The organism is Dactylosporangium sp. NPDC049140, assembly GCF_040648435.1.
This window is the reverse complement of record NZ_JBEZDS010000012.1, coordinates 1-53,380: the sequence shown is the minus strand read 5'-3', so window position 1 is coordinate 53,380 and position 53,380 is coordinate 1. Positions and strand designations below refer to the sequence as shown.

Genomic DNA, 53,380 nt, shown 5'->3' with positions numbered 1-53,380 from the left:
CGGCCCACCAGCCCGACGGCGCCGGCCCCGGCGCGGGCGAGTGCCCCGGCAGCGGCCAGCCCAGCCGCTAGTTTTTGCGGTCCTTGCGCGCGATTCGGTACTCCAGGGTCAGGAAAGGCAGCCCGAACAGCGAGAACGCGTGGTCGGCGCGCAGTTCGCCGTCCTCCACGTACACGTCGAGCTCCTCGGCGAAGCCATGCACGGCCATCGTGGACAGTGCACGGCTCTCGCCGTCGATGTAGCTCAGGTAGTGCCCCGTCTGCCCGTCGGACGCCTTGCTCGTCAGCCGCAGCCCGCCGTCCGGGCGGGGCCGCGGGGCGAGCGTGGCCGTGAAGTTCGCCTGCGGCAGGGGGAAGCCGACGCTGACGTACCCGCGCTCGCCGTGCCGGTACGTCGTGTAGATGCCCACGTAGATCGGCTCGCCGTTGTGGGCGAAGGAGCGTATCCACCCCCGCGTCGACACGACCCCGTCGGCGCCGGTGATGGTGTCGATCCGGCTGTGCATCCCGCGTTGCGCCTCGCGCAGGTTCATGGGCACGTTGGCCTGGCCGAGCGGGCGGGCCACGAGGTTGCGGTACAGCAGGTAACCCGGCCGCACCCAGGGCCGCCACCGGGGCACGATGTCCAGCGCGAAGCGGGTCGTGTGCTCGTAGAACTCGCGCACCCGCGGGTCCACGGCCGCCGGGTCGAACTCGGGGCCGGCCAGGGCGTCCAGGCTCGCCACGATGCCGATGTCGGCGACCGCCTCCTCGTAGGTGCCGCCGGTCGCCGCGGCCAGGTCCCGCACATAGCCGGTGCCGACGTAGCGGGTGCGGGCCTCCAGCGGTACCACGAACGGCAGCTGCTCGGCCGTCGCGCTCTCGGCCACCAGCTCGACCTGCGGGTCCCGGAACACCAGCTGCGAGACGGTCCGGAACGCGACCACGCTCGCCGCGGCCGCCTGGGCCGGCGGGCGGTTGCGCAGCGCCGCGCCCACGGCCAGGCCGACCACCGGGCCGAGCGCCACCTTCTGCGGCCGCACGCCCATCGCGCCGGCCACGGCCCCGGCGGCGACCCCGACCGCGAGCGGCGACGCCCCGGCCTTGCCGGCCGCCCACCCGACGGGCGCCGCGAGGGCCCCGCTGCCCGCGATCCGCGCCCAGACCGCCGGGATCTCGCCGGGCTTCTGCCGCGCCCGGGCCGCCGCGTCGATCGCGGCGAGCGTGCCGCCGCCGACCGCCGCGGCCTTCAGCGCCGCGCGCGGCCCGCGGTGCGCCGCCAGCGCCGCCCCGGCCGCGGCCCCCATGAGCGCGGCAAAACCGATCCCCTGCATCCGCTTGGCATCCACGGGGTCGTTTCTACACGGTTTTCGCCCGCGTATTTCACCGAGCACTTCAGCCTGACTCAGGTCTTCGGCCGTATGGACGATGTAGACGACACCAAACGGTGGCCGCCCACACGGTAGAGTCCGGCGCAATGAATGGAGTGCCGTGAGCACATCCCATGAGCAGGCGCGGACCGTGCTGCTGCGCGATCCGGTCCTGCGCGCCATGTTCCTGGGCACCGTGGCCTGCACCATCTGGTATGCCCTGCCCGGAACCGGGGCCTCCGTGAAGCTCGCCCTGTTCTGGCCGATTCAGGTGCTTCTCGACGTCATATTCGCGGTCCTCTCGGCGCGGATGAGCGCGCTGCCGGGCGTGTCCGCGGCGCACCGGCGGTTCTGGCGGCTCATCGCGGCCGGGGCGGTGTTCTTCACGGTCGGCGACACCGTCCAGGGCGTCGAGACCTTCGCCAACCCCGTCGGCGGCATGGTGCAGGGCGGCGCGGTGCAGTCCGGGCTCGTCACCTGCGGCTCGGTCGTCTGCCTGCTCGCCATGGTGCTGCACCCGACCCGCACGGCCGGGCGGGAGCGGCTGCGGTTCATGCTCGACGCGGCCACGGTCGTCGCCGCCACCGCGGTCTTCGTGTGGTACCTCTCCCCCAGCGTCGACGTCCGGGAGAGCGGCGGTGCGCTGCTGCTCGCCCTGGCCTCGGCCGGGGTCAGCATCGCGGGCTCGTTCGGCCTGGTGAAGCTCATGCTGGGCCGCAACATGCCGTTCACCCCGATCGCCGGCTGGACCGCGGGCCTGGCCAGCGTGCTCATCGGGCTCAGCACCGGCCTGACCGCGGCCCTGGTGGAGGTCACGCGGCCCGAGCTGGCGATGCTGGCCCGGCTCCTGCCGTGCGCCCTGCTGGCCGCCGTGCCCCGCATCAACGAGGCCAACCTGCGCGCCGACCCCGGCGTCCTGGAGCGCCGGCCGGTGCGGCCGTTCAGCCTGCTGCCGTACATCGGGGTCGCCGCTTCCTACGTGCTGCTGATCGTGTCGCTCACCGACGGCTCGCTGGACGTGCGGGTCTGGGGCGTCGTCGTCGGGGTGCTGCTCGTCACCGGCATCGTGGTGACCCGGCAGCTGATCGCGTTCACCGACAACGCGCGGCTGCTCGGCGAGGTCGACCGCAGCCTGCGCGCCCTGGCCGAGCAGGAGGAGCGGTTCCGGGCCCTGGTCCAGCACTCCTCCGACATCACCGTCATCGCCGGGCCGGACCTCGTGGTGTCGTACGCGAGCCCGGCCGTGGAGCGCACGTTCGGCGTGCCGCCCGAGTCCGTGGTCGGCCGGCGGATGGACGAGCTGACCGTGCCCGAGGGGCGCGAGCAGTGGCGGGCCCGCCTGGCCGACCTGCTGACCCGCCCGGGCGCGAGCATCACCATGCGCCTGCAGGTGCCGCACCTCGACGGCCGCCCGCGCTACCTCACGGCGGTGGCCACCAACCTCACGCACGTGCCGAGCATCGGCGGGGTCGTCTACAACGCGCACGACATCACCGAGGTCGTCGCCTACCAGGACCGGCTGCACCACCAGGCCACCCACGACGCGCTGACCGGCCTGGCCAACCGGGCCCTGTTCGCCGAGCGGATCGCCGCGGCGGGCGGCTACGCGGCCATCCTGATCATCGACCTGGACGGGTTCAAGGCGGTCAACGACACCTACGGCCACCACGCCGGCGACGCCCTGCTGCGCGCGGTCGCCGACCGCCTGCGCCGGTGCGTGCGGGCCGGCGACACCGTGGCCCGGCTCGGCGGCGACGAGTTCGCGGTCCTGCTGCCGGACACGCCGCTGTCCTACGCCGAGGACCTGACCCGCCGGCTGCACGAGTCCTTCGGCCAGGCGGTCGAGATCGACGGGACGCTGATCCCGATCCGGGCCAGCATCGGGGCGGCCAGCGGCGCCCTGGCCGACGCCGACGTCCTCCTGCGCGACGCGGACGCCGCGATGTACTCGGTGAAGCACGCCCTGCGCGACCGCGCCGCGTTCTGACTCAGAGGTCGTGGCGGTACCAGGCGTTGGCCTCCACGTACGTGGCGACGCCCCGCTCCGGGTCGCACACCACCGGCCCGAGGCCGCCCGCGACGACGACCGGCCCGGGCGCGTCGAACGGCAGCCCGGTCCACTCCCGCCACCGCGGCAGCGGCGCGGCGATGGTCATCGAGTGCGGCGCCACCGCCACGAACCGCCCGCCGGCCCGCTCGTGCACGCGCAGCCACGGGTCCGCGGCGGTGCCGTCGGCGCGGCGGCGGGCCACGTACTCGGCCAGCGGTACCAACGGCTCCAGATGCTTGTGGGTCGGGCGGACCGGGGCGAAGAGCGCCGGGTGCCCGAGCGCCGCGGCGTTGCCCCGGGCCAGCGCGACCAGATGACCGGAGACGCCCCGGCCGCGCAGGTCGGGGCGGACGGTCGCGAACAGCGCGGACACCTGCGGGCCGGGGGTGCCGGCCAGGGTGTCGGCGGCGACGGACAGCAGTACCGCGTCGTAGCCGCCGGCGGGCAGCGCCCCGTCCTCGGCCGGCGTGAAGGGCAGCGTGCACAGCAGCCCCGCCGGCCGCCCGGTCGCCCGCTCGACGGCCAGCAACGTGTAGCGCGGGTGCCGCGCCACGAGGGCCGGGAACAGCGCCGCGGACACCGGGTCCTGGTACAGGAACGGGGCCACGGCGGGATCGTCGAACGTCGTGATGAGCGGCAGGCGGTCGGGTCGCTCGGCCAGCGTCGTCACCTCGAGCCAGGCGAAATCCACGGGTACGACTCTATCGAGCCGGGGCGCGCACCCCCGGCACGGAAAACGCAATCCGCGCGGGACCTTCAGGGCCCGTTGGTGTGGCCGATGTATATACCGGTGGATCAGACCTTGCCCGCGTGCGGTCGGCGGGACAAAGTAGCTGTCGGTGCACGGAAGGGAGCGGCGTGACGAGGCGGGCGACCTGGGCATACGCGCTCTGTGCGCTCACCCTCGCGGTCTGTTACCTGCTGTTCCCGGCCGCGGGCCTGCTGTGCTATGTCGGGCTGGTCGTGAGCACGCTCGCGGCGATCGGCTTCGGCATCCGCACCCACCGGCCCCGCCGGCGACTGCCCTGGCTGTTCTGGGCCGGCGGTTCGCTGGGCCTCGCCGCCGGCACCGCCGCCGCCGTGGTGCAGACCGACGTGCTGCACTCCGACCGGTTCCCGTCGGTCGTCGACGCGATCTCGCTCGGCTGCACGTTCCCGCTGCTACTGCTGAGCCTGCTGATGCTGAGCCGGTCCGGGGCGGCGAACCGCGACTGGGCCACGGTCATCGACTCGCTCATCTTCACCGCCGGGGCGGGGCTGCTCGCCTGGGTGTACCTCATCGACCCGTACCTCAGCGAGCCCGGCCTCAACGCCGCCCAGAAGGCCGTCTCCATCGCGTACCCGCTGTGCGACGTGATGCTGCTGGCGATCATGGCGCGGATGGTGCTGGCGGCGCGGCGCAGCTGGGCGGTGGCGCTGCTGCTGAGCTCCGGCGCGGTCCTGCTCGTCTCCGACGTCGTGTTCAGCCTGCGCCGGCTCAACGGGGACTGGGGCCTGGGCAGCATCGTCGACGTCGGCTGGATCGTGTTCTTCGTCGCGGGCGGGCTCGCCGCGCTGCACCCGTCGATGGCCGAGCTGTCCGAGCCCCGCGTGATCGGCTCCACCCAGGTCAAGCCGCGCCGGGCGGTGCTCGGCGTCGCCTCGCTCGTCGCGCCCGGGATCCTGTTCGCCGAGGCGCAGTCGGGCCCGGTACCCAACGGGACCGTCATCGCCGTCGGCTCGGCCGCGCTCGTCGGGCTGTCGCTGGGCCGGGGCGCGCTCGCCGCCCGCAGCGCCGCGCACACCCTGGCCCGGGAGCGCGCGCTGCGCCGGGCCTGCGAGGCGCTGCTGTCGGCGACCGAGGTGGCCGCGGTCGAGGCGGTCGTGCGCCGCGCGGTCGGCTCGCTGCTGCGCCCCGGCACCGCCCACCGCACCGTGCTGCGCGTCGGCTCGGCCGGCCGCGACGCGGTCATGAGCATGCAGTACGTCGCGAAGCTCCCGCCCGGGTCCGCGCGCGAGCTGGACGGGTTCGAGCTCGCGCTGTACTGCCCCCTGAGCGTCGGCGGCGTCCGGCTCGGCGAGCTGTGGGTCGCCGCCGGCGAGCGGGCCCTGGTCACGCTGCAGGAGTCGGTGCGCGTGCTCGCCGGCCAGGCCGCCAGCATGCTCGACCACATCGCGCTGAACCGCGAGATCACCCGCCGCGACAGCGAGGCGTACTTCCGCACCCTGGTCCTCAACGCCGCCGACGTCATCCTGATCGTCGGCGACGACGACCGGGTCACCTACGCCAGCCCGTCCGCCCGCCCGCTCTTCGGCGCGGACGTGGTCGGCGCCCGCCTGGCCGGCCTGCTGGTCGCGGCGGACACCGTCCGCCGCGCCGACGGGACCACGGCCGAGGTCGAGGTGACCGTGCGGGACCTGACCGGCGAGCCGACCGTGGCCGGCCGGGTGCTCACCATCCACGACGTCACCGACCGCCGCCGCCTCGAGCGGGAGCTGCTCGACCGCGCCTACCTCGACCCGCTCACCGGCCTCGGCAACCGCCTGCGCTTCCACGACCGCGTGCAGAGCGCCGAGGCCGCCGCGGTGCTCATCGTCGACATCGACGGCTTCCGTACCGTCAACGACACCATGGGCCAGGAGGTCGGCGACGAGTTGCTGCGCGCGTTCGGCGAGCGCCTGGTCGACGTCTGCCCGCCCGCCGCCGTGGTGGCGCGCCTCGGCGGCGACGAGTTCGGCGTGCTGCTGCGCCGGGCGCGGGTCGACGAGGTCGAGGCGCTCGCCGCGCACATCGTCGAGGAGTTCCGCCCGCCGTTCCTGGTCGGCGGCAGCGTGGTGACGGCCCCGCCGAGCATCGGCGTGGCCACGACCGAGGACGCCGCCGACGCCGCGCAGCTGCTGAGCGAGGCCGACGTGGCCCTCGACAGCGCGAAGGGCACCCCGCAGCGCTGGCGCCGGTACGAGTCGGCGATGCACGCCCACACCCTGCGCCGCATGCGCCTGCGCACCGACCTCGACCAGGCCCTGGCCACCGACGCGTTCGTGCTGCACTACCAGCCGATCGTCGACCTGGCGACGGGCCGGCCGCACGGCTTCGAGGCCCTGGTGCGCTGGCAGCACCCGCAGCTCGGCCTGGTGCCGCCGCCGGAGTTCATCGAGATCGCCGAGGAGTGCGGCCTCATCGTGCCGCTGGGCGACTGGGTCATGCGCCACGCGATCGCCGCCGCGGTAAATTTCCGGGAGTTGTACCGGCACGAGGCCCCGACCATGAGCGTCAACGTGTCCGTGCGCCAGTTCCGCTCCCCCGGTTTCGTCCAGCGCGTCCTGACCGAGCTGACCCAGGCGGACCTGCCGGCGCACGCACTCACGGTGGAGATCACCGAGAGCCTGCTGCTCGGCGACGACGAGCAGATCCACGCCGACCTGGCCGCCCTGCGCGCCGCGGGCGTGCGGGTCTCGATCGACGACTTCGGCACCGGGTACTCGTCGCTGTCCTACCTGCACCGCGTGCCGGTCGACGCGCTCAAGCTCGACAAGTCCTTCGTGGACACCATCGGAAGCTCGCGCCGGCAGTACGACCTGGTGCGCGGCATCGTCCAGCTGGCGCGCACCCTCGACCTGGAGGTGGTGGCCGAGGGCATCGAGACCGAGGCGCACCGCCAGCGGCTCGTGGATCTGCGCTGCGCGTTCGGCCAGGGCTACCTGTTCACCCGGCCGCTGCCCTACGCCGAGGCGCTGGCCTGGCTGCAGACCCCGGGCCTGGTGGAGCCGGCGGCGTGACCGGGCTCGCGGTCGGCCCACGGCCGGCGCGCCGGGCGGCCCGGCCCTCTCATCGGAAATGAGCTTCGATCCACGCGCGGACCGCGCCGGCCGCTCTCGCCGCGTCGATGAGCACGACCGGGCAGTCGTCAATGTGCGAGACGTCGGTGGCCCCGGCGGCAACGGCCTGATCGGCGAGCTTCGCGACGGCCGAGTCGCCCATCTGCAGATCCTCACGATCCCAGTACGGCAACGCGCCGGAGAACGTGTCGAGGGTGCGATACGCGGCCCACACCACCTCGTCGCCCCGGCGCACCGGCATCTCGTACTCGTGGTACCGCTTCCCCTGCACATCCGCTGTCGCCTCGGCGTAGTGACAAAGCGTCAGCGACTTCAGGGGCGCGCCGAGCATCAGCACCTGCCCGGCCAGCCCGACCAGGCCACCCAATGGGCCGTGCGGCCCCCACGGGTCTCCGTCGGCGGGATCGGCCAGCAGCTCGGCGCCCCGGGGACCCACCGCGACGAAGCTCGCCTCCGGATGCGAGCTTCGCTCGGCGCCGGGCCACGTGCGCAGCCGTTCCGGGAACCGTCCGAACTCGCGCCGGGCCGCCGAGACGTGCGGATCGAACGGCGGCTGGTCCCGGTACGCCCGGCGCCAGGACTCGGGCCAATCGGCGACGTGGTACGGGCTGTCCTCCCAGCCGGAGAACGCCATCAACGTGCCGGCCTCGCCGACCGCGTCGCGGAGGGCATGCACCACGGAGTCCATCCCCCCGACGACCCACCCGAGGGCCGACAGCCTCACGTGCACCATCAACACCCCGCCTTCGGCCACCCCGATCCGCCGCAGATGACCGGCGAGCCGTACGCGCGTGACGGGCTCGTAGCCGGACCGGTTGAGCAGCTCCCTCGGGATCAGCACGCCGCCAGCCTGCCACCGATCAGAACGCGGCGGAACTGTGGTCCCGCAGTTGCCGCCGGGCCCTCGACGAGGTCGTCCCATCGACCATCGCCATCGGTGCCTGCGACATCCGTCAGCGGGGCGGAACGATCCACCGGCTACGTAGGCCGGGCGTGACCGCGGCGATGTCGTCGAAGTCGCGATCATGGTGGACCAGGACGGCATCCTGCGCTCGGGCGACCGAGGCAATGATGAGGTCGGGAATGGGCTTGCGGTGCATGCCGGCCGCCAGCATGGCCTCCTGGAGGTCGACGGCGGCGCTCAGGGTGTCGTCGCCGGTCTCCAGCCAGACGCACTGAGCCCGGAGATACGTCTTGAGACGTCTGTGGTCGGTGGGATTGCGGGCCGAGTACAGGATCTCGAGTTCGACGATCGCGCAGGTGGCGAGCATGCCGGTCACGGCCATGGTCTCGAACGTCCGCCGGGCATCGGGGTCGCGCCGGGCAAGCTCGTGCGCGGATTTGTCGAGCAAGAACAGCATCATCGACCAATCAGGCGGCTCGCCACGCTTCGCCTCGATCGGTGTCGTCGAGGTCGAGTTCGGCGAGCAGGTCCAGATAGGCCGCCGTGCGCTTGCGGGCCGCGGCAAGACGCAGGGCCGCGTTCACCGTGGCCACCTTGGTCGTCGTGCCGAACTCGGCCGCCGCATCCGCCAGCGCCTCGTCGTCGAGGTCGATTACGGTCCGCATGCCCGAACCCCCTGTTGATATCATCCAGCCTCCCCCAATGATATCGCCATCTGCGTCATTCGCGAGCCAACCTTATGGCCACACGGCCATATTGTCGAAGCCGTGGCCCCGGAAGAACCCCGGCCGGGGCGTAGGCCTAGCCGCAGACACGGGTGGCGTCGGCCGAGGCACCGTCGCCGTCGTGCGGTTTCGGTGTCCGAGCGCGCGGGTGCGGTTGTGAGGGGGTGTGGGTGGAGCGGAGCTCCCCCACCGCGAGCGCAGCGAGCTAGAGGTACAGCACCCAGTGGTCGCAGCGGATCGGTACGCCCTCGTAGTCCACGTCGCACGGGCCCGTGTCCACGAAGCCCGTGCGCCGCGCCACCACCGCCGCCGCCCGGTTCCCGGCCCCGATGAACGCGTGGACCTCACGGACCAGCCCCGAGGCGCGCACCTCCTCGACGACCAGCCGCACCGCCCCGGCCGCCAGCCCGTGCCGCCGCGCCCGGCCGGGCAGGAGCATGATGCCCAGCTCGTGGATCTCGCGCCCCTCCCAGGTGCTGCGGAACACGGCCACGACCCCGGCGGGAGTGTCCCCGGGCTCGGCCAGGACGGTGCGGTACCACTCCCGCTCCTGCCCGGCCAGGCGCCGCTCATGCACGTGCGAGGCCCGGTCGCCGGGGGCCGGCCCGCCCAGGTGGGCCATCACCTCGGCGTCGCGCTCCAGGGCCGCGGTGAGCGAGCGGTCCTGCTCGGAGTACCGCCGCAGCCTCATCCATGGATCGTCTCAGACTTCCGCGGGGACGATGGCCAGCAGCTGAGTGGGCGGTTCGAGCGCGTCGACGATGGTGTCGCCCTCCAGCCAGAGCCCGCCGGCGCGGCACACGAGCGCGGCCGCGGCCTCGATCGGGCACGGCAGCGGCGCACCGCAGGCGCCGCACCGGGCCGGGTCGTCGGGGTCCCGCTCGAGGTGCCGCGTCTGCAGTTCGGCGGCGGTGGTGACGAGGACGCTGTCGGGGTCGAGATGCAACATGCGACCGATGGTGCCGATTCGCCCCGCTACGATCGCGGCACGAAACGGGTGATCCGCCGGTTCACCCTCCGGCCAGGGCGTTCGCGAGCTCGGGCAGGCGGCCCAGCGCGCGGGCCCCGGCGATCGGGTCGGTGTAGTCGCGGGTGTGCGCGATGAGCCCGTCCCGCAGCGTCATCACCATGACGAAGCGCAGCACGAAGCGTTCGCCGGTGGCGTGCATGAGGCCGTGGACGTCGTACTCCAGGACCACCGTCGCCGGGTCGGCGCACTCGTGGACGCGCACGCCGGAGAGCTCGGTGTAGCGGCGCACCGCGGTGCCGGCCCGGAAGCGCGCCCGCAGCTCCTCCCGGGTCGTCTCCACCCGGGGCGGCACGAGCCCGGGCACGGCGAAGGGCATCTCGATGACGACGTGCTCGGCGTAGCAGTCGGCCAGGTCGCCCGGGTCGGGCGAGACGACGGCGGCGAGGAAGCGATCGACGATTTCCATGAAACGGAGCATACACTCCGATTCGAGCGATGGAAATTTCAGCTTCTGTCCCGGGCAACGCGGACAAAGGTGTCGAAGCGCTTGACTCCCCCGGGGTGCGGCGAAGGATGGGAGCGCTTCCAACCGCCATCGAAGCCTCGAAGGAGCCCCATGCGGTACCGCACCACCACCCTCGCGGTGGCCGGCGGCCTGCTGCTCGCCTCGGCCGGGGCGGTCCTGCTGCCGACCTCGGCACAGGCCGCCGCGGGCTGTCAGGTCACGTACACCACCAACGACTGGCCGGGCGGCTTCACCGCCGCCATCACCGTCAAGAACCTCGGCGACGCCGTCTCCTCGTGGAACCTCGGCTTCGCCTTCACCGCCGGACAGCACGTCGACCAGGGCTGGTCGGCGACCTTCACCCAGTCCGGCGCGAACGTGAACGCCGCCAGCATGTCCTACAACGGCGCCCTCGCCACCGGCGCGAGCACCAGCATCGGCTTCAACGGTTCGTGGACCGGCTCCAACCCGAAGCCGGCCGCGTTCACGCTGAACGGCGTCACCTGCACCGGAACCACGACGACGACCTCGCCGAGCCCGTCGAGGAGCGCCTCCGCGTCGGCGAGCCCGTCGACGTCCACGTCGCCGCCGCCGGCCGGCGCCGCGCCGAAGCTCAAGGTCAGCGGCAACAAGCTCGTCACGAGCACCGGGTCGGCGTACCGGCTGCTGGGCGTCAACCGCTCCGGCGGCGAGTTCGCCTGCATCCAGGGCAACGGCATCTGGGACGGGCCGATGGACCAGGCCTCGATCACCGCGATGCGCTCCTGGAAGATCCGCACGGTCCGGGTGCCGCTGAACGAGGAGTGCTGGGTCGGCACGAGCGACGTGCCGGCCGCCTACGGCGGGGCCAACTACCAGAACGCGGTCAAGTCGTACGTCAACCTGCTGGTCAGCAACGGCATCACCCCGATCGTGGAGATGCACTGGAACTACGGGCAGTACACCGGCCCGTCGGCGGGCTGCTCCGACGTCAAGGCGACCTGCCAGAAGCCGATGCCGGACGCGCAGTACGCCCCGAGCTTCTGGACCGGGGTCGCCAACGCCTTCAAGGGCAACGACGCGGTCGTCTTCGACCTGTTCAACGAGCCCTACCCGGAGCGGGCCACCGGCAGCGCGAGCACCGGCTGGGCCTGCTGGCGCGACGGCGGGACCTGCAACGGCATCTCGTACCAGGTCGCGGGCTTCCAGTCGCTGGTCAACGCCGTGCGCGCGACGGGCGCCACGAACGTCATCATGATCGGCGGCCTGGCGTACTCCAACGACCTCACGCAGTGGCTGCAGTACAAGCCCACGGACCCGCAGAACAACATCGCGGCGTTCGCGCACCTGTACAACTTCAACACCTGCTCCAACACCTCGTGCTTCGACAGCCAGCTCGCCCCGGTGGCGGCGCAGGTGCCGCTGTCGCTGACCGAGATCGGCGAGAACGACTGCGCGCACGGCTTCGTCGACACCGTCATGAACTGGGCCGACGCGCACGGCGTCGGGTACCTCGGCTGGACCTGGAACACCTGGGACTGCTCGACGGGCCCGTCGCTCATCAGCAACTACAACGGCACGGCGACCGCCTTCGGCCAGGGCATCAAGGACCACCTCGCGGGAGTCTCCTCATGAGAAGGAACATCATCGCCGGTGCGGCCACGCTCCTCGCCGCCGTCGGCACCTTCACGTTCGTCGTGACCCGGGCCGAGGCGGCGACGCAGACACTGCAGTCGCTGGCCGCGGCGGGCGGGCGCTACTTCGGCTCCGCCACCGACAACCCGGAGCTGACCGACACCGCCTACACCGCGATCCTCGGCGGCGGCGAGTTCGGCCAGACCACCCCGGGCAACGCGATGAAGTGGGACACGATCGAGCCCACCCAGGGCACGTTCAACTACACCAAGGGCGACGCGGTCGTGACGTTCGCCCAGGCCCACAACCTGAAGGTCCGCGGCCACACGCTGGTCTGGCACAACCAGCTGCCCGGCTGGGTCTCCGCCCTGCCGGCCGCCCAGCTCCAGGCGGCCCTGGAGAACCACATCACGCAGGAGGCCACCCACTACAAGGGCAAGGTCTTCGCCTGGGACGTCGTCAACGAGCCCTTCAACGACGACGGCACCTTCCGCACGTCGCCGTTCTACAACGCGATGGGCAGCGAGTACATCGCCGACGCGTTCCGCACCGCCCGGGCCGCCGACCCCGACGCGAAGCTCTACATCAACGACTACAACACCGACGGCCAGGGCGCGAAGGCCGACGCGATGTACAACCTCGTCAAGACGCTCAAGGCGGCCGGCGTGCCGATCGACGGCGTGGGCTTCCAGGGCCACCTCGCGATCCAGTACGGCTTCCCGACGAACATGCAGGCGAACCTGCAGCGCTTCGCCGACCTCGGCGTCGATGTCGCGATCACCGAGCTGGACGTGCGCATGGTCCTGCCGCGGGACTCGACCAAGGACGCCACCCAGGCCACGTACTACAACAACGTGGTGAAGGCCTGCGTCGCGGTGACCCGCTGCGTCGGCATCACGATCTGGGACTACACCGACAAGTACTCGTGGGTGCCGAGCACGTTCTCCGGCCAGGGCGCGGCCCTGCCGTGGGACGAGAACCTGGTGAAGAAGCCGACGGCGTACAACGCGATCGTCACCGGGCTGGGCGGCACGGTCCAGTCGCCGAGCGCGTCCGTGACGTCCGCCGGCCCCAGCCCCAGCCGGTCAGCTTCCTCCAGCCCCCCGCCGGCCGGCGCCTGCACGGCGACCTACAAGATCGTCGGTAGCTGGCCGGGCGGCTTCCAGGGCGAGGTCGGCGTCACCGGCAAGGCCGGCTGGACGGTCAGGTGGACGTTCGCCAACGGCCAGACCATCAGCCAGCTCTGGGGCGGCACGGTCAGCCAGTCCGGCTCCGCGGTGACGGTGACCCCGGCGTCGTGGAACAACACCCCGCCGGCCACGTTCGGCTTCCTCGCCTCGTGGAACGGCACCAACGCCCTGCCCACCGTCACCTGTTCATAGAATGCGAACGTGATCCGAAGGCCCCGGTTGCTCGCGACCGGGGCCTTCGCGCCGCTGCGGGCCGCCGCGTTCCGGGCCCTGTGGACCGCGGCCCTGGCCAGCCAGGTCGGCACCTGGATGCAGACCGTCGGCGCGCAGTGGATCCTGCTGCAGCACCCGCACGCGGCCACCACCACGGCGCTGATCCAGACCGCGACCACCCTGCCCGTGCTCTTCCTCGCGCTGCCCGGCGGCGCCCTGGCCGACGTGTTCGACCGGCGCCGGCTGCTCGTGGGCATCCAGATCGTGCAGACCGCGATCGCCGGCGCGCTGGCCGTGCTCGCCGGCCTCGGCGCGCTCGGCCCGGCCGCGCTGCTCGCCCTCACCTTCGGCCTCGGCTGCGGCGCGGCGCTGACCGTGGCGCCGTACCAGGCCCTCATCCCCGACCTCGTACCGCGCCCGGACCTGCCCGCCGCGTCCGCGCTCGGCTCGCTCAGCGTCAACCTGGCCCGCGCCGTCGGGCCCGCGATCGCCGGGCTGCTCGTGGCCCGCATCGGCCCGGTGGCGACGTTCGCGCTCAACGCCGCGTCCTTCGCCGCGTTCGCGGTCGTCCTGTCGGGCCTGCGCCGCCCCGCCCCGGCGGCCGGGACGCGGCCGGAGCCGTTCCTGGCCGCGGTCCGCGCCGGCGAGCGGTACGTGCGCTTCTCCCCCGAGATGCGCCGCATCCTCGTGCGCATCGCGCTGTTCATCACGCCCGCGGTCGCGCTGTGGGCGCTGCTGCCGGTGCTGGCCGCGCACCGCATCGGGCTCGGCCCGACCGGCTACGGGCTGCTGCTGGCCGCGGTCGGGGCGGGCTCCATCGCCGGGGCGTTCCTGCTGCCGGCCCTGCGCTCGGCCCTGTCGCCGAACCGCGCCTACGCCGTCTCGGCGGCCGTCTACGCCGCCGTGCTCGCGGTGCTGGCGGTCACCCGCTCACCGGTGGTGGCCGCGGCGGTGCTGGTGCCGGCGGGCGCGGCCTGGATCGTGGTGCTGAGCAACTCCAACGCGGCCGTGCAGCTGTTCCTGCCGGGGTGGGTGCGGGCGCGCGGGCTCTCGGCGTACCAGTTCGTCTTCTCCGGCTCCCAGGCGCTCGCGGCGGCCGCGTGGGGCGTGGCGGCCGACCGCTTCGGCGTCCCCGGTCCCCTGCTGGCGGCGACGGTACTGCTGGTGCTCGCGCTGGCCGCCGGGCGCTGGTGGCCGTACCTGGACACCGGGCCGCTGGACCGGGGCACGCCGGTGCACTGGCCCGAGCCGCACCTGCAGGTCGAGCCCGAGGAGTCGGCGGGTCCGGTCGTCGTGCTGCTGCGGTACCGCGTGCGCGAGGACCGCCGCCGGGCGTTCGTGGCGGCCATGCACCGGGTGCGCGAGGCCCGGCTGCGCACCGGCGCCCTGCAGTGGGGCGTGTTCCGCGCCGGCGAGGACCCCGGCGCGATGGTCGAGATCTACACGGTCCCGTCGTGGGAGGAGCACCGTCGCCAGCACGACGAGCGGCTCACCGCCGCCGACTACGACGACGAGCTCGAGGCGCGCTCCTACGCCGACGGCGAGCCCGAGGTGACCCACCTGTTCAGCGGGTCACCGTGAACATGAAACATCCATAGGCGATGTTGCGGCTGTCGACCCGCACCACCTCGGGGTGCGCCAGGATCTCGGCCAGCTCGGCCTCCGGGTCGGTGCCGTCGTGGGCGCGCGTCGACGGGTGGATCCAGCCACGGGCGTCGTAGGCGCGCAGCACCTGCGGCCGGTGCCGCCACGCCGCGGGGTAGCCGGAGCCGTCCGGGCCCGGGCAGGCCTCGGCGTGGGCGAAGACGGCGCCGATCTCGCGGTACGGGCTCGGCGGCAGCTCCGGCTCGTAGCCGAACAGCAGCAGTTGCTCGCCCGCGGTGGCGTCGCGCAGGCAGCAGCGCAACGGCTCGCCGCCCGTGGCCCGCCACGGCTCGGGCGGGTTCCCGGAGACGTCGCGGCCGTTGCGGCGAACGGATTCCAGTTTCTCGGGGGCGATGGCGTGAATGGTGAACATGCCCCCAGCGTGCCCCCGCGAAACGCCTGGCGCTGGCGGAAATCGGCCGTGGCATTCGGGGCTGGTGGATCATGCGGAGCGGCCCCGGCTTCCGTACCGTGGAACGAGTGGAGCCGGTACCCCTGAACGAGAACGACGCCGCGCGGCAGCGGCTCACCGCACTCATCGGCGCCCTCGGCGACGAGGGCCTTCGCAAACCCGTCGAGCCCGGCTGGAGCGTCGCGACGATCCTGGCCGAGCTCGCGTTCTGGGACCGCTGGGCGCTGACCCTGGTCCGGCGCTGGCGCTCCGGGCACCTACCGCCGCCGACCGTGCCGAACTGGTACGACGACGCCATCAACACGACCCTGCGGCCGACCTGGCAGGCCCTGCCCGGCCCGGTCGCGGCGCAGCTCGCGTGCGCGGCCGCCGAGGAGGCCGACCTGGAGATCCGCAAGGCCGAGACCCCGGTGGTGGCCGGGATCCTGGCCGCGGGCCAGGGCAACCTGCTGCACCGGCACGTGCCGCGCAACGCCGCCATGGACCGCATCGAGGCGGCCTGACGGGGCCCCGCGCCCGCGCGGGATGCTGCATACTCGGTCGCCGTGACCGATCCCTTCGAAAGCCTCGACCCCGAGTGGGCCCGGGACGCCGAGCGCCGGGCCGTGCGCGACGACCGCGCGCGGCGGCTGCGGCGCGGGTTCCGCCCGTCCCGCACGGCGCGCCCGGCCGGCCGGGCGCGGCTCGGCCCCACCGCCAAGCTGGTGCTGATCGGCGCGGTCGCGGCGCTCGCGGTCGTGCTGTCCTTCGGCGCCTCGTTCATCCTGCCCAACGGGCGCTAGAGGCACCGCACTCATCACCGTGGAAGCACCCGCCCAGCGGGCCGTGGAGCCGACGTCGTGGCCGCGGGGTGGTTCGGGTCACCACCCCGCCGAAATCGGCGGCCCAGGGCGCCTCAGGCGTCGAGGTCCTTGCGGATCTCCTCGAGGATCTTCGCGGTCTCCGTCGGCGGCCGGGCCTCGACGCACAGCCGCTCCATCGCCTCGGCGTAGAGGTCGACGTCGTCGCGCTTGTCGAGGTACAGCGCCGAGGTGAGCTGCTCGATGTAGACCACGTCGGGCAGGTCGTCGTCGGGGAAGCGCAGGATCGTGAACGCCCCGCCGGCGGCGGCGTGCCCGCCCGCGTTGAACGGGATGACCTGCAGGCGCACGTTGGGCAGCGTGCGGTTGATCTCCAGCAGCGCGTCGACCTGGGCGCGCATGATGTCGTGCCCGCCGATGGGGCGGCGCAGCGCGGCCTCGTCGACGACCATCCACAGCTTCGGCGCGTCCGCGCGGGTCAGGATCTGCTGGCGCTGCAGGCGCAGCTCGACCCGCCGCTCGATCTCGTCCTCCTTGGCCCGGCCGTGGCCGAGCAGGACGACCGCGCGGGCGTACTCCTTGGTCTGCAGCAGCCCCGGCACGAACTGCACCTCGTAGGTGCGGATGAGCGCGGCGGCCGCCTCCAGCCCGAGGTAGGAGTGGAACCAGCTGGGCAGGACGTCGCCGAAGCGGTGCCACCAGCCCGGGTTGTTGGCGTCGCGGGCCAGCGCCAGGAGGCGCGAGCGCTCCTCGGGGTCGTCGACGCCGTAGAGGGAGAGCAGGTCGGCGACGTCGCGCTCCTTGAAACCGACACGGCCGAGCTCCATCCGGCTGATCTTCGACTCCGACGAGCGGATCTCCCAGCCGGCGTCCTCCCGGGTCACCCCCTGAGCCTCACGCAGGCGCCGCAGGTGGGCGCCCAGCAGCATCCGGAGGACCGTAGGGCCTCCGGACGCTCCTCCTTCAGTTAGACCGGTCGTCACCGTGCTGCCTCCGGGACCGTCATGGTCGAGCAGTCGCGAGCCGCGAGCCTGCCCCGCGACCGGAGTAAGCATGCCATGACCGGACAGTAAGCGGGAGTGGGCTCGCCTCCGAGCCTGCCCGATCTCGTGGCCGTAGTTACTCAGCCGCCAACAGGTTGTCGAAGTCGCCGTCGCGGGCGCCTCCGACGAAGGCGGCAATCTCCTCGTAGGTGTATATGAGCGCCGGCCCCTCGGGGTCGCGCGAGTTCCGCATGGCGAATCCGGCCCCCCCCGGGCAGGCGGGCCAGTTCGACACAGTTGCCGCTGGGGTTGCTGCGGCGACTCTTCTGCCAGATCACACCGGAGAGGTGGCCGGCCGGCATCCCGTTGTACGTCTGCTCCATCGACATCTCTCTGACGACCTTGGTTGAAAGTTCACCAAGCAACCGGCATCTGCACGTGCATCGGCTCTTGCTTCTGCAGCCGATAAAGCGCATGCTAGCGCATGTGCGGATGTCAGGGGTCGCTCACAGTTCGTGATCAAAACCCGACATTCGTACCCAAATGATCGAGTGGCTTCCCCAGCTACGATCTGAAGGGACGCGCGCATGGATCCCCTCGCCTTTCTGGCCGGTGCGGCCGCGGCGGCTGGGGCGTGCGCGGCCATCCCGCTCCACCTGCGGGCCCGCCGCGCGGAGCGGCTCGCGACCCGGCTCGGCGCGGAGCTCGAGATCGAGCGGCACGCGGCCAGCCACGACCCGCTCACCGGCCTGCCCAACCGCCGCGCCTTCTATCTGCGCGGCACCGCGCTGGTCGCCGACCGCGGGCAGCACCCCCTGGTCGCCGTCGTGCTCGACGTCGACGGGTTCAAGCAGATCAACGACGTGTTCGGCCACTCGGCCGGCGACGAGGTGCTCGTGACGACCGCCCGCCGCCTCTCCGCGTACGCCGACGGCGGCCTCGTGGCCCGCCTCGGCGGCGACGAGTTCGCGGGCCTGCTGGCCGGCCGCCCGGGCCGCGCCCAGGAGCAGGCCGACCGGCTCGCCGAGGCGCTGGCCGCCCCCATGCGGCTGGCGGGTCAGATCGTCACCGTGAGCGTGTCCGTCGGGCTCGTCCCCGTCGAGCCCGACGCACACCTTGCCGACGCCGTCCACCGCGCCGACGCGGCCATGTACCGCGCCAAGGGCACCCGCCACCGGATCCCGGCGGCCGCGCCCCACCTGAGCCTCCATCAGCACCAGCACCTGGTGCACACCACGCTCCGCCTCGGCAAGTCCCGCGACACCACTTCCCCCCGTCCGACCACGGCGACCTAGAGGGATTCGCTATGGAGCTCCCAGACCTCGTCCGTCAGCGCCGCCGGCACCAGCCGCGCCCGCGCGGGTGGCTGGCCGCGAAGTTCAAGCGCGGCGAGCTGTGCCGCGACTGCGGCCGGCCGTGGCCGTGTGACCAGTACGTGACGGCCCGCAACTCAGTGCTCGTCTACGCCCTGCGACGTCTCGAGGTCGCCCGCCCGGGGAGCCTTGGGTGACGACCGAGGCGCACATCCCGGCCCGCCCCGAGTGGCGGTGCACCGGATGTGCCGACCCCTGGCCGTGCGCGCCGAAGCGGGCCCAGCTCGCCGCCGAGTACGCCGACCACCCCGCCGAGCTGCGCACGCTCATGGCGCTGCGGGTCGCCGACGCGGCCGAGGACCTGCGCCAGTTCGGGGCCGAGCAGCTCTGGCAGCGCTTCCTCGGCTGGACGCCGGAGCCCGGGCAGGGCCCGATCATCCGCTGGGTGGCCAACCCGCCGCTGGGCGGCAGCCGGCGCCAGCTGCCGCCGCGCCAGCAGATCGACCCCCGCACCTCCGGCACGGCCGCGCAGGCCGCCGCCGCCCAGGTCTCTACGCTGCCCGGGCCACCAGCGGGTAGTGGTCCGAGCCGGACTCAGCCTCCCCGCCGGTCACGACACGGCAATCGCTGAACCGGGCGGCGCCGCCCGGTGTCGCCCACAGGTAGTCCAGCCGCAGCCGCGTGAACTCCGCGCCGCCGACGCCGGTCGTCGGCACGGTCCAGGCCTGGCCGTGGCCGCACCGGAGGAAGAGGTCGACGAGCCCCCGCCGCGCCAGCAGCGCCGTCGCCCGCACGTCGGGCTTCCCGCGATCGAGGTGGCGGCGGCGGTACCGCAGCGGCAGTTCCTCCAGCCGCGCCGCGTGCTCCCCCCACGGGTCGAGCGTGTTGAGGTCGCCCAGCAGCACCCCCTCGCCCTGGCGGCGCAGGAAGCCCGCGAGCCAGCCGGCCTCGGCCCGCCGCACGCTCCCCCAGTAGGGAAACAGGTGCGCCGACACCAGGGTCAGCGGCCCGAGCGGCGTCGCGACCCGCACCCACGCGGCCGCGTGGAAGAACGGCCGCGGCACCCGCCCGGCCCCCAGCACCCGCAGCCGCCGCGAGACGAGCAGCCCGACCGGCTGGCCCCGCCAGGAGCGCGCCACGATCTGCCGCATTCCGGTCAAAGCCCCCAGCGCCGGTTCGCCGCGCAGCTCCTGGAGCGCGACCACGTCCGGCGCCTGGCCCGCGATCACGCGCCCGATGGCCGGAAGGCGACCGGTGCCGCCGTTCCTGATGTTGTACGTCATGAGCGTCAGCGACATATCGTGCCCTCGTGAACCACGCAGTACAGCCGGCCCTCGACGCCCTGCGCGACGCCCGCGCCGAGGCCACCCGCACCCTGACCGACCTGATCCGGATTCCCAGTGTCGGCGGCACCGCCGCCGAAAGCGAGATCGTCCACCACGTCGCCGCCCTCCTGCGCGCCGAGGGTGTCGACTGCGACCTCTGGCCCGTCCCGGTCGCCGAGCTGGCCGCGCGCGCCGACTTCCCCGGCATGGAGGTCGAGCGCACCGAGGCCTGGGGCCTGGTCGCCCGCATCCCCGGCACCGACCCCGGCGCGCGGTCCCTGATGTTCAACGGCCACCTGGACGTGGTACCCCCCGGCGACCCCGGCACCTGGACGAGCTCCCCATGGTCGGGCGACATCCGCGACGGCCACGCCTACGGCCGCGGCGCCTGCGACATGAAGGGCGGCTTCGTCGCCGCCCTCCAGGCGCTCCTGGCCCTGCACCGCACCGGCACCCGCCCGCGCGGCGACCTGCTGCTGGCCGCGGTGATCGGCGAGGAGGACGGCGGCCTGGGCACGTACGCCACCCTCGACCGCGGCTGGCGGGCCGACGCCTGCGTGATCACCGAGCCCACGGCGCTGGACGTGCTGGCCGCGAACGGCGGCGCGCTGACCTTCCGCCTGCGCGTGCCCGGCCTGGCCGCACACGCCTGCGCGCGGACCTCCGGGGTGAGCGCGGTCGAGAAGTTCCAGCTGATCTTCCCGGTGCTGCGCGCCCTGGAGGCGAACCGCAACCGCGCGGTCGACCCGATGATGGGTCGCTGGGACATCGCCTACCCGCTCGAGGTCGGCACGGTCCGGGCCGGCGACTGGGCCTCGACGGTGCCCGACCTCCTGGTGGCCGAGGGCCGCTTCGGCGTCGCCCTGGACGAACCCGTGGAGACCGCCCGCACCGAGTTCGAGCGCACCGTGGCCGAGGCCTGCGCCGGGGATCCGTGGCTCAAGGAGCACCCGGTGACGGTCGAGTGGTGGGGCGGTCAGTTCGCGTCCGGCCGCTGCCCCGACGGCACGGACCTCGTCCAGCGGGTGGTGCGGACCCATGAGCGGATCACGGGCCGGGCACCGGCGGTGGTGGGCGCCCCGTACGGCTCTGACCTGCGCCTTCTCACCGGAGCGGGCGTCCCCGCGGTGCAGTTCGGCCCCGGCGTCGGCTACGGCCACTGCCCCGACGAACGGGTCTCCCTGGACCAGGTCAACGCCTGCGCCGAGACTCTCGTGCACCTAGCGCTTGCCGAGGGTGACGCACCGTAGTTCAATATTCGAGGGTCGCCAGCCATTGACCGACAGCTGTTAAGACAGTTAACTAAAACGCGGACCGGCCATCCGATCGGTTGATTGCATATATCGATGGTCTTCATATAGTGATGGGTATGACTGGCTTACCGTTACGCGAACCGACGTTCCTGGTCCTGACCGCCCTGGCCGCCGAGTCACAACACGGCTACAGCATCCTGGACGACGTAAGGCGCATATCGGAGGGGCGGGTACGCCTCCAGGCCGGCACCCTGTACGGCATCCTGGACCGCCTGCGGGCCGACGGCCTGATCGAGGTGGACCGCGAAGAGGTGGTCGCGTCCCGGCTGCGGCGCTACTACCGCCTGACGGGAATCGGCCGGGATCTGCTCAGCGCCGAGACGGTCCGGCTGCACCGGAACGCGGCGGCCGCCGACAAACGGCTTCACCTGTCGACCGGCGGAGCCGCCGCGTAATGCATCCGCTCGCGGACCGCCCCGCCGTTCCCGGCGGGGCTCCGCCCGTTTGCGAAGACCCCGGGTGTAACGCCGACATGGCGCTTGAAATGGCGGTGCAGATGCGCCTGGTCGTGAAAGCCTGCCTCGGCCGCGACATCGGCCGGCTTCAATCCGGTAAGCAACAGTGCGCGGGCCCGCTCAATGCGCCGGCTCAGGAGGTACCGGTGCGGGGGCAGCCCGAACGCGGCACCGAAACTGCGGACCAGGTGCCCCGGATGGCTACCCAGCAGTAGCCCGGCTTCCTGCAGCGTGATGCCCGTCGCCAGCCGCGCGTCGAGCAGCTGGCGCAGTTCGTCGGCGACACGCCGGGGCGGCGCCGAATCCTCCCGGAAATGCCGGTCCAGATGCTGCCGGAGCCGGTCCTGAATCAGCGCCAACCGGCTTTCGGCCTCGAACTCTTCGCCCGGGCGGTCGAGCACCAGATGCAGTTGGTCGATCCGCCGCCGCAGGACCGGATCGCGCATGTCGGGCTCGTCGACGGCGGCGCCCGCGAGGCCGGGCGCCAATACCGAGGAATCGAGGTACAACACCCGCTTGTGGAACCCGGAATGCGTGGCCGCCCGGCCGTCGTGCGGCACGAAAGGCGGCAGCAGTGTCACGGTGGACCCGGCGACGGCCCCCCGGTGATGGCGGTCCAGGTCGAACTGGATAGCCCCGGAATCCACGATGAGCAGCGTCCACGCGTCGTGGACGTGCACCGGGTACGCGTGCTCGACGAAGTGCGCGTGAAAGACCTCGGCGACCCCCGGCACCCGAGGCCGCCAGGCCGTGACGGCCTCCATGTGAACAACGTACAAGTCACCGGGCCCGGGGATGTCCAGGCTGTCACCATGACCTTTCCCACCAAGATCGCCGTCCTGCTCCGCGACGACCTGCCGGCCTGGCAGGCGCTGAACGTCACGGCCTTCGTCGTCTCGGGCGTGGCGGGCACCGAACCCGGCCTGCTGGGCGAGGACTACGAGGACGCCGACGGCACGAAGTACCTGCCGATGCTGGGCCAGCCGGTCCTGGTCTTCGCGGGCGACGGTACGGTCCTCAAGGCCGCCCATGCCCGGGCCGTGGAGCGGGGCGTGGCCTGCGCGATCTTCACCCAGGACCTGTTCGCGACCGGCAACGACGAGGACAACCGGGCCGCGGTGCGCAAGGTGGCCCGGGCCGACCTGCACCTGGCCGGCCTCGCGGTACACGGCCCGAAGAACGCCGTCGACCGCATCGTCAAGGGCGCAAGACTGCACGGCTGAGGTGTCCTTCCGGGCCGGGCGCCGTTCGTCCTTAGGGTGGATGACGACTCGCGAAGGAGCAGACCATGCCGATGTACGCCGCGTTCACCTACACCGCCGACGTCGACTGGAGCCACCCCGACCAGGCCGCGGAGATGCTCGAGTACAACGCGTTCGCCAAGGCCGCGGCCACGGTGATCAAGGGCGGCCACGCGCTGTACCCGACCGCCACCGCCACCACCGTGCGCGTCCAGGGCGGCAAGGGCGGCGACGTGCTGGCCACCGACGGCCCGTACGCGGAGACGAAGGAGGCCCTGACCGGCTTCTACCTGCTCGACTGCGCCGACCTCGACGAGGCCGTGGCGGTCGCGGCCCGGATGCCGGCCGCGTGGCACGGCGCGGTCGAGATCCGGCCGGTGATCGTCTTCAACCGGTAGTGGACGAGCTCGCCCGGATCGTGCGGGACGAGGGCGCGGTCGTGCTGGCCGCCCTCGTCCGCGGCACCGGCCGCCTCGACCTCGCCGAGGACGCCACCCAGGACGCCCTGGAGAAGGCGCTGCTCACCTGGCCCGCGGCCGGCATTCCGGACAACCCCCGGGCCTGGCTCATCGTGGCCGCGCGGCGCCGCGCGATCGACATCATGCGCCGCGAGGCCCTGCGCCCGGTCAAGGAGGCGTCCTTCGAGATCGACGTCGCCGAGAACACCGACCTGCTCAGCCTGATCTTCATGTGCTGCCACCCGGCCCTGGCCGTCGAGGCGCAGGTCGTGCTCGCGCTGCGGACCCTGGGCGGCCTGTCGACGGCGGACGTGGCCCGGGCGCTGCTCGTGCCCGAGGCGACCGTGGCCAAGCGCCTGACCAGGGCCAAGCAGAAGATCCAACAGGCGCGGATACCGTACCGTGTCCCGCCCGGCGCCGAGCTGCCCGCGCGACTGCACGGGGTCGCGGCGACGGTGTACCTGATCTTCAACGAGGGGTACACGAACGGCGCCCCGCTGCTGGTCGGGGAGGCGATCCGGCTGGCCCGGCTACTGGCCCGGCTCATGCCCGACGAGCCGGCGGCGCTCGGCCTGCTCGCGCTGCTGCTGTTGCAGGACTCCCGCCGCGACGCCCGCCTCTCCCCCGCCGGCGACCCGGTGCTGCTCGCCGACCAGGACCGCTCACGCTGGGACCGGGCCGCGATCCGCGAGGGCGTGACCGTGCTCGGCACCGCCCTGCGCCGAAGTCCGGACCGGCCCGACCGCTACGCCGTGCAGGCCGCGATCGCCGCCTGCCACGCGCTCGCCCCGTCGTACGAGCGGACCGGGTGGGGCGCGGTGATCTCCTGGTACGACGTGCTGCTCACCGTCCACGACACCCCCGTCGCGCGGCTCAACCGGGCCGCGGCGGTCGCCGAACGCGACGGGCCCGCGGCGGCGCTGCCCCTGGTCGAGGCGATCACCGCCCTCGGGTCGTACCCGTGGTGGCACGCGACCCGCGCCGAGCTGCTCCTGCGCCTGGGCCGCCCGGCCGAGGCCAGGGCCGCCTTCGACGCCGCGCTGGCGCTCGACCTCGCCCCGCCGGCGCGCGCCCACCTGGAGTCGCGGCGGTTGCTCACATCAACCTGATTTCAGCGGTACGTCAGCACCGTTGACCATCGTGCCCTCATGGACACGACTCCCCTGCACCTCCAGTTACCGCCCGGGGCCGCGCCGGACTCGATCGTCGAGCGGCTGCCCGTGCACGACCTGCTCAACCGGCTCCCGCCGCGCCGGCGGGCCGTGCTCGTGCTGCGGTACGTCTGCGACCTGTCGATCGAGCAGACCGCGCGGGCGCTCGGCTGCAGTACCGGCACCGTGAAGAGCCAGTCCGCGCGCGCCCTGGCCACGCTGCGCACGCACGCCGCACGGGCCGGGCTCTGAGTTTTTTGTCGTACCCGGATGTCAGGATGCGGGCATGTACTTCGTGGAGCGTGGGGCCGGGGTCGATGTGCTGGCGGTGCACGGGTGGACGCCGGACCATCGGCTGATGCTCGGCTGTCTGGAGCCCGTGTTCGAGCGGGTGCCCGGCTATCGGCGGCTGTATCCGGACCTTCCGGGCATGGGGCGCACCCCGGCGCCGCCGGGCGTCGACTCCTCCGACGACGTGCTGGCCGCGCTCGACCGGTTCGTCGACGAGCGGATCGGGTCGGCGCCGTTCCTGCTCATCGGGGAGTCCTACGGCGGCTACATGGCCCGGGCGCTGGCGCGGCTCCGGCCGTCGCAGGTGCTGGGGCTGGCCCTCATCTGCCCGATCGGGACGGCGGTGGAGCACGCCGAGCGGACCGTGCCCGCGCACGTGACGCTGCGGGCCGAGCCCGGCCTGGAGTCCGCCGACCCGGACTTCCTGGAGATGGCGGTGGTGCGCACCGCCGCCACGCTGGAGCACTACCTGGCCGACGTGCAGCCCGGGGTGGAGGCGGCCGATCTCGGCGCCATGGCCCGGATCCGGCAGCGGTGGGTGCTGTCGACGCCGCCGGAGTCGGGTCCGCCGTTCGAGCGGCCGTCGCTGATCCTCACCGGCCGGCAGGACAGCTCCACCGGGTTCGCCGACCAGTATCCGTTGCTCGGGCACTACCCGCGGGCCACGTTCGCGGTGCTCGACCTGGCCGGGCACAACCTGCAGTTCGAGCAGCCCGTCCTGTTCGGGGCGCTGCTGGCCGAGTGGCTCGAGCGGGTGGGCGCGGTGTAGCGCGCCGATGGGTTTGCGACTGCCACCGCCGGGAACGGGCAGGCGGTGGATCACTCCTCTCCCGGCCGGTGGCGGGCGATCAGCGTCGTGCTGGTCGCCGGGTTCATGACGCTGCTCGATGTCAGCATCGTCAACGTCGCGCTGCCCTCCATCAAGCAGAGCCTCGCGCTGAGCCCGGGCGGCCTGCAGTGGGTGCTGTCCGGCTACGCGCTGACGTTCGGGCTGCTGCTCGTGCCGGCCGGGCGGTTCGGCGACGCCCGCGGGCGGCGCAACGTGTTCATCGCCGGGCTGGCCGCCTTCACGCTGGCCAGCGCGGCCGCCGGGCTGGCCACCGGGGCGCTCTTCCTCATCGTCGCCCGGCTGGTGCAGGGCGCCGCGGCCGGCGTGGTCAACCCGCAGGTCTCCGGGCTCATCCAGCAGCTCTTCGCGCCGGCCGAGCGGGGGCGGCCGTTCGGGCTGCTCGGGGCCACGATCGGGGTGTCGACCGCGGTCGGGCCGCTGCTCGGGGGGCTGCTGATCCAGTTCTTCGGGGCGGCCGAGGGGTGGCGGTGGATCTTCTACATCAACCTGCCGATCGGGATCATCGCGATCGTGCTGGCGGCGCGCTGGATTCCGGCCCGGCCCGCTTCGCCGTCGCCCTCGTCGCCGGCGCGGGAGCCGCTCGATCCGGTCGGGGTGCTGCTGCTCGGGGCCGGGGTCGTGCTGTTGCTGCTGCCGCTGGTCGAGGAGCGGGAGTGGGCCGGCTCCGCCAAGTGGCTGCTGGTCGTGGCCGCGCTCGGGGTGCTGGCGGGGTTCGTCGCCTGGGAGCGCCGCTTCGCGCGGCGGGGTACCGCCCTCATCGACCTGTCGCTGTTCCGGGTGCGCTCGTACGGGCTCGGCGCGCTCGTGGGCCTGTTCTACTTCGGCGGGTTCACCTCCATCTTCTTCACGTACACGCTGCTGCTGCAGAGCGGCCTGCACTACTCGGCGCTGGAGGCGGGGCTCGCCATCACGCCGTTCGCGCTCGGGTCGGCGATCGCCGCGGCCGTCGGCGGGCGGACGGTGAACCGGCTCGGGCGCCCGCTCGTCGTCGCGGGCCTGCTCCTCGTCGGCGCCGGCCTGAGCGCCACGGTCCTGGCCCTGCACCTCGTGCCCGGCCACGGCGCCGGGTTCGCCACCGCGCTGCCGCTGCTTGTCGCGGGCATCGGCAGCGGGTTCGTGATCAGCCCCAACCAGACGCTGACCCTGGCCGAGGTCCCGGTCGAGCGAGCGGGCAGCGCGGGCGCGGTGCTGCAGACCGGCCAGCGCATCGGCACCGCGATCGGGATCGCGGCGGTCGGGGCCATGTTCTTCAACCGCCTCGCCCACCACGGCGGCAACTGGAGCCTGGCGTTCCAGGCCTCGCTGCTGGCGACGATCGGCTTCGTCGCGATCGCCCTGGCCGCCGCGACGGCAGACGTGCTCGCCGCGCGCCGCAAACCGGCTTCCTCATGACCGCGCGCCGCGAATCGGCTTCGCCGGCGGGATCGCCTTCGCCGGCCGGGCGTCAGGCGGCGACGTCCGGCTCGGGGCGCCGGTCGTGGGGCTCGTCGCGCGGGACGGCGGCCGGAGCGCGGACGGCGGCGGCGCTCGCGGCCACCAGCAGGGCCAGCAGCGCGGGCAGGGCCAGGGCCACCGGCAGCGGCACCGCCCGCGTGGCCGCGCCGATCAGGACCGGGCCCGCCAGGAAGCCCGCGTAGCCCATGCTCACCGCGACCGACAACGCCCGCGCCGGCTGGCCCGGGTTGCGCGCGGTCGCGGCCGAGAAGACCTGCGGCGCCACGCACGACAGGCCGGCGCCCAGCCCGGCGAAGCCCACCACGCCCGTGTACCGGTCGTCGACCAGCAGCGCCGCGCCCAGCCCGGCCGCCGCGACGAGGCCGCCGAGGCGGACCAGGCGCACGGGCCCGAGCAGCACCGTGAGGCGGTCGCCGACCAGGCGGCCGGCGGTCATGGCGATCGCGAAGGCCGCGTACCCGGCGGCCGCGAAGCCCGCGGTGCCGCCCAGGTTGTCGCGCAGGTACACGGCGCTCCAGTCGGCCGCGGCCCCCTCACCGACCAGGGCGCAGAAGGCGAGCGCGCCCAGCAGGTAGACCCCGTCGAGGCGGCCGGTGGGCGCGGCGGCGGTCTCGGGCGCCGGGGGCTCGGGGGCGATCCAGCGCAGCGCCCACGCCGCGAGGGCCACGGTAAGCGCGCCGACCAGCAGGAACGTGCCGCGCGGGGACCAGCCCAGGTGCGCGCACAGCCCGCCGAGGGCCGCCCCGGCGAAGCCGCCGATGCTGTAGACGGCGTGGAACGAGGAGATGATCGGCCGGCCGTACGCGCGCTGCAGCCCCAGCGCGTTGGCGTTCATTGACACGTTGAGGATGCCGTGGTTGACGCCGAACACGAGCAGCGCGACGGTGAGCAGCGCGAGCGACGGCGCGTACGCGGCCGGCAGGAGCAGCACCCCCTCCAGCAGCGCCGTCGGGCCGGCGACCCGCACGCTGCCGAAGCGGTCCACGAGCCGCCCCGCGCCGAGCTGCCCCGCGATCGCGCCGGCGGCCAGCCCGAGCAGCGCGACGCTGAGCCGCCAGTCGTCCAGCCCGAGGCCGTGCTTGATCGCGGGTACCCGGGCCGTCCACGCCCCGAGCGCCCCGCCGAAGAGCAGGAACAGCAGACACCCGGCGACCCGGGCACGGCGCAGCTGAACCGACATCAGCGCACGCTACCCCGCCCGGAGCACCGGCGCAGCAGTTAAATACGAGTCGCGAAAAAAGCGACACCGCCAATCCGGGCGCCGGACCACCAGATCGTCGAGGCGGCGGCCCTCAGCGGCGCCGGGCGATGGCCAGCAGGTCGCGCGCCGGGCCGGTGAGCTGGCGTCCCGCGGGCCAGACGGCGTGCAGGCGCCGCTGCAGCGGCACGTCCGCCGCCGGTACCGCCACCAGCGTCCCCGCCGCGAGCTCGGCCACGATCGCGAGGGAGCTGACCACCCCCGGCGCGTTGCCCGCCGCGACCGCGTGCTTGATGGCCGTCGTCGACGACAGCTCCAGCAGCGGCGCGGGCGCGGCCGCGGGCAGGGCCGCCTCCAGCGCGCCCCGCGTCCCCGACCCGGCCTCCCGCGACACCAGCGGCGTCGCGGCCAGCTCGGCGGCGGTGATCCCGCGCCGCCGCCGCGCCCACGGGTGCCCCGGCGCCACGATCACCGTGAGCCGGTCGGCCCCGACGGGAGCGGCGTCGAGCCCGGCCGGCACCGCCGGCGCCTCGACGAAGCCGAGGTCCGCCTCCCCGGCCATTACCCGCGCCGCCACGTCCGCCGAGTTCAGCGCCCGCAGCGTCACCGACAGCCCGGGGCTGCCGGCGTGCAGCGCGACGAGCCAGGCCGGCAGCAGGTACTCGGCGACCGTCTGGCTCGCCGCGACCGTCAGCCGGCTGTGCCGCGACGCGCGCAGGGCCGCGATCCCGGCCGCGAGCGCGTCGGCGGCGTCGACCGCCGCCCGCGCCCAGTCGGCGATGAGCGCGCCGGTCTCGGTAAGCGACGAGCCCCGCGGCCCGCGGTCGAGCAGCGTCACGCCGAGGCGCCGCTCCAGCTGCCGCAGCCGGGCGCTGGCGGCCGGCTGGGACATCCCGTGTGCGACCGCGGCGCGCCCGACGGAGCCGAGCCGGGCCACCGACAGCAGCAGGTCGAAGCTGGTCAGGTCGGTCACTGTGGGCGGCAGAGGCATAACCGGAGACTATGACCTCACAAGCAGGGGACGGCTACCGGACCCCGGCCGCGACCGGCAGATTCGATCGCATGGACAGAGGACCGTTGCGGCCGGGCGATTTCAGTGCGGTCATGGGTACCGGGATCGTCGCCAACGCCGCCCTGGCCCTCCCCGGGCACGTGCCCGGGCTGCGCGCCGCCGCGGCCGTCGTGTGGGTGCTGGCGTCCGCGCTGCTGGTCCGGGCCGTCGCCGGCGCGGTCGGGCGGCGGATCGACCCGGCGACCGCGCCGGTGCTGGGCGCGCTGCCGATGGCCGCCATGACCGTCGGCGCGGGGACGCTGCTGTTCACGCCGCTGCCCGCGGTCGCCCTCGCGCTGTGGCTGACGGGCACGGTGCTCGGCCTCGTGACCGCCGTCGCCGTGCCGCTGCTGCTGACCGCCCGCCGCGACGCCGTCGTCACCGGCGCGTGGCTGATGCCGGTGGTGCCCCCGATGGTGTCCGCGGCCACCGGAGCGCCGCTCATCGCCCATCTTCCGGCGGCGGTACGCCCCGATGCCCTGCTGTGCTGCTACGCGCTCTTCGGCGTCAGCCTCTTCGCGGCCGTCGCGATCATCGCCCAGCTCTGGGGCCGCCTGCTGCACCACGGCCCGGGCGAGCCGGCGACGGTGCCCACGCTGTGGATCGTCCTCGGTCCGCTCGGCCAGTCGGTGACCGCCGCGCACGCGCTCGCCGGGGCCGCCCGGGAGGTCCTGGCGCCCGAGTACGCCCGCGGCGCCGAGGTGTTCGCGCTGCTCTACGGCGTGCCCACGCTCGGCTTCGCGCTGCTGTGGCTCGCCTTCGCCGCGGCCGTGACCCTGCGCACCGCCCGCGGCGACGGGGGCCTGCCGTTCACGCCGGCCTGGTGGGCGTTCACGTTCCCGGTCGGCACCTGCGTCACGGGCGCGGCCGGCCTGGCCGTCCAGACCGGCTCGCCCATGCTCGAAACCCTGGCGGTCGCGCTCTACGTGCTGCTCGTGGCCGCCTGGGGGACGGTCGCCGCGCGGACCTTCGTGCGGCGGCGGCCGCGGCTCAGCGCTGTCCCGAGCGCCACGGGCCGGTGATCACACAGGAAGCGGCAGCCGCCCTTGGCGCGGCCCTGGGAGTACACGGCGCCGGGGTTGTCCTCGGCGTCGGACGGGTCCGGCTCGTCGATGTCGACCCAGTGGGTGTCGAGCACCTCGCCGACGCGCTGCCCGGTCGCGGTGTCGTAGTTCCGGTCGCCGGTGACGGCCAGCATCTGCAGCTTGCCGCCCGCGGCGAAGCGGCCGGGCCGGCCCGGCACGAACGCCATGGCCTCCCTCAACCACGAGTACGTGCTCGACCGGCGGTACCGGGAGTCGGTCCTGCGCTTCCTGGCCGTCGTCGAGCGGCCGGCCGGCGGGACGGCGGGCCTGATGCTGGTGTTCGACGAGCGGACGGGCGAGGGCGCGGGGCCCGGCAAGTGGAATGCCGTGTGGGTCGAGCGGGGCCGGGTCAACGGCTGATCAAGCCGCTGGCCTGGCACGCAACATGATCGATTGACGATTGCCTGTGCCTCTGCACACAGATCGAGCCAGTTTGTCCGCTTCTCTCCCGGCAATCCGAAAGGGGTAACCGAACACAACGAGGAGGTTCAATGAACAAGCCCCGGATCCGGACCGCCGTCACAGCTGTGACGCTAGTCGTCGCGATGATCGCACTCTCCCTGGTCGGGTCGCCCGCCGCGAACGCGGCGCCCGCTCGGGCCCAGGACGCGGTGGGCACGCTCACCTCCGCGGTGACCGGAACCTTCACGGACGCGCAGGGTGGCGCGGGCACGTTCAACGGCACGTTCACCCCGTCGCGGTTCAGCGACGCCGGTGACCACGTCGACGCCACCGGCGTGCTCGCCGGGCAGCTGACGGACTCGACCGGCGCCGTGCAGAACGTCTCGCAGCCGCAGACGTTCGCGGTCAACGACATCAACCCGGCCGTCGGGTGCCAGGTTCTCGATCTGAACCTCGCCCCGCTGGACCTCGACCTGCTCGGCCTCATCGTGCACCTCGACCGCGTGCACCTGAACATCACCGCGGTCCCGGGCGCCGGCAACCTGCTGGGCAACCTGGTCTGCGGCATCGCCGGCCTGCTCGACGGCGTCGGCGTCTTCGCCCAGATCTCGCAGCTGCTCAACCAGATCCTGGCGCTGCTGGGCCTGCTCGGCCGGTAAACCGGGCTCCGGGACGGGGCGTGGCCTTCGCGGCCGCGCCCCGTCCGGCTGGGCTCAGATCCGGCCCTGCAGCCGCAGGCGCAGCGCCCGCAGCACGACGCCCGGCCTGGCCAGGGCGGCCGGGTGCTGCTCCATCGCCGTCACGCTGTTGAGGCGCCGGCAGGTCGGCTCGTCGGTCATGGACGCGCGCAGCAGCAGATCACTCGCCCAGCGGATCATGCGGTACCCCCGCGGCTGCCCCGCCGTGATGTGCGGCAGACCCAGGTCGGCGAAGGTCGACACCTGCCACGCGGCGTCGACGATGACGCGGACCTTGTCGAAGTACGGCCGCGCGGGCGTCGTGGTGACGTCGGGCCCGGTCTGCAGCCATGCCGACAGGCACGACGCGTGCAGCGCCGCCGACGTCATCCCCTGCCCGTACACGGGGTTGAACGACGCCACCGCGTCCCCGGCCGCGACCAGCCCCGCGGGCAGCCGCTCCAGCGTGTGGAAGTCCCGGCGGCGGCTGTCGGCCTGGTGGTACGTGATGACCCCGCCGATCATCCGCCCGCGCTCGGCGATGTCGCCGAACATCGACGGGAAGTACTTGCGGCAGCGCTCCGCGTACTCCTCGGCGTCGCGGGACGGGCGGTCCTCGTCGTACCCGGCGACGAGCATGAGCCAGCGGTCGTTCTCGACCGAGAGCACCCCGCCGATCCGCGGGATCCGACCGGCCCCCGGCGTCTCCTGGGTGATGACGACCCAGGTGTCGCTCACCGACTCGTCGCGCTCGAACAGCGCCGAGGCGTAGTTGAGCTTGATGGGCATCCGCTGCATCGGCGCCCGCGGCCAGCCGTGCTCCTCCAGCCAGTCGTTGAGCCGGCTCGAGCGCCCCATCGCGTCGACGACGAGGTCGGCCGCGATCTCCTGCGGCTCCTGGGCCCCCTCGGGCACGTACCGCACGCCGCGCACCGCGGACTCGGTGAAGGCCAGGTTCTCGGCCCGGCCGTACACCATCGTCACGTTCGGCAGTTCCAGCACGCGGCGGCGCACCTGCGACTCCAGGAACGGCCGCGTGGTGATGAGGATCGGGCGCGTCGGCGGCGGGTCGGCCACCTCGCGGAGCTGGTTGTTGATGTACACCCGGCCGTCGCTGCGCCCGTAGTCCGGGGCGCCGGCCGCGACCGCGCCCTCGCTGAAGCCGGGGAACCAGCGGTCCAGCTGCGTCTGACCGGCCGGCAGCAGCGCGTGGACCTGGGTGCCCTGCGGTACGCCGGGGCGGGGCCCCTCGCCCTCGGTCGGGTCGCGTTCGATGATGAGCACCCGCTCGGCGTGGTCGCTCAGAACCCGGGCCGTCATCAGGCCGGCGACGCTGCCGCCGAGGACCACCGCCTGTTTCATCAGGACGCGCGGCGGACCCGGCGGCTCGGGGGTGCTGATCTGGGAGAACTGCTGTGATGCTGACGGTGCCATGTTGTTGATGTTAAATGTTTCACTGCGTGGGTGATCAATGGAGTCGTACTCCCGCCGCCTCCGCCGCGGGCCCTGGACGAGAATGCGTCCATGCGCTTTGGCATCCTGGGGCCGCTGGAGGTCCTCGACGACGACGGAACCGTCGTCCCGGTCGGGGGGCCCAAGCCCCGGGCGCTGCTCGTCCGGCTCCTGCTCGAAGCCGGGCACGTCGTGCCCGCCGAGCGGCTCGGCTCCGAGAGCCCCAACGCGCTGCAGGCCCAGGTTTCCCGGCTCCGCAAGGTGCTGCCCGTCGAGTTCGCCGGCGGCGGGTACCGCATCGCCGTCGACGCCGACGACGTCGACGCGCACCGGTTCGGCCGGCTCGCGCGGGAGGGGCGGCAGCGGCTCGCCGCCGGGGACGGCCGGGGCGCCGCGGTCGTGCTCCGGGAGGCGCTCGCCCTCTGGCGCGGGGCCGCCCTCGCCGACCTGGCCGACGGGGCGCCGGCGGTGCCGCTGGAGGAGGCCCGGCTCGCGGCCGTCGAGGACCTCGTCGAGGCCGAGCTCGGGCTGGCCGAGGGGACACCGGTCGGGCCGTTGCGCGGCCTCGTCGCCGAGCACCCGTTCCGGGAGCGGCTGCGCGCCCAGCTGATGCGGGCCCTGCACGCCGCCGGCCGCACCGCCGAGGCGCTCGAGGTGTTCCACGAGGGGCGGCGGCTGCTCGCCGAGGAGCTCGGGACCGATCCTTCGGCCGAGCTCAGTGCGGTACACCTGCGGCTGTTGCGGCCCGAACCGTCGGATCCGGTCCGGCGGGGGCCGCCCGCGCCGATCACCCGGATCGTCGGGCGGAGCGCGGAGCTGGACCGGCTCGCCGGAGCGCGGGACGCCCGGCTGGTCACGCTGGTCGGGCCCGGCGGGGCGGGCAAGACCCGGCTCGCCGTCGAGGCCGCGCGGCGCGACCCCCGGGAGGCCTGCTTCGCGGACCTTTCGGCGGCGCCGGCCCCGCTCGCGGTCGCGGCCGCGCTCGGGCTGCGCGACGGCGGGCTGGCCCCGAGCGCCGCCCCGGACCCCGTCCAGCTCATCGCCGCCGCCCTGGCCGGGCAGGAGCTGCTGCTCGTGCTCGACAACTGCGAGCAGGCCCTCGACGCCACCGCGGCCCTCGTGCGGGAGCTGCTCGCCGCCTGCTCGCGCCTCGCCGTCCTCGCCACCAGCCGGGAGCCGCTGGGGCTCACCGGGGAGGTCCTTGTGCCGGTCGGGCCGCTCCCCGCCGGCCTCGCCGCCGCGCTGTTCGCCGAGCGGGCCGCGGCCGTGCGCCCGGGCTTCGCGGTCGACGCCGGCAACGCCGCGGCCGTGGCCGGGATCTGCTCGCTCGTCGACGGGCTGCCGCTCGCCATCGAGCTGGCCGCCGCCCGGCTCCGCCAGCTCGACGTCGGCGAGCTGGCCGCCCGGCTCGCGCAGCACGAGCACTTCGCGCTGCTCTCCCGCGGCGACCGCACCGCCGCCGACCGGCACCGCACGCTGCACGCCGTCGTGGACTGGAGCTGGCGGCTGCTCGGCGACGAGGAGCGCACGGCCGCGGCCCGGCTCTCCGTGTTCGCGGGCGGCGCCACCCGCACGGCGGCCGTCGCGGTCTGCGGCGTCGACGAGGCCGCGCTGGCCGATCTCGCCGACCGGTCGCTGCTCGTGGCGAGCGACGGGCGGTACCGGATGCTCGAAACGATCCTGCTCTTCTGCCGGGACCGGCTCGCCCCGCCGGAGCGGGAGCGGCTGGAGCGCGCCCACGCCGAGCACTTCCTCGCGCTCGCCCGGGAGGCCGACCCCCACCTGCGCCGGGCCGAGCAGCTCACCTGGCTCGCCACGCTCGGCGCCGACCACGAGAACCTCATGGCCGCGCTGCGCCGGTCCGCGGCCGCCGACCGGGCCACCGCCATGCGGCTCGTCGCCGCGCTCGCCGCGTACTGGTGGCTGGCGGGCCGGCGCCGGGAGGTCACGCCGATCGCGGCGGCGCTGCTGGACGGGCCGATCGAGGGGCTCGAGGAGGAGTACGTCAGCTGCGTCGTGCACGCCGAGGCCCTCGCGTCGCCGGCGCATCGGGAGCGCGCCGGGGAGGTGATGGCGGCGCTGGATCGGGCGGTGCGGTACCCGTTCGGGGTCGCGGTGTGGGGCATGGCCCGGGTGCCCGGCGCCGGCCCCGAGCCGTCGCCCGTGATCCTCGCCGGCGATCCGTGGAACCGGGCGCTGCAGGGCCTCGGCACGGCGCTGCTCGACGTCCTCGGCGGGCGCCCCGACGAGGCCGGGCTGCTCGACGTGCTCGCCGGGTTCCGCGCGCTCGGCGAGCGCTGGGGCATCGCGCAGGGCCTCGACTGGCTCGCGTACGTCGCCTCCTGGCGCGGCGACCACGCCCTCGCGCACGAGCGGTGGGCGGCGGCGCTGACCGCCCTCGACGAGCTCGGCGCCGTGCACGAGGCGGCCGACGTGCTGTGCCGCCGCGGCCACGACCTCATCCGCCAGGGCGACCTGGACGCGGCCGAGGCCGACTTCCGCCGCGCCGCCGGGTCGGCGGCGACCGAGCTCGGGCTGGCCGAGGTGGCCCGGCACCGCGGCGACCTGGCCGCGGCCGCCGGGCACCTTCGCCGCGCGCTGGACGAGACGCGGCCGGGCAACGCGGGCACCGTGTTCATCCGCGGCAGCATCCTGACCGCCCACGCCCGCCTGGCCGAGGCCGGGCACCGCGTCGCCGAGGCCGCCCGCCGGCACGAGGAGGCGTGGTCGGCCGTCCAGTTGGCGCCGTTCCCGGCCAGCCTGGCCGAGGTGCTCGAGGGCCGGGCCGGGCACGCGGCGCTGACGGGCGCCGCGGCGGAGGCGGCGCGCCTGCTCGGGCGCGCGGCGGCCCTGCGCGGCACCGCGGTGGCGTCGGACCCGGACGTGGCCCGCACGGCCGCGGCCGCGACCGAGGCGTTGGGCGCGGACGGGTTCGCGAGCGCCTATGCCGACGGGCTCAGGGCTGCTCAATGAACTGGTAGTCGGCGGCGATGCGTCCGTCCGGGTCGAGCAGCAGCACCTCCAGGCCCACGCCCGCGACGTCGCCGCCGGCCGTGGGCACCATCTCCCAGCGGAACTTCACCACGTCGCGCAGCCGCTCGCCGTCGCCGCGGGCCCGGAACGCGAACGCGCCCGGCGCGACGAACTCCTCGTAGGCGCGGGTCACCCGCCGCTCCAGCGCCTCGTGGCCGCGGGCCTCCAGCACGGGCCGGTCGAAGCCGAGGCCCGCGGCGACCGCGCGCAGCTCGGCCGGGGGTTGCAGCACGTGTACCGCATCGCGCGCCCACAGCTCGCGCACGGCCTCCCGGCGGCGGTTCGGGTCGGGCTCGTTCCACAGTGCGACGTACCGGTCGATGATGTCCATGCCGACGACCCTGCGCGCCCGGGTGCGGCGCGGCAATTCCCCGCAGGGTATCGCCGGGCGGCCCCGGACCGGTTAGAAACGGAGCATGGAGACGTTCGGCGGGGCGCTGCGGGAGTGGCGTACCCGGCGCCGGGTCAGCCAGCTGGAGCTCGCGGTGAGCGCCGGCACCACCCAGCGGCACCTCAGCTTCCTGGAGAGCGGCCGCTCGGCCCCCGGCCGGGGAATGGTCATCCGGCTCGCGGAGTCGCTGGAGGTGCCGATCCGGGAGCGCAACGACCTGCTGCTCGCGGCCGGGTTCGCGCCGGCGTACGCCCGCAGCCCCCTCGACGGCCCGGAGCTCGCCCCGGTCCGCGCCGCCCTGGAGCACGTGCTGCGCGGCCACCTGCCGTACCCGGCCGTGGTCGTCGACCGCCACGGCGACCTCGTGTCCGGCAACGCCGCCTTCCGCGCCCTGACCCGCGGCGCCGACCCGGCCCTGCTCACCCCGCCGGTGAGCGTCCCGCGCCTCCTGCTGCACCCGGGCGGCCTCGCCCCGCGCATCGTCAACCTCGACGAGTGGGCCTGGCACATCGTCGACCGCGTCCGCGCCGAGGCCGTGCGCAACCCCGACGAGCGCCTGCGCACCCTGGCCACCGAGCTCGCCGCCCTGGCCCCACCGCGACCGCCGGCGCCCGGGCCTCGGCATCTCGGTTTCGCGGTACCGCTGCGCCTGCGCCACGGCGACGGCGAGCTGCGCCTCATCACGACGCTGACCTACTTCGGCACCGCCGTGGACGTGACAATCGCCGAGCTGCGCCTGGAGGCGTTCCTGCCCGCCGACGCCCCCACGGCCGCGGCCCTCGCGGGCCTGGCCGAATAGCTACCGCGCTGCTTCCAGCAGCGCGATGGTGGACCGGTGCCCACCGGCGGCGGCCCACTCCGCCGCGGTGTAGCCCTCGCCGCGGTCCTCGCGCCGGGCCGGATCGGCGCCGCCGTCCAGCAGAGCCCGCACGGCGTCGTCGTGACCCCAGCACGCGGCCCCGCACAGCGGCAGGCCCTCCTCGCCGGTACCGCTCTCCGCATTCGGATCGGCCCCGGCGGCGACGAGCACGCGCACGTTGTCGGCGCGCCCCTGGACGCCGGCCCGGTAGAGCGGCGTGCTGCCGTGCCGGTCGGGAAGCCCGGGATCGGCCCCGGCGCGCAGCAGCGCACCGACCTGACGAGCATCCCCCCACGCCACGACGCTCATGAGACGATCCTGCAACTTCTTACGCCGACGTCGATTCATTGCGCCCACCTTAGGCCGTGTGGGTGGAGCGTGCTCCCCCACCGCGAGCGCAGCGAGCCAGGGACACTGTCAGCGGACTGGTCGTGAACTGTCAGGGCTGGGCGCGACCGTCAACGGCATGAAGCACACCACGGTTCTCATCTCCGGCGCCAGCATCGCCGGGCCCGCGCTCGCGTTCTGGCTCTCCCGGCAGGGCTGCGACGTCACCGTCGTCGAGCGGGCGCCCGCGCTTCGGTTCGGGGGGCAGGCGGTCGACTTCAAGGGGGCTACGCACCGCACGGTGCTCGAGCGCATGGGGCTGCTCGACGACGTGCTGGCGCGGCAGACCGGCGGGCACGACCAGACGATCGTCGACGCGAACGGCAAGGCGCTCGCGGTCATTCCCGGCGAGTTCACCGGCGGCGAGATCGAGATCACCCGTGGGGACCTCTCCGCGCTGTTGTACGACAAGACGGCCGCGCGCTGCGAGTACGTCTTCGGCGACTCCGTCACGTCGTTGACCGAGGTCGGCGAGAAGGTACACGTCACGTTCGCCAACGGCGCGCCGCGCACGTTCGACATCGTCGTCGGGGCCGACGGCATCCACTCCAACGTGCGGCGGCTCGCATTCGGGCCCGAGGCGGACTACGTCAAGTTTCTCGGGTACTACTACGCGCTCGTCGGGCTGTCCGCCGACGGCGACGCCGTGATGTACAACGAACCGGGCCGGATGGTCGCGCTCGGCGGGCCCAAGTCGCCCGCGTTCTTCGTGTTCCGGTCGCCGGAGCTGCGGTACGACCGCTACGACCCCGAGGCCGCGAAGGCGGTCATCCGGACGGCGTACCGCGGCGGGAAATGGCGCATCCCCGAGCTGCTCGAGCTGCTCGACGGCGCCGACGACGTGTACCTGGACTCGATCAGCCGTTCCGAGGTGCCGGCGTACGCGAAGGGGCGCGTCGTGCTCCTCGGCGACGCCGCGTACGGCAACACCCTCGGCGGCTTCGGCACCGGGCTGGCGGTCGTCGGCGCGTACGTGCTCGCCGGCGAGCTCAAGGCCGCGGGCGGGGACCACCGGGCGGCGTTCGCGGCCTACGAGGCGGGGTTCCGGGGGTACGCGAAGGTGTCGAAGCAGGGCAGCGCCGGGCCGTTCCTGGCGCCGGGGAGCCGGAGCCGGATCGCGATGCGCAACTGGACGTTCCGCTCGTCGTGGCTGCTCGGGCTCATGCTGAAGATGACGGACAAGTTCGCGACCGGCATCGACCTGAAGCGGTACTGACCACTTTCGGGTCCGGCGCGGGTCAGTACCGGCATGCAGACACTGGGACAGACCGCCGTGGTGACCGGCGGCACGCGCGGGCTCGGGCTGGGCATCGCGGAGGCGCTCGCGAAGGCCGGGTACGACACCGTCACCATCGCCCGCGGGCCGGGCGCCGACATCGTCGCCGACGCGGCCGGGCCGGGGCTCGCCGAGCGTGTCATCGCCGAGCGGGCGCCGTCGGTACTGGTGCTCAACGCGGGAGTGCTGCCCGACCCGCGGCCGGTGCACGAGCAGACGTGGGAGTCGTTCTCGGCGCCGTGGGAGGTCGACGTGCGCCAGGCGTTCGAGTGGACCCGGGCCGCGCTGCGGGCCCCGCTGGCGCCCGGCGGCGTCGTGGTGCTCATGTCGAGCGGGGCGGCGCTGGGCGGGTCGCCGCGCAGCGGGGGCTACGCGGGCGCGAAGGCGATGGTGCGCTTCGTGGCGAGGTACGCCGACGACGAGGCCGCCCGGCTCGGCCTCGGCCTCCGGTTCGTGGCGCTGCTGCCGGGCCTGTCCCCCGGCACCGGCGTCGGCGACGTGGGCGCGGCCGCCTACGCGGCCCGGGAGGGCATCACCGTGGCGGCCTTCCGGGAGCGGCTCGGCGCGGTGGTGACCCCGGAGGTCGCCGGCGCGGCGGTGCTCGAGGTGCTGGCCGACCCGGCCGCGGCGGCTGGCGCCTACTCGGTGTCGGCCGCGGGGCTGACAAAGATCGAGTAACCTCGGCGGCCATGACGGGGACCCCTATCACCGCGCGCTGCAGGCGCCCGAGTACGGCGCGACCGGTCTGCGGGAGGCGGTGCTCGCGGACCGGCTCGGGTTCGACAACTTCTTCCTGCCCTCGCCGTACGCGCCGGGCCTGGAGGGTGGGCTGCCGTTCCACCGGGGCGACGACCCGCGGTACGACGCCGAGTTCCCCGGGCACCCGCTGACGCTGATCCGGCGGAAGCTGGCCCGGCTCGCGCCCAGCGTCCGGCTCGACGAGCGGTTCAAGGCGCTGCCCGCCTTCGAGTGACCACATTCCGGCGGGCCCGGTGTCAGCATGGTCGTGATGAGTCTGCTGTCCCGGGCCCAGGCGGGCGACGACAAGGCGTTCGGCGAGCTGGTCGAACCGTTCCGGCGGGAGTTGTACGTCCACTGCTACCGCATGCTCGGCTCCGTCCAGGACGCCGAAGACGTGCTGCAGGAGACGCTGACCGCGGCGTGGCGGGGCCTCGGCTCGTTCGCCGGGCGGGCCTCCGTGCGCACGTGGCTGTACCGGATCGCGACCAACCGCTGCCTGAACTGGCTGCGGGACGGGCAACGGCGGCCGCGCCCGGAGCCCGGGTTCGGCCCCGGCGACGACGTGCCGGCGCCGACCCGCACCGTCGAGCCGATCTGGCTGCAGCCCATCCCCGACGCGCTGCTGGAGGGGCTGCCCGACGACACGCCGGGGCCCGAGGCGCGGTACGAGCGCCGCGAGGCGGTGTCGCTCGCCTTCGTCACCGCCGTGCAGTACCTGCCGCCGCGGCAGCGGGCCGTGCTGCTGCTGCGCGACGTGCTCGGCTACCGCGCGGCCGAGGCCGCCGGGATGCTGGAACTGACCGAGGACGCGGCAAACGCCCTGCTCAAGCGCGCCCGCGCGGCCGAGCTGCCGCGGGCCGGGGCGGCCCCGCCGTCGCCGCGCCAGCTCGCCGCCGCGTCCCGCTTCGCCGATGCCATGCAGGCCGGGGACGTGGACGCGATGGTCGGGCTGCTCACCGACGACGCGTGGCTGACGATGCCGCCGGCGCCGCTGGAGTACCAGGGCCGCGCGGCGATCGGCGCGTTCATCCGGCACGTGGGCCTGCTCGACGGCCGCCGCCGGTACCGCCTCGTCCCGGCCGGCGCCCACTGGCAACCGGCCTTCGGCTGCTACGTCTCCGACGACGGCGACCCGGTCGGGCACGCGCTCGGCATCCTGGTCCTGACGATGGAGGGCGAGCGCGTGTCCGTCTTCACCCGCTTCATCGACAACACCGTGCTGCCGTACTTCGGCCTCCCCCGGAGGCTGTGAACAGGTCCGTGCGCCGGCCTTCGGCGGCGACCGGCGCACGGACGTCTCATCACCCGTTGTAAACGCGGAACTCCGAGACCTGCCCGGCCGGCCAACCCGTGTTGGCGGTGAAGGTCAGCCGCAGGTAGCGGGTGGTCACCGCGGACGGGAAGGCGATGGTGACCGTGTTGCCGGTGGCGGGATTGAAGGTGTACCCGGCCGAGCCCACGATCGTCGAGAAGCTCCCGCCGTCGGTGCTGCCGCTCACCGACAGCGTCTGGGTGCGCGTCGCCCACGACGACTGGGGCGGCAGGGTCAGCACGACCCGGCGGGTGGCGACCGCGCCGCCCAGGTCGACCTGGAGCCACTGCGGCCAGGCGTTGTTCACGCTCTCCCAGTACGTGCCGGTGTTGCCGTCGACCGCGTTGCCGCTGCCGTACACCTGGGTGTGGCCGCTCTCCGCCGTCGGGCGGCCCGCGGCCAGGTTCGTGGTGTTGTCCGGCGGGGCCGCGGTCGTCGCGGTGACCGCGTTCGAGGCGCCGGAGGCGTTGCCGGCCGCGTCGAAGGCGGCGACGGTGAAGGTGTACGCCGTCGAGGCGGTCAGCCCCGTCGCGGTGAAGGCCAGCGTGGTGGTGGTACCGATGACCGTGCCGCCCCGGCTGACGCGGTAGCCGGCGACGCCGACGTTGTCGGTGGCGGCGTTCCAGGCGAGCGCTGCCGTCGTGTCCGTGGTGCCCGTGACGCGCAGGCTGCCGGGGACCGACGGCGCGGTCTGGTCCGGCCCGGTCGGGAACGGCACCGTGAACCGCGTCGCGGTCAGCGCGACCTGGCCCTTGAGCATCCGGCCGCCGTCGCCGGTGAGGCGCAGGTAGTAGTCCGACGAGCACGGCGTGCCGTCCTCGTCGAGGGCCCGCATGCCGGAGTTGGTGGGCTGCCAGGCCGCGCTCTCGGCGGTCTTGGCGATCTGGTTGCCCTCGTTGAACTCGTCGAACATGGAGATGTACACGCTCTTCACGCCCGCGCGGGTGTGGTTGTAGAACTGCCGCCACATGAGCTCGCCGTGGTGGCGGTGCCCGGCCGCGAGGTCGCCGGGGATGACGCACGGCTGGTAGTCGATGCCGCGGCCGTCGAGATCGGCCAGGTCGGGCAGCACGCGGTTCTGGTAGAACCAGTCGGCGCCGGCGTTGTCGCTGATCCGGCCGACCATCCACGGCGAGACCATGTCGAAGGCGTGGTACACGTCGAGGTACCCGGCGCGCGAGTCGTCGGTGCCGAGCCGCCAGTGCGTCGGTACCCCGCCGATGACGTAGCAGCCCTGGCCCTTGAACCAGTTGATGACGTCGAGGCACGCGGCCGGGGCGAACGGGCGGCCGTCGTCGTTGAAGCCGAAGCCCCAGATGCACACGACGGGCTTGCCGTTCTGGCGGGCGTACGCGGGCGAGGCGGTGTGCGCGGACATCTTGCTCGTCCAGTCGGTCTTGATCTCGCCCTGCATGTTCAGCCACCACGTGACGTCGTACATGATGTAGAACTTGCGGCCGTACGCCTCCGCCGCCTGGCGCACCTTCTGGGCCATCGCGTCGCGGGTCGCGCCCTCGCCGCCGTTGGGGTTGAAGCGCTGCAGGCCCGCGGTGTCGCAGCCGTTCTGCTGCATCCAGCGGAAGTGCGTGTCGACGGTCTGCTGGTCGTAGGAGGAGAAGAGGTTCGCCGGCTGGCCGTTGCCGAGGTTGGCGAAGTTGGTGCGGTACCCCTTCGCGAAGTCGCGCAGGTCGGGCCAGCAGGTGATCGAGCACGCGCCCGGGGCCGGGGCCTGCGACCAGTTCGGGCTGTAGTGCCACCAGCCGTTGATCGGGGCACCGTCGCCGGGGCAGGCGAACCAGCCCTGGTAGCCGACGGTGACCTTGCCGACCACGTCGCCGGGCGGGCTCGCGGCCTGCGCCTCGGTGGCGATCGGCAGCGCGCCGGCGGCGGCCCCGGCGAGCGATGTGGCGATGACGGCGCGGCGGGAAACTCCCATGTGGACTCCTCGGGTGTCACCCCGGGACACGGCGGAGGGCGGCTCGTGTCGGGGCAGGGCGGAAAACGGGCCTGGGCGGGGCCCGCTCACCGGCACTGAGCAGCTCACGCGGGTGGGGACGCGCGGTTGGCGGCGCTGACCATTGTCGGCTTCTGGCGTGGAATCCTGCCAGCAGTCGCGCCCGTACCGCAATACTTCGATGTGTCGATCGCAAATTTACGACTTCAGGGCCGTTCGGCAGGCGCCCGCAGGCTCGGCAGGTTGACGACGACGCCCTCCTGGCTGCTGCGGGCGATGACCACGACGGCCTCCTCGGCGCCCGGGTTCTCCTCGCGGTGCGGGGCGTAGGGCGGTACGAAGATGTAGTCGCCCGGGCCGGCCTCCAGCCGGATCTCCTCGTCGCCGTCGGCGAAGACGAAGACCGGGTGGCCCGAGACGACGTAGATGGCGGTCTCGGCCTCGCCGTGGTGGTGGTCGCCGGAGTTGGTGGCCGGGGCGACGTGGGTGCGGCCCATCCAGAGCTTCTCCGAGCCGACGGTCGTGCCCGAGATCGCCTCCAGCCGGGTCATCCCCGGCGTCTGGCCGGTGTCGCCGCTGAGCTCGGCGCCGCGGATGTGCCGCAGCGGAGCGTGCCAGTGATCGCTCATACCCCCACACTGTACCGTCGATGCCTTTTGCCCGATTTGTCGTTAAGGCGGGTAACGAAGGGAGTTCGAATGAACCGCAGGAGCCTGCTGCCGGCGGCCGGCACCGTCGGCGTCACGACCGCGGTCGGGGGCGCGGCCGCCGCGACCCGGCCAACGCCCGCCGCCGCGCCGGCGTGCCGGTGCCCCGCTGCCGCAAGGACGAGTTCCTGGTGCAGACCGACCTGCGCGACCGCCAGGCCCGGGCCCTCATGCGGGCCGTGCCGCGCCCGGACTCCGCGCAGTGGCCGGTGTTCCGGCTCCCGTACGGCCGGCGCGCCCAGCTCAACTGGCGTTTCCTGCTGCCACACGAATAGCCTTCAGCGTTTCCACCAACACCCGTCGGGTCACCGCGACGTCCTGGCCCATCTGGAACCCGGGGTGCAGCACGGCGAACCCGTGCAGCGCGGCCCGCAGCACGCGGGTCGCGTGCACCACCTGGTCGTCGGTGAGGTCGTAGCCCTTGAACACGGCGAAGACCACGGCGAGGAAGCGGTCCGCGGCCGCCGTCACGCCCGGGTCGGGGTCGGCGCGCTGCGGCACGAGCGCGTAGCGGTTCGGGTGCCGGGTGACGAAGGCGTCGTAGACGTCCGCGAGCGCCTCGAGCGCGTCGTCGCCGCTGCGGCCGAGCATGGCCGCGGTCGCCTCGGCGGTGAACTCGTCGAGGATGCGGATCCTCAGCAGCGCCCGCAGCTCGGCGAGGCCGGCGACGTGCTTGTACAGCGACGGCGTCGCCACCCCGCACACCCCCGCCACGGCGGCCAGCGTCAGCGCCTCCGGCCCGCCGTCGTCGAGCACCCGCAGGGCCGCGTCGACGACGGCGGCGGGGCTGAGCCCGGCCCTAGGCACCGACACGCTCCCGCACGAACTCGGCCACGGCCGCGGCCGTCTCCGCCGGCATCTCCGAGTGCGGGTAGTGCCCGGCGCCGTTGATCATCGCGACCGGCCCGTGCAGCCGCTCGGCCATGAGCCGCGCCTCGGCCGCCGGGTCCGGGAAGTCGGGGTCCTTGCTGCCCATGACGATCAGCGCAGGCGTGGTGACCTCGCCGGTGCGGGCCGCGCACACGGCCTTGTCGGCCGCCATCATCGCGCGCAGGGCCGCCATGCGCCCGGGCTCCTTGAGCGAGGCCGACAGCCCGCGCTTCTCGGCCGGGTCCGCCTTCTTCGTCTTGTACAGCGAGGCCCAGTACGCGATCCACAGCGGCCGGAACCGGCTCATCGCGGCGATGGCGGCGCGCATGAACACGTTGGGCCGGGGCATCACCCGCGCGAACGGATCGGAGAGCACGATCGCCCGGAACAGCTCGGGCGCCTCGGCGGCGGCCCAGACCGCGCTCGCCCCGGTGTAGGAGTTGGTGAACAGGATCGCGGGCCCGGCCTGGAGCCGCCGCAGCAGCGCGATCGCGTCCCGGGCGACGGCCTCGGGCGAGTAGTCGGCCCACACCGCGTCGGTCTCGCCCTGCCCGCGCAGGTCCATGGTGACGACCCGGTAGCCGCGCGCGGTCAGCTCGGGGACGAACTTCGCGTAGGTGCGCCGGTCGACCCCCATGCCCGGGAGGCAGAGCACCAGCGGCCTGGTGCCGGCGGTGTCGTCGTAGGCGATGGTCCCGTTCTCGTGCTCAAAGCTCAGCGTCATAGCCAATAAGCTAATGCCATTAGCTTTGTACGTCAAGAGCCCCGGCGTGTGCGATGATTTGCTGGCCCTGACCCGCGGGTACGCCGTCATCAACGCGCTGACGGCCCTCGCGACCGGCGGCCTCATGCTCCGGTTCGGGTTCGCGGTCTTCCTGGTCATGCCGCTCGCGCTGTACGTGGCCTCGGCCGCCGTGGCGCTCGTCATCGCCCGCCGGCTCGCGGCGGAGGCCACCTCGGCGCAGGTGCTCGGCCTCGCGTACCTGCGCAGCCTGAGCGCGGTTGTCAACGAGCGGACACGCTCCCGGCCCGCCACCGGCCTACGATGACGGCGGGGTGGTCGCCGTGGAGGAATGGACGGGCTGGTTCGTGCCCGCCTCCGCGCCCACGCTCCAGCCGCGCACGGTCAAGGAGCACCGCGACGCCGCGAAGACCGCACTGGGCGAGGCGACCGGCGACCTGAGCCACGAGTGCGCGGTCGAGCACCCGGTCGTCGAGGTCGTGGAGCTGCTCGCGAACGGCGCCGACGGCCCCGTCTTCGGCTGGTCGGCGTGGGCCTTCACGGACGGCGCCAACGTGTGGAACAGCCTCGGCGTCGCGGTGGGCGGCGGCCACCGGTTCGGCCCGATGTACCAGCAGACCCTGAGCGGCTGCCCGGCCCGCCTTGCCGCGATCCTGAACGACGAGCGGCTGCGCTCCGTGCTCGCGGTCGCCCTGTCCGACTCCCCCGAGGCCGAGCGGGCGCGCAAGGAGCTGCCGGCCCTGATCGCCCGGGCCGGCGCGGCCGACACCCCACCCGACCCGGCCGGCAGCCCGAGCGGCGCCCGCCTGCACATACTCCACCGGCCGTAGGGCCGCGACCCGGCGTCATCGCGGCAGCGCCCCCGTAGGCGAATGCCTTTCGCATGGACGTCAGTCTCTACGGTGTCCCCTGTGGGCAGCCTGAGCCGGCTGAGTAGGGTTCGTGGTGTGGGAGCACTCGCGCAGGCCGGACGGGACTATCGGGCGCAGCAGGAGATCACGCTGCTCGACGGGCGGCTCACGGTGACGCTGCCCGAAGGGGCGCGGGCCGAGGCGCGCAACCAGTCACTCATGGGCGTGGCCGGGTCGGGGCAGGCGGAGACGCGGGTCCTGTTCGACCTCGACGGCGAGCGCCTGGTGCTGCTCGCCTCCGAGCTCTTCCGCGTCGTCGACGGCGAGCTGCGCAGCTCGATCGAGGCCGTCGCGCAGAAGTGGGAGCTGCCGGCGGGGCAGCGGCTGGAACCGATCGAGGCCGGGGCGGAGACGGTCGCCTACGGGTACTTCCCGCTCGACTCCCGGCGCCAGGCCGTGCCGATCGCGGACGCGTTCGTGCGCACCGCCGATTTCGCGGTGGTACGCGTCCAGCTCTTCGTGTCGCCCAACGCCGCCGACGACCGCGAGGGCCTCACCGAGCTGGCCTCGCAGGTCCTGCGCACCGTGCGCCCCGGCGAGCGGAGCCTGCGCGCGGCGGCCGGCGAGCGCCGCCTGGTCGACCTGGGCGGCGAGACGATCCTGACCGCGCACGTGCCGGACCGCTGGGTGGCGTACCAGGAGCCCGGGCTGTCCTTCGTGGTGCTCCGCCTGTTCCGCCTCACCCCGCTCGGCGGCCCGTTCGCGTCGGTGACCCTGTACCGCGGCAGCGCCCCGTCGCTGGTCCACGGGCGCTTCCCGGCCGACGCGGTCACGAGGTCCGGCGGGCGCCTGCTGGGGCTGCCGACCGACTGGGTCCACGTCCACACCGGGATCGGGGGCACGTCGGCGGTACACGTGCGGGAAGCCCTCGTCGAGGACGGCTCGGGGCAGTTCGTCCACGCCCTGGCCGAGACCGACGAGCCCTTCTTCGAACCGGAGATCGACGAGATTCTGGGCTCCATCGCGCGCGTGCGGGCAGAATGACCGCATGCGCCGCCGGGCCTGGTCCGAGCTCGCCTACGTCCTGGTGGGCATGCCGCTGGCCGTTCTCGGCGCAGCGTACGTCCTGATCTGCCTGCTGCTAGGCGCGGCGCTCGCGGTCACCGCGCTCGGTGTGCCCCTGCTCGCGGCCGCCGTCCCCGCGACGCGGATGCTCGGGCGGGCCCGGCTCGCCTTGGCCGGCGCCCTGCTCGGCGAGCACGTCCCGGCCCCGGAGCCGTACCGCCGTGGCGGCGGCCTGTTCGCCGGCCTGCGCGACGGGCCCGGCTGGCGGGCCGTCGCGTACCAGGTGGTCGCCCTGCCGCTGGCGGTCGTGAGCCTGGCCGTGGCGACGGCGACGTGGGGCTGGGGCCTGGTCGCGCTCACGGCGCCGATCCAGCGGGCGTTCGGCGTCAACGTCCCGGGCTCGCTCGGCCCGGCCGGGATCGCGGCGCTGTGCGCGAGCGGCGCCGTGCTCCTGCTGCTCGCCCCGCGGGCGGTCCGCGCCACCGTGCTGCTGGACCGGCTCCTGATCCGCGCCCTGCTGGCCCGCGACGAGCGCGCGAGCCGGATCGAGGCCCTGGAGCGCACCCGGGCCGGCGCGGTCGAGGGCGCGGCCGCGACCCTGCGGCGCATCGAGCGCGACCTGCACGACGGCGTCCAGGCCCGGCTGGTGGCGCTGGCCATGCACCTGACGATCGCCGCCGAGACCCTGCCCGCGGACGGCCGCCCGATGCTGCTGGCCGCCCGCAACGACGCCCGCGACGCCATCCGCGAGCTGCGCGAGGTCATTCAGGGCATCCACCCGCCGATCCTCGACAACGGCCTCGACGCCGCGGTCGCGACCCTGGCCGCGCGCAGCCCGGTCCCGGTGACCCACCGCGTGGCGCTCGCGACCCGCCCGACGGCGGCGATCGAGACCATCGCGTACTTCACCCTGGCCGAGCTGCTGACCAACGTGGCCAGGCACAGCCGCGCCACCGAGGCCGCCGTCGAGGTGACCGAGCCGGACGCCGGCGCCCTGCGCCTGGTCGTCCGCGACAACGGCGCCGGCGGCGCGCCCCCGGACGGCGGCGCAACCCCGAACGGCGGCACCGGCCTGCGCGGCATCGCCGACCGGGTCGCGGCGGTCGACGGCACCCTCGCCGTCACCAGCCCGCCCGGCGGCCCCACCGTCGTCACGGTCGACCTGCCCCGGCCGCGGTGAGGCCCCGATGCACATCGTGATCGCCGAGGACCTCGCCATCCTGCGCGACGGCCTCGCCCAGCTGCTCACCCTGCGCGGCCACGACGTCGTCGGCGCCGGCGACGCCGCCGAACTGGAGCGCGCCGTCGCCGCCCGCCGCCCGGACGTCGCGGTCATCGACATCCGCATGCCGCCGACCCACACCGACGAGGGCCTGCGGGCCGCCCTCGACCTGCGCCGCCGGCACGAAGGGCTCGGGGTGCTGCTCTTCTCGCAGTACGTCGAGACGCGCTTCGTGAGCCAGCTGCTCGCCGAAGGCTCGGCCGGCATCGGGTACCTGCTCAAGGAGCGCGTAGCCGACGTCGACGACTTCACCGACGCGCTGCACCGCGTGGCGGCCGGCGGCACCGCCCTCGACCCCGAGGTCGTCACCCAGCTCATGGCCCCGCGCCGCCGCGACGCCGGCCTGGCGAGCCTCACCCCGCGCGAGCGCGAGGTGCTGACCCGGATGGCCGAGGGCCGGACGAATGCCGCGATCGCCGCGGCGTTCGTCATCACCGAGCGCGCCGTCGAGAAGCACGTCGCGAACATCTTCGCGAAGCTGGGCCTGCTCGCCTCGGGCACCGACCACCGCCGCGTACTCGCCGTGCTGCGCTACCTGGAGCACCGCTGACCCGCTCAGATCTGCCGGCTCCACAGGACCACGAACACGACCACGAACACGACGACCGCCACGGTGACCGGCACCAGCCACCGGGGCCGCGGCCCGCCGTCGAGCGCGACGCTCAGCCGCCGGTGCAGCGCCGCGATCCCGGCGAGCGCCCCCAGCCCGGCGAGCAGGATCGGGATGCCGACCAGGAAGTGCACGAACCAGGCCCCGGCGCGGCTGGGCCCGCCCCACGAGTTGTCGTACGGCCCGCGGTCCACGATCCCGTACAACACCCCGCGCAGCACGAAGATGACGAGAAATGCGAGCGGCACGAGCGCGACGACCCCGAGCACCAGCCCGGCGGCCACGGGCCCGGCCCGCCGCCGGGCGAGCCCGCGCGGAATGAGCAGCGCGCAGTACATGACGTTGTTCCCGATCATCCGCACAGCAGCAACCATGGCTCAAGCCTGGGCCGCGGGACCGCCCGGCGACATGGTGGTGCCACGAGACCTCAGGGGTACGGAAAACCGAACCCCGCCGCCTCGATGACCGTCTCCAGGGGCGCGTCGGTGTCGACGACGACGTGGCGGTCCGTCCACGGCGCGTACGCGGCGGCCCGCAACTCGACGCGGTCCCAGGTCGGCTCCGGGAGGTGGCGAAAGCCCCGCCGCCGGCCCTCCAGGCGGCGGCGGTGCTCCTCCCGGTCGGAGCACGTGAGCACCACGAACCGCAGCTCGACGGCCGCGCCGCCGGCCGCCCGGCGCCAGGTCTCGCGGGCCGGCTCGCTGTCGTTGACGGCGTCGACGACGACATCGCGGCCCAGCGCCAGGTTCTGCTCGGCCGCCGCCCGGATCACCTCGTAGGCCGCGACCCCGGTCGCCCACCCGGCCGGCAGCCCGGCACCGAGCATCGCGTCCTCGGCGTTGTCGACGGACAGGTGCACGGCACTCAACCGGGCGGCTATACCAGCGGCCACGGCACTCTTGCCGACGCCCGGCAGGCCGGAGACAACGATCAACACACTTCAGCGTACTTGCACGACGGCCCGCGCCCGCTCGGGCGTGACGACCGGCCGAAGCCGCGGATCGGTGAGGAGAACGACCGGCGCGATCCGATGCGGCGAGTCCGAGCGCCAGCCGGGCAGCGCGGCGAGCACGACGGCCCACGCCGCGTCGAGAGCGCCGTCGTCGGCCAGCGCGCGGGCACGCTCCAGCGCGGCCTGGAACGCCGGCGGCTCCGGCAGCACCGGCGGCACGAACCGCTCGGGCGCCGCCAGCTCGTCCTCGGTGAGAATGCCGGCGAAGAGCGCGCGATGGGGGCCGATCGCGGCGTTGCGGAGGTACAGCGGCACCGCCTCGGCGCGCAGCTGCTCCCGGCCGATCTCCTCGACGACGTGCGGCCGGGCGAGGACCTCGTTGCGGATCTCGTGGTGCACGGAGGCCGGGTCGAGGAACCCGTTGAGCATGACGGCCAGGTACGCGCCCGCGCCGGAGCCCTTGACCGCGGCACGGGCGAGGGCGTCCGCCGCGCCGGTGACATCGCCGCGCCGGGCCAGTGCGCGGCCCTCGTCGACCAGCGCCCCGGCGCCGGCCGCGTCGACCGGGCGGCCGTCGCGCCCGCTCAGCTCCTCGAAGGAGGCCCGCTCGGCGTCGACCAGGGCGGCGAAGGACTCGTACCGGTCACCGAGACCGGGATACCAGCTCGCCCAGGTCCAGGCCGCCCACTCGCCGTCCGGCCCGGCATCGCCGGGGTCGAGCAGCCAGTACTGGGCATCGCCGGCCCCGGAGACCAGCAGCGCCCGGTCGCCCAGCGCGGACTCGCCGGACTCCGGGCTGTCCCGGATGGCCTCGTGCAGCCTGGGGTCGGCGTCACGCAGCCAGGCGACATCGTCCGTGGTGCGCATGGTCCACATGAACGGCCCGAGGTTGAGCCAGCCGTCGGAGGCCGCGAGGAACGACCGGTAGCTCGGCGGCAATGAAATACCCAGACGTCGCTCGGTTTGTGCGAGCCGGGCGACGTCCGCGCCGTCGAAGCCCAGCCAGCCGGCGGCGCGCTGGGCGGCGCTGACCTCGCCGAGATCGCCGTCAGCGGCGACCTGGAGCAGGTCGGCGCTGTACCCGGCGAGATACTGCCGCCATTCCTCGACGTCGCGCGCGCTGGTCACCGAACCACGGTAACCGAGGCGCCGAGGGGCTCACCCGATGCCGGCGGTGCGGCAGGCCTCCGAGTACTGGCCCGCACAGGGCGCCCGGCGTGACGAAGCCGTCCTTCACGACCTGCGCGCTGGTGTCGATCTGCCGGCTGATCGCGGTGAGCTCCTCGGCCGCGGCCATCAGCGGGATGAGCCGGTGGTAGCGCACGTTGCGGAAGGCGCCCCACCAGATCTCGAACGGGTTCAGGAGCTGCCGCTGCTGGACGTTGCGGATCGTCGCGCGGTAGGCCGCGACCTCGCTGTCGACGAGCTTCTCGGCCGCGGTGATGTCGTCGCTGAACGCCTTGCTCGCCACCGGCCCGTTGGACAGCGCCAGGTTGGTCAGCACGCGCAGCGCGGCCCGGTCGAGCGCGGCGAGATGGGCGGCCGGGACGAGGTTGAGCCGGTAGAGCTCGGCGGCCCGGTCGTTGACCTGCTTCAGGCTGTAGACGCCGACGCCGAGCACCACCGCCCCGACGAGGCGGCCGACGCGCACGAGCAGCATGAGCTTGCGGGCCATCGGCTGGTCGGCCAGCCACCGTCTCTTCTCGGCTGCCACGCTGCACGCCCCTTTACCGATCACGAAACCGGCCCTCAGATCGGCCGAGAGGGGTCGATGCTGAGAAAAAAGGGTGTTACAGCGCCCGGCGCAGCCACTCCTCGACGCCGGCGACGTGGATCGAGGCCCAGGAGCGGGCCAGGTCCGGCTGGCGGGACGCGATCGCGTCGACGATGGCCTGGTGCTGCTCGCGCGTGCGGGCCGCCGCGCCCTCCTGCGTCAGGCCGCGCCAGATGCGGGCGCGCGTCGTCGGGCCCGACAGGCCGTCGATGAGTGAGCACAGCACGGCGTTGCCCGAGCCCGCGGCGATCAGGCGGTGGAACTCCAGGTCGTTGGCGACGAGCGCCTCGATGGCCGGCTCGGCTCCGAGCGCGTCGAGCACGGCCTGGAGGCGCGCCACGTCGTCGTCGGTCATGCGGGCCGTGGCCAGGGCGGTCGCGGCCGGCTCGAGGATGCGGCGGACCTCCAGGAACTGCAGCACCGTGTCGTCGCGGTGGAAGTCGACCACGAAGCTCAGGGCGTCGAGCAGGAGGTCGGGCTCCAGGCTCGTCACGTAGGTGCCGTCGCCCTGGCGGACGTCGAGCACACGGATCATCGACAGCGCCTTGACGGCCTCGCGCAGCGAGTTGCGGGACAGGCCCAGGCGCTCGGCCAGGTCCGCCTCCTTGGGCAGCCGGTCCCCCGGGCCGAGCTCGCCCGAGGTGATCATGCCCTTGATCTTGTCGATGGCCTCGTCGGTCAGTGCCACAGTTGCCTCCGCGGCGACTGTACTGCGGACAGGCCATATACCTCACGCGCCGTCGCCGCGAACACCTCCGGCGCCGGGACCAGCGCCCGGATGCGCTCCAGGGTCTCGCCGTAGGGCACCGCCAGCGTCGACACCGGCCAGTCCGAGCCCCACATGAGCCGCGCCGGGCCGAAGCGCTCGAGGGCGGTCTCCACATACGGCCGGACGTCGTCGACCTCGGTGAACAGGCCGGAGATCTTGGCGTACACATTCGGCATTTCTGATAAATCAAAAATGTCGGACCGCCACGAGCCGAAGTCGCGCGGCTTGCCGAGATGATCGAGCACGAACCGCACCCCGGGGCAGGCGGCCGCGACCCGGACGGCGGACGGCAGCTGGTCCGCGCGGATCACGAGATCGAAGACGAGGCCGGCCGCGCCGTACGCGGCGAGCCCGGAACGCACGTCCGCGCGCGCCAGATAGTCGGTGTCCTCGGCCTGCACCTGCGCGCGCAGCCCGACCAGGTACTCCGCGCCGGGCAGGTCCCGGTAGGCGGCGAAGCCGGGGGCCGCCGGATCGTCCCAGGCCACCACCCCGGCGATCTCGGGCGTCGCCGCCGCGTGCGCGAACAGCAGCGCGGCCTCGTCGGCGTCGCAGCGGCCGCCCTCCACGAGCACGGTCTGCGTGACCCCGGCCGCGGCGAGCTCGGCCCGCAGGTCGGACGGGGTGTAGGTGCGGCGGATCGGGGCGAGCGCCGGGGCGTCGAGCCAGTCGTAGCCGCCGCCGAGGTGCCACAGGTGGTGGTGCGCGTCGACGATCACAGCAGGCCCCGCTCGCCCAGGGCGGCCCACAGCGCGTCCGCGGGCGGGGCGGCGAACCCCGCGGCGTTGCGGCGCACCTGGCCGGCGTCGTCGGCGCCCACGTCGGGGCCGGGGTAGGCGGGCGCGCCGATCTCGTAGAGCAGCTGCGCGGTCACCGTCTCGACCGTCACGGCCCCGCCGGTGCCCGGGTGC

General features: G+C 73.9%; 61 protein-coding genes and 3 pseudogenes (1 of these 64 cut by a window edge). 34 read left to right on the top strand and 30 right to left on the bottom strand.

The window, feature by feature from the left end; all coding sequences use genetic code 11:
- Positions 1-71, top strand: partial view of a hypothetical protein gene (locus tag AB0B76_RS21205; RefSeq protein WP_223102723.1) — the 3' end only. It extends 82 nt beyond the left edge of the window; only the last 71 of its 153 coding nucleotides appear in the window; its start codon lies beyond the left edge, outside the window; its stop codon occupies positions 69-71.
- Here the strand turns inward: AB0B76_RS21205 and AB0B76_RS21200 are convergent.
- Positions 68-1,327 carry a hypothetical protein gene (locus AB0B76_RS21200; RefSeq protein ID WP_360377589.1) on the bottom strand — a complete coding sequence of 420 codons (1,260 nt, stop codon included), beginning with the start codon at positions 1,325-1,327 and terminating at the stop codon, positions 68-70. The two genes, AB0B76_RS21205 and AB0B76_RS21200, sit on opposite strands and share 4 nt — an antisense overlap.
- Positions 1,328-1,469: 142 nt before the next feature.
- Between AB0B76_RS21200 and AB0B76_RS21195 the strand changes: the two genes are divergently transcribed.
- Positions 1,470-3,335 (top strand): sensor domain-containing diguanylate cyclase, encoded by a 1,866-nt coding sequence (locus AB0B76_RS21195; protein WP_360377586.1) that lies wholly within the window; start codon positions 1,470-1,472, stop codon positions 3,333-3,335.
- 1 nt (position 3,336) lies between these two features.
- On the opposite strand, the gene AB0B76_RS21190 is transcribed toward AB0B76_RS21195, so the two are convergent.
- The gene (locus tag AB0B76_RS21190; RefSeq protein WP_360377584.1) at positions 3,337-4,089 is read right to left on the bottom strand and encodes an N-acetyltransferase; all 753 of its coding nucleotides are present in this window, start codon (positions 4,087-4,089) and stop codon (positions 3,337-3,339) included.
- A gap of 167 nt (positions 4,090-4,256) precedes the next feature.
- Here AB0B76_RS21190 and AB0B76_RS21185 point away from each other — a divergent pair, with 167 nt between their 5' ends.
- A complete protein-coding gene (locus tag AB0B76_RS21185; RefSeq protein ID WP_360377582.1) occupies positions 4,257-7,157 on the top strand; it encodes an EAL domain-containing protein in 2,901 nt (966 codons plus the stop codon).
- Positions 7,158-7,206: 49 nt separating this feature from the next.
- On the opposite strand, the gene aac(3) is transcribed toward AB0B76_RS21185, so the two are convergent.
- The 6 genes from aac(3) to AB0B76_RS21155 all read right to left on the bottom strand — a co-directional run bounded on the left by aac(3) (position 7,207) and on the right by AB0B76_RS21155 (position 10,282).
- Complete coding sequence (aac(3), locus tag AB0B76_RS21180; protein WP_360377580.1) at positions 7,207-8,058, bottom strand: aminoglycoside 3-N-acetyltransferase; 852 nt, start codon at positions 8,056-8,058, stop codon at positions 7,207-7,209.
- A 112-nt stretch (positions 8,059-8,170) separates the two neighbouring features.
- Positions 8,171-8,581, bottom strand: a complete 411-nt coding sequence (locus AB0B76_RS21175; RefSeq protein WP_360377578.1) for a PIN domain-containing protein — start codon at positions 8,579-8,581, stop codon at positions 8,171-8,173.
- A gap of 7 nt (positions 8,582-8,588) precedes the next feature.
- Complete coding sequence (locus tag AB0B76_RS21170) at positions 8,589-8,786, bottom strand: type II toxin-antitoxin system VapB family antitoxin (RefSeq protein ID WP_360377576.1); 198 nt, start codon at positions 8,784-8,786, stop codon at positions 8,589-8,591.
- A gap of 265 nt (positions 8,787-9,051) precedes the next feature.
- Entirely contained in the window at positions 9,052-9,537 is a 486-nt protein-coding gene (locus tag AB0B76_RS21165) for a GNAT family N-acetyltransferase (protein ID WP_360377573.1), read from the bottom strand.
- 12 nt (positions 9,538-9,549) lie between these two features.
- Positions 9,550-9,795: a hypothetical protein gene (locus AB0B76_RS21160; RefSeq protein WP_360377571.1), complete on the bottom strand. Its 246-nt coding sequence runs from the start codon at positions 9,793-9,795 to the stop codon at positions 9,550-9,552.
- A gap of 61 nt (positions 9,796-9,856) precedes the next feature.
- A complete protein-coding gene (locus AB0B76_RS21155) occupies positions 9,857-10,282 on the bottom strand; it encodes a nuclear transport factor 2 family protein (RefSeq protein WP_360377569.1) in 426 nt (141 codons plus the stop codon).
- Between the two features lie 150 nt (positions 10,283-10,432).
- Between AB0B76_RS21155 and AB0B76_RS21150 the strand changes: the two genes are divergently transcribed.
- Genes AB0B76_RS21150 through AB0B76_RS21140 form a run of 3 tightly spaced genes read left to right on the top strand, consistent with a single transcriptional unit; the run spans position 10,433 to position 14,919 of the window.
- Entirely contained in the window at positions 10,433-11,935 is a 1,503-nt protein-coding gene (locus tag AB0B76_RS21150) for a cellulose binding domain-containing protein (protein WP_360377566.1), read from the top strand.
- Positions 11,932-13,317 (top strand): endo-1,4-beta-xylanase, encoded by a 1,386-nt coding sequence (locus tag AB0B76_RS21145; RefSeq protein WP_360377564.1) that lies wholly within the window; start codon positions 11,932-11,934, stop codon positions 13,315-13,317. Before AB0B76_RS21150 ends, AB0B76_RS21145 begins: the two co-directional genes overlap by 4 nt.
- Before the next feature lie 9 nt (positions 13,318-13,326).
- Positions 13,327-14,919, top strand: a complete 1,593-nt coding sequence (locus tag AB0B76_RS21140; RefSeq protein WP_360377561.1) for an MFS transporter — start codon at positions 13,327-13,329, stop codon at positions 14,917-14,919.
- Here the strand turns inward: AB0B76_RS21140 and AB0B76_RS21135 are convergent.
- Positions 14,903-15,355 carry a DUF1203 domain-containing protein gene (locus AB0B76_RS21135; RefSeq protein WP_360377558.1) on the bottom strand — a complete coding sequence of 151 codons (453 nt, stop codon included), beginning with the start codon at positions 15,353-15,355 and terminating at the stop codon, positions 14,903-14,905. The two genes, AB0B76_RS21140 and AB0B76_RS21135, sit on opposite strands and share 17 nt — an antisense overlap.
- 107 nt (positions 15,356-15,462) lie before the next feature.
- Between AB0B76_RS21135 and AB0B76_RS21130 the strand changes: the two genes are divergently transcribed.
- Complete coding sequence (locus AB0B76_RS21130; RefSeq protein ID WP_360377556.1) at positions 15,463-15,897, top strand: hypothetical protein; 435 nt, start codon at positions 15,463-15,465, stop codon at positions 15,895-15,897.
- 42 nt (positions 15,898-15,939) lie between these two features.
- Positions 15,940-16,176: a hypothetical protein gene (locus AB0B76_RS21125; protein ID WP_360377554.1), complete on the top strand. Its 237-nt coding sequence runs from the start codon at positions 15,940-15,942 to the stop codon at positions 16,174-16,176.
- A gap of 113 nt (positions 16,177-16,289) precedes the next feature.
- Here the strand turns inward: AB0B76_RS21125 and AB0B76_RS21120 are convergent, their stop codons facing one another.
- Together AB0B76_RS21120 and AB0B76_RS21115 are read right to left on the bottom strand one after the other, a co-directional pair.
- Complete coding sequence (locus AB0B76_RS21120) at positions 16,290-17,123, bottom strand: helix-turn-helix transcriptional regulator (RefSeq protein WP_360377552.1); 834 nt, start codon at positions 17,121-17,123, stop codon at positions 16,290-16,292.
- Positions 17,124-17,313: 190 nt separating this feature from the next.
- A pseudogene (locus AB0B76_RS21115) lies at positions 17,314-17,560 on the bottom strand (DUF397 domain-containing protein).
- A gap of 204 nt (positions 17,561-17,764) precedes the next feature.
- Between AB0B76_RS21115 and AB0B76_RS21110 the strand changes: the two are divergent.
- From AB0B76_RS21110 to AB0B76_RS21100, 3 genes are read left to right on the top strand one after another with little or no spacing between them, the layout of a single operon-like run.
- Positions 17,765-18,472: a GGDEF domain-containing protein gene (locus AB0B76_RS21110; RefSeq protein WP_360377549.1), complete on the top strand. Its 708-nt coding sequence runs from the start codon at positions 17,765-17,767 to the stop codon at positions 18,470-18,472.
- A gap of 11 nt (positions 18,473-18,483) precedes the next feature.
- Positions 18,484-18,687 carry a hypothetical protein gene (locus tag AB0B76_RS21105; protein WP_360377547.1) on the top strand — a complete coding sequence of 68 codons (204 nt, stop codon included), beginning with the start codon at positions 18,484-18,486 and terminating at the stop codon, positions 18,685-18,687.
- Positions 18,684-19,121, top strand: a complete 438-nt coding sequence (locus AB0B76_RS21100; protein WP_360377545.1) for a hypothetical protein — start codon at positions 18,684-18,686, stop codon at positions 19,119-19,121. Before AB0B76_RS21105 ends, AB0B76_RS21100 begins: the two co-directional genes overlap by 4 nt.
- On the opposite strand, the gene AB0B76_RS21095 is transcribed toward AB0B76_RS21100, so the two are convergent.
- On the bottom strand, positions 19,042-19,788 hold the full coding sequence (locus tag AB0B76_RS21095) for an endonuclease/exonuclease/phosphatase family protein (RefSeq protein ID WP_360377543.1): 747 nt from the start codon (positions 19,786-19,788) through the stop codon (positions 19,042-19,044). The two genes, AB0B76_RS21100 and AB0B76_RS21095, sit on opposite strands and share 80 nt — an antisense overlap.
- 11 nt (positions 19,789-19,799) lie before the next feature.
- On the opposite strand from AB0B76_RS21095, the gene AB0B76_RS21090 reads away from it, so the two are divergent.
- Positions 19,800-21,065 (top strand): ArgE/DapE family deacylase, encoded by a 1,266-nt coding sequence (locus AB0B76_RS21090; protein WP_360377540.1) that lies wholly within the window; start codon positions 19,800-19,802, stop codon positions 21,063-21,065.
- 119 nt (positions 21,066-21,184) lie between these two features.
- On the top strand, positions 21,185-21,523 hold the full coding sequence (locus AB0B76_RS21085; protein WP_360377538.1) for a PadR family transcriptional regulator: 339 nt from the start codon (positions 21,185-21,187) through the stop codon (positions 21,521-21,523).
- On the opposite strand, the gene AB0B76_RS21080 is transcribed toward AB0B76_RS21085, so the two are convergent.
- Positions 21,493-22,347 (bottom strand): AraC family transcriptional regulator, encoded by an 855-nt coding sequence (locus AB0B76_RS21080; RefSeq protein ID WP_360377536.1) that lies wholly within the window; start codon positions 22,345-22,347, stop codon positions 21,493-21,495. The two genes, AB0B76_RS21085 and AB0B76_RS21080, sit on opposite strands and share 31 nt — an antisense overlap.
- 48 nt (positions 22,348-22,395) lie before the next feature.
- Here AB0B76_RS21080 and AB0B76_RS21075 point away from each other — a divergent pair, with 48 nt between their 5' ends.
- From AB0B76_RS21075 to AB0B76_RS21050, 6 genes and pseudogenes are all read left to right on the top strand, one after another.
- Complete coding sequence (locus AB0B76_RS21075) at positions 22,396-22,806, top strand: DUF2000 domain-containing protein (protein WP_360377533.1); 411 nt, start codon at positions 22,396-22,398, stop codon at positions 22,804-22,806.
- A gap of 65 nt (positions 22,807-22,871) precedes the next feature.
- Positions 22,872-23,222, top strand: a complete 351-nt coding sequence (locus tag AB0B76_RS21070; RefSeq protein WP_360377530.1) for a YciI family protein — start codon at positions 22,872-22,874, stop codon at positions 23,220-23,222.
- Complete coding sequence (locus AB0B76_RS21065) at positions 23,222-24,391, top strand: DUF6596 domain-containing protein (RefSeq protein ID WP_360377527.1); 1,170 nt, start codon at positions 23,222-23,224, stop codon at positions 24,389-24,391. Before AB0B76_RS21070 ends, AB0B76_RS21065 begins: the two co-directional genes overlap by 1 nt.
- A 102-nt stretch (positions 24,392-24,493) precedes the next feature.
- Positions 24,494-24,685: pseudogene (locus AB0B76_RS21060) on the top strand (sigma-70 family RNA polymerase sigma factor); the annotation flags it as partial.
- A gap of 34 nt (positions 24,686-24,719) precedes the next feature.
- Complete coding sequence (locus AB0B76_RS21055) at positions 24,720-25,493, top strand: alpha/beta hydrolase (protein WP_360377525.1); 774 nt, start codon at positions 24,720-24,722, stop codon at positions 25,491-25,493.
- Positions 25,494-25,538: 45 nt separating this feature from the next.
- A complete protein-coding gene (locus AB0B76_RS21050) occupies positions 25,539-26,966 on the top strand; it encodes an MFS transporter (protein ID WP_360377522.1) in 1,428 nt (475 codons plus the stop codon).
- A gap of 52 nt (positions 26,967-27,018) precedes the next feature.
- On the opposite strand, the gene AB0B76_RS21045 is transcribed toward AB0B76_RS21050, so the two are convergent.
- Together AB0B76_RS21045 and AB0B76_RS21040 are read right to left on the bottom strand one after the other, a co-directional pair.
- Positions 27,019-28,209: an MFS transporter gene (locus AB0B76_RS21045; protein WP_360377520.1), complete on the bottom strand. Its 1,191-nt coding sequence runs from the start codon at positions 28,207-28,209 to the stop codon at positions 27,019-27,021.
- 112 nt (positions 28,210-28,321) lie between these two features.
- The gene (locus AB0B76_RS21040) at positions 28,322-29,218 is read right to left on the bottom strand and encodes a LysR family transcriptional regulator (protein WP_360377517.1); all 897 of its coding nucleotides are present in this window, start codon (positions 29,216-29,218) and stop codon (positions 28,322-28,324) included.
- Positions 29,219-29,331: 113 nt separating this feature from the next.
- Here AB0B76_RS21040 and AB0B76_RS21035 point away from each other — a divergent pair, with 113 nt between their 5' ends.
- Entirely contained in the window at positions 29,332-30,300 is a 969-nt protein-coding gene (locus AB0B76_RS21035) for a C4-dicarboxylate ABC transporter (RefSeq protein WP_360377514.1), read from the top strand.
- Here the strand turns inward: AB0B76_RS21035 and AB0B76_RS21030 are convergent.
- Positions 30,201-30,530 carry a hypothetical protein gene (locus AB0B76_RS21030; protein WP_360377512.1) on the bottom strand — a complete coding sequence of 110 codons (330 nt, stop codon included), beginning with the start codon at positions 30,528-30,530 and terminating at the stop codon, positions 30,201-30,203. The two genes, AB0B76_RS21035 and AB0B76_RS21030, sit on opposite strands and share 100 nt — an antisense overlap.
- Here AB0B76_RS21030 and AB0B76_RS21025 point away from each other — a divergent pair.
- Together AB0B76_RS21025 and AB0B76_RS21020 are read left to right on the top strand one after the other, a co-directional pair.
- Positions 30,529-30,723, top strand: coding sequence for a hypothetical protein (locus AB0B76_RS21025; RefSeq protein WP_360377509.1), 195 nt, complete (start codon positions 30,529-30,531; stop codon positions 30,721-30,723). The two genes, AB0B76_RS21030 and AB0B76_RS21025, sit on opposite strands and share 2 nt — an antisense overlap.
- A gap of 131 nt (positions 30,724-30,854) precedes the next feature.
- Positions 30,855-31,424, top strand: coding sequence for a hypothetical protein (locus AB0B76_RS21020; protein ID WP_360377506.1), 570 nt, complete (start codon positions 30,855-30,857; stop codon positions 31,422-31,424).
- A gap of 54 nt (positions 31,425-31,478) precedes the next feature.
- On the opposite strand, the gene AB0B76_RS21015 is transcribed toward AB0B76_RS21020, so the two are convergent.
- A complete protein-coding gene (locus AB0B76_RS21015; RefSeq protein ID WP_360377504.1) occupies positions 31,479-32,876 on the bottom strand; it encodes an FAD-dependent monooxygenase in 1,398 nt (465 codons plus the stop codon).
- Between the two features lie 90 nt (positions 32,877-32,966).
- Here AB0B76_RS21015 and AB0B76_RS21010 point away from each other — a divergent pair, with 90 nt between their 5' ends.
- Positions 32,967-35,867: a BTAD domain-containing putative transcriptional regulator gene (locus tag AB0B76_RS21010; RefSeq protein WP_360377502.1), complete on the top strand. Its 2,901-nt coding sequence runs from the start codon at positions 32,967-32,969 to the stop codon at positions 35,865-35,867.
- Here the strand turns inward: AB0B76_RS21010 and AB0B76_RS21005 are convergent.
- Positions 35,851-36,258 carry a hypothetical protein gene (locus AB0B76_RS21005; RefSeq protein WP_360377500.1) on the bottom strand — a complete coding sequence of 136 codons (408 nt, stop codon included), beginning with the start codon at positions 36,256-36,258 and terminating at the stop codon, positions 35,851-35,853. The two genes, AB0B76_RS21010 and AB0B76_RS21005, sit on opposite strands and share 17 nt — an antisense overlap.
- An 85-nt stretch (positions 36,259-36,343) precedes the next feature.
- On the opposite strand from AB0B76_RS21005, the gene AB0B76_RS21000 reads away from it, so the two are divergent.
- The gene (locus AB0B76_RS21000; protein WP_360377498.1) at positions 36,344-37,117 is read left to right on the top strand and encodes a helix-turn-helix transcriptional regulator; all 774 of its coding nucleotides are present in this window, start codon (positions 36,344-36,346) and stop codon (positions 37,115-37,117) included.
- Here AB0B76_RS21000 and AB0B76_RS20995 read toward each other — a convergent pair whose 3' ends face one another.
- On the bottom strand, positions 37,118-37,486 hold the full coding sequence (locus AB0B76_RS20995) for an ankyrin repeat domain-containing protein (protein WP_360377495.1): 369 nt from the start codon (positions 37,484-37,486) through the stop codon (positions 37,118-37,120).
- A gap of 157 nt (positions 37,487-37,643) precedes the next feature.
- On the opposite strand from AB0B76_RS20995, the gene AB0B76_RS20990 reads away from it, so the two are divergent.
- From AB0B76_RS20990 to AB0B76_RS20975, 4 genes are all read left to right on the top strand, one after another.
- Positions 37,644-38,780 (top strand): FAD-dependent monooxygenase, encoded by a 1,137-nt coding sequence (locus AB0B76_RS20990; RefSeq protein ID WP_360377493.1) that lies wholly within the window; start codon positions 37,644-37,646, stop codon positions 38,778-38,780.
- Between the two features lie 33 nt (positions 38,781-38,813).
- The gene (locus tag AB0B76_RS20985; protein ID WP_360377491.1) at positions 38,814-39,518 is read left to right on the top strand and encodes an SDR family oxidoreductase; all 705 of its coding nucleotides are present in this window, start codon (positions 38,814-38,816) and stop codon (positions 39,516-39,518) included.
- Between the two features lie 79 nt (positions 39,519-39,597).
- Positions 39,598-39,813 carry a hypothetical protein gene (locus tag AB0B76_RS20980; protein ID WP_360377488.1) on the top strand — a complete coding sequence of 72 codons (216 nt, stop codon included), beginning with the start codon at positions 39,598-39,600 and terminating at the stop codon, positions 39,811-39,813.
- Between the two features lie 36 nt (positions 39,814-39,849).
- The gene (locus AB0B76_RS20975) at positions 39,850-40,833 is read left to right on the top strand and encodes an RNA polymerase subunit sigma-70 (RefSeq protein WP_360377486.1); all 984 of its coding nucleotides are present in this window, start codon (positions 39,850-39,852) and stop codon (positions 40,831-40,833) included.
- 49 nt (positions 40,834-40,882) lie between these two features.
- On the opposite strand, the gene AB0B76_RS20970 is transcribed toward AB0B76_RS20975, so the two are convergent.
- Together AB0B76_RS20970 and AB0B76_RS20965 are read right to left on the bottom strand one after the other, a co-directional pair.
- Positions 40,883-42,829 (bottom strand): discoidin domain-containing protein, encoded by a 1,947-nt coding sequence (locus AB0B76_RS20970; RefSeq protein WP_360377484.1) that lies wholly within the window; start codon positions 42,827-42,829, stop codon positions 40,883-40,885.
- A gap of 224 nt (positions 42,830-43,053) precedes the next feature.
- Positions 43,054-43,476, bottom strand: a complete 423-nt coding sequence (locus AB0B76_RS20965) for a cupin domain-containing protein (protein ID WP_360377481.1) — start codon at positions 43,474-43,476, stop codon at positions 43,054-43,056.
- A gap of 173 nt (positions 43,477-43,649) precedes the next feature.
- Here AB0B76_RS20965 and AB0B76_RS20960 point away from each other — a divergent pair, with 173 nt between their 5' ends.
- Complete coding sequence (locus tag AB0B76_RS20960) at positions 43,650-43,829, top strand: hypothetical protein (RefSeq protein ID WP_360377478.1); 180 nt, start codon at positions 43,650-43,652, stop codon at positions 43,827-43,829.
- On the opposite strand, the gene AB0B76_RS20955 is transcribed toward AB0B76_RS20960, so the two are convergent.
- The gene (locus AB0B76_RS20955; RefSeq protein WP_360377475.1) at positions 43,798-44,361 is read right to left on the bottom strand and encodes a TetR/AcrR family transcriptional regulator; all 564 of its coding nucleotides are present in this window, start codon (positions 44,359-44,361) and stop codon (positions 43,798-43,800) included. The two genes, AB0B76_RS20960 and AB0B76_RS20955, sit on opposite strands and share 32 nt — an antisense overlap.
- Positions 44,354-45,148, bottom strand: coding sequence for an alpha/beta hydrolase (locus AB0B76_RS20950; protein WP_360377472.1), 795 nt, complete (start codon positions 45,146-45,148; stop codon positions 44,354-44,356). The genes AB0B76_RS20955 and AB0B76_RS20950 overlap by 8 nt, the downstream gene beginning before the upstream one ends.
- Before the next feature lie 46 nt (positions 45,149-45,194).
- Between AB0B76_RS20950 and AB0B76_RS20945 the strand changes: the two genes are divergently transcribed.
- From AB0B76_RS20945 to AB0B76_RS20925, 5 genes are all read left to right on the top strand, one after another.
- Positions 45,195-45,473: a hypothetical protein gene (locus tag AB0B76_RS20945; RefSeq protein ID WP_360377470.1), complete on the top strand. Its 279-nt coding sequence runs from the start codon at positions 45,195-45,197 to the stop codon at positions 45,471-45,473.
- 16 nt (positions 45,474-45,489) lie between these two features.
- Positions 45,490-45,996, top strand: coding sequence for a hypothetical protein (locus AB0B76_RS20940; RefSeq protein ID WP_360377467.1), 507 nt, complete (start codon positions 45,490-45,492; stop codon positions 45,994-45,996).
- Between the two features lie 117 nt (positions 45,997-46,113).
- The gene (locus AB0B76_RS20935) at positions 46,114-47,061 is read left to right on the top strand and encodes a hypothetical protein (RefSeq protein WP_360377465.1); all 948 of its coding nucleotides are present in this window, start codon (positions 46,114-46,116) and stop codon (positions 47,059-47,061) included.
- A gap of 4 nt (positions 47,062-47,065) precedes the next feature.
- Positions 47,066-48,262 (top strand): sensor domain-containing protein, encoded by a 1,197-nt coding sequence (locus AB0B76_RS20930; RefSeq protein WP_360377462.1) that lies wholly within the window; start codon positions 47,066-47,068, stop codon positions 48,260-48,262.
- 7 nt (positions 48,263-48,269) lie between these two features.
- Complete coding sequence (locus tag AB0B76_RS20925; RefSeq protein ID WP_360377460.1) at positions 48,270-48,914, top strand: response regulator transcription factor; 645 nt, start codon at positions 48,270-48,272, stop codon at positions 48,912-48,914.
- Positions 48,915-48,919: 5 nt separating this feature from the next.
- Here AB0B76_RS20925 and AB0B76_RS20920 read toward each other — a convergent pair whose 3' ends face one another.
- From AB0B76_RS20920 to AB0B76_RS20890, 7 genes and pseudogenes are all read right to left on the bottom strand, one after another.
- On the bottom strand, positions 48,920-49,348 hold the full coding sequence (locus AB0B76_RS20920; protein WP_360377457.1) for a hypothetical protein: 429 nt from the start codon (positions 49,346-49,348) through the stop codon (positions 48,920-48,922).
- A 53-nt stretch (positions 49,349-49,401) separates the two neighbouring features.
- A complete protein-coding gene (locus tag AB0B76_RS20915) occupies positions 49,402-49,911 on the bottom strand; it encodes an ATP-binding protein (protein ID WP_360377455.1) in 510 nt (169 codons plus the stop codon).
- Between the two features lie 3 nt (positions 49,912-49,914).
- Positions 49,915-51,054 (bottom strand): SMI1/KNR4 family protein, encoded by a 1,140-nt coding sequence (locus AB0B76_RS20910; RefSeq protein ID WP_360377452.1) that lies wholly within the window; start codon positions 51,052-51,054, stop codon positions 49,915-49,917.
- Positions 50,975-51,640 carry an MCP four helix bundle domain-containing protein gene (locus AB0B76_RS20905; protein ID WP_360377450.1) on the bottom strand — a complete coding sequence of 222 codons (666 nt, stop codon included), beginning with the start codon at positions 51,638-51,640 and terminating at the stop codon, positions 50,975-50,977. The genes AB0B76_RS20910 and AB0B76_RS20905 overlap by 80 nt, the downstream gene beginning before the upstream one ends.
- A gap of 76 nt (positions 51,641-51,716) precedes the next feature.
- Positions 51,717-52,388 carry a FadR/GntR family transcriptional regulator gene (locus AB0B76_RS20900; RefSeq protein ID WP_360377448.1) on the bottom strand — a complete coding sequence of 224 codons (672 nt, stop codon included), beginning with the start codon at positions 52,386-52,388 and terminating at the stop codon, positions 51,717-51,719.
- Complete coding sequence (locus tag AB0B76_RS20895) at positions 52,379-53,188, bottom strand: amidohydrolase family protein (protein ID WP_360377445.1); 810 nt, start codon at positions 53,186-53,188, stop codon at positions 52,379-52,381. Before AB0B76_RS20895 ends, AB0B76_RS20900 begins: the two co-directional genes overlap by 10 nt.
- A 98-nt stretch (positions 53,189-53,286) precedes the next feature.
- Positions 53,287-53,380, bottom strand: a pseudogene (locus AB0B76_RS20890) (acyclic terpene utilization AtuA family protein); the annotation flags it as partial.

Coding starts and splice junctions, on each gene's coding strand:
- AB0B76_RS21010 (WP_360377502.1), top strand. CDS start 32,967: ATGCGCTTTGGCATCCTGGGGCCGCTGGAGGTCCTCGACGACGACGGA.
- AB0B76_RS21105 (WP_360377547.1), top strand. CDS start 18,484: ATGGAGCTCCCAGACCTCGTCCGTCAGCGCCGCCGGCACCAGCCGCGC.
- AB0B76_RS20990 (WP_360377493.1), top strand. CDS start 37,644: ATGAAGCACACCACGGTTCTCATCTCCGGCGCCAGCATCGCCGGGCCC.
- AB0B76_RS21110 (WP_360377549.1), top strand. CDS start 17,765: ATGGATCCCCTCGCCTTTCTGGCCGGTGCGGCCGCGGCGGCTGGGGCG.
- AB0B76_RS21025 (WP_360377509.1), top strand. CDS start 30,529: ATGGCCTCCCTCAACCACGAGTACGTGCTCGACCGGCGGTACCGGGAG.
- AB0B76_RS21040 (WP_360377517.1), bottom strand. CDS start 29,218: ATGCCTCTGCCGCCCACAGTGACCGACCTGACCAGCTTCGACCTGCTG.
- AB0B76_RS21045 (WP_360377520.1), bottom strand. CDS start 28,209: ATGTCGGTTCAGCTGCGCCGTGCCCGGGTCGCCGGGTGTCTGCTGTTC.
- AB0B76_RS20950 (WP_360377472.1), bottom strand. CDS start 45,148: ATGACGCTGAGCTTTGAGCACGAGAACGGGACCATCGCCTACGACGAC.
- AB0B76_RS21085 (WP_360377538.1), top strand. CDS start 21,185: ATGACTGGCTTACCGTTACGCGAACCGACGTTCCTGGTCCTGACCGCC.
- AB0B76_RS21155 (WP_360377569.1), bottom strand. CDS start 10,282: ATGGAAATCGTCGATCGCTTCCTCGCCGCCGTCGTCTCGCCCGACCCG.
- AB0B76_RS21005 (WP_360377500.1), bottom strand. CDS start 36,258: ATGGACATCATCGACCGGTACGTCGCACTGTGGAACGAGCCCGACCCG.
- AB0B76_RS20930 (WP_360377462.1), top strand. CDS start 47,066: ATGCGCCGCCGGGCCTGGTCCGAGCTCGCCTACGTCCTGGTGGGCATG.
- AB0B76_RS21170 (WP_360377576.1), bottom strand. CDS start 8,786: ATGCGGACCGTAATCGACCTCGACGACGAGGCGCTGGCGGATGCGGCG.
- AB0B76_RS21075 (WP_360377533.1), top strand. CDS start 22,396: ATGACCTTTCCCACCAAGATCGCCGTCCTGCTCCGCGACGACCTGCCG.
- AB0B76_RS21055 (WP_360377525.1), top strand. CDS start 24,720: ATGTACTTCGTGGAGCGTGGGGCCGGGGTCGATGTGCTGGCGGTGCAC.
- AB0B76_RS21080 (WP_360377536.1), bottom strand. CDS start 22,347: ATGGAGGCCGTCACGGCCTGGCGGCCTCGGGTGCCGGGGGTCGCCGAG.
- AB0B76_RS21175 (WP_360377578.1), bottom strand. CDS start 8,581: ATGATGCTGTTCTTGCTCGACAAATCCGCGCACGAGCTTGCCCGGCGC.
- AB0B76_RS20965 (WP_360377481.1), bottom strand. CDS start 43,476: ATGAGCGATCACTGGCACGCTCCGCTGCGGCACATCCGCGGCGCCGAG.
- AB0B76_RS21145 (WP_360377564.1), top strand. CDS start 11,932: ATGAGAAGGAACATCATCGCCGGTGCGGCCACGCTCCTCGCCGCCGTC.
- AB0B76_RS21000 (WP_360377498.1), top strand. CDS start 36,344: ATGGAGACGTTCGGCGGGGCGCTGCGGGAGTGGCGTACCCGGCGCCGG.
- AB0B76_RS21120 (WP_360377552.1), bottom strand. CDS start 17,123: ATGCTGCTGGGCGCCCACCTGCGGCGCCTGCGTGAGGCTCAGGGGGTG.
- AB0B76_RS20985 (WP_360377491.1), top strand. CDS start 38,814: ATGCAGACACTGGGACAGACCGCCGTGGTGACCGGCGGCACGCGCGGG.
- AB0B76_RS21070 (WP_360377530.1), top strand. CDS start 22,872: ATGCCGATGTACGCCGCGTTCACCTACACCGCCGACGTCGACTGGAGC.
- AB0B76_RS20975 (WP_360377486.1), top strand. CDS start 39,850: ATGAGTCTGCTGTCCCGGGCCCAGGCGGGCGACGACAAGGCGTTCGGC.
- AB0B76_RS20920 (WP_360377457.1), bottom strand. CDS start 49,348: ATGGTTGCTGCTGTGCGGATGATCGGGAACAACGTCATGTACTGCGCG.
- AB0B76_RS21150 (WP_360377566.1), top strand. CDS start 10,433: ATGCGGTACCGCACCACCACCCTCGCGGTGGCCGGCGGCCTGCTGCTC.
- AB0B76_RS20970 (WP_360377484.1), bottom strand. CDS start 42,829: ATGGGAGTTTCCCGCCGCGCCGTCATCGCCACATCGCTCGCCGGGGCC.
- AB0B76_RS21160 (WP_360377571.1), bottom strand. CDS start 9,795: ATGTTGCATCTCGACCCCGACAGCGTCCTCGTCACCACCGCCGCCGAA.
- AB0B76_RS21030 (WP_360377512.1), bottom strand. CDS start 30,530: ATGGCGTTCGTGCCGGGCCGGCCCGGCCGCTTCGCCGCGGGCGGCAAG.
- AB0B76_RS21020 (WP_360377506.1), top strand. CDS start 30,855: ATGAACAAGCCCCGGATCCGGACCGCCGTCACAGCTGTGACGCTAGTC.
- AB0B76_RS21135 (WP_360377558.1), bottom strand. CDS start 15,355: ATGTTCACCATTCACGCCATCGCCCCCGAGAAACTGGAATCCGTTCGC.
- AB0B76_RS20995 (WP_360377495.1), bottom strand. CDS start 37,486: ATGAGCGTCGTGGCGTGGGGGGATGCTCGTCAGGTCGGTGCGCTGCTG.
- AB0B76_RS21035 (WP_360377514.1), top strand. CDS start 29,332: ATGGGTACCGGGATCGTCGCCAACGCCGCCCTGGCCCTCCCCGGGCAC.
- AB0B76_RS21095 (WP_360377543.1), bottom strand. CDS start 19,788: ATGTCGCTGACGCTCATGACGTACAACATCAGGAACGGCGGCACCGGT.
- AB0B76_RS21015 (WP_360377504.1), bottom strand. CDS start 32,876: ATGGCACCGTCAGCATCACAGCAGTTCTCCCAGATCAGCACCCCCGAG.
- AB0B76_RS21165 (WP_360377573.1), bottom strand. CDS start 9,537: ATGAGGCTGCGGCGGTACTCCGAGCAGGACCGCTCGCTCACCGCGGCC.
- AB0B76_RS20925 (WP_360377460.1), top strand. CDS start 48,270: ATGCACATCGTGATCGCCGAGGACCTCGCCATCCTGCGCGACGGCCTC.